53 protein-coding genes, 1 tRNA gene and 1 pseudogene (1 of these 55 cut by a window edge) are annotated in these 56,953 nt (G+C 52.7%); 28 read left to right on the top strand and 27 right to left on the bottom strand.

Annotated elements, in window-relative coordinates; all coding sequences use genetic code 11:
* Positions 1-236: 236 nt before the first annotated feature.
* Positions 237-521, bottom strand: coding sequence for a DUF1435 domain-containing protein (locus tag PSSD_RS09415; protein WP_039329534.1), 285 nt, complete (start codon positions 519-521; stop codon positions 237-239).
* Positions 522-750: 229 nt separating this feature from the next.
* Between PSSD_RS09415 and PSSD_RS09420 the strand changes: the two genes are divergently transcribed.
* The 3 genes from PSSD_RS09420 (at position 751) to PSSD_RS09435 (ending at position 3,368) form a co-directional block, all read left to right on the top strand.
* Positions 751-1,845, top strand: a complete 1,095-nt coding sequence (locus tag PSSD_RS09420) for a GGDEF domain-containing protein (RefSeq protein WP_039329536.1) — start codon at positions 751-753, stop codon at positions 1,843-1,845.
* 169 nt (positions 1,846-2,014) lie between these two features.
* Positions 2,015-2,809, top strand: coding sequence for a siderophore-iron reductase FhuF (fhuF, locus tag PSSD_RS09430; protein WP_039329539.1), 795 nt, complete (start codon positions 2,015-2,017; stop codon positions 2,807-2,809).
* A 94-nt stretch (positions 2,810-2,903) separates the two neighbouring features.
* Positions 2,904-3,368: a YbaK/EbsC family protein gene (locus PSSD_RS09435; protein ID WP_039329541.1), complete on the top strand. Its 465-nt coding sequence runs from the start codon at positions 2,904-2,906 to the stop codon at positions 3,366-3,368.
* Here the strand turns inward: PSSD_RS09435 and PSSD_RS09440 are convergent.
* From PSSD_RS09440 to PSSD_RS09455, 4 genes are all read right to left on the bottom strand, one after another.
* A complete protein-coding gene (locus PSSD_RS09440) occupies positions 3,365-4,585 on the bottom strand; it encodes an MFS transporter (protein WP_039329544.1) in 1,221 nt (406 codons plus the stop codon). The genes PSSD_RS09435 and PSSD_RS09440 overlap by 4 nt on opposite strands.
* A 226-nt stretch (positions 4,586-4,811) precedes the next feature.
* A complete protein-coding gene (locus PSSD_RS09445; protein WP_039329546.1) occupies positions 4,812-5,795 on the bottom strand; it encodes a nucleoside hydrolase in 984 nt (327 codons plus the stop codon).
* Positions 5,796-5,807: 12 nt separating this feature from the next.
* A complete protein-coding gene (locus tag PSSD_RS09450) occupies positions 5,808-6,830 on the bottom strand; it encodes a LacI family DNA-binding transcriptional regulator (protein WP_058970954.1) in 1,023 nt (340 codons plus the stop codon).
* Positions 6,831-6,906: 76 nt separating this feature from the next.
* A complete protein-coding gene (locus tag PSSD_RS09455; protein WP_039329549.1) occupies positions 6,907-8,301 on the bottom strand; it encodes an MFS transporter in 1,395 nt (464 codons plus the stop codon).
* Between the two features lie 581 nt (positions 8,302-8,882).
* Here PSSD_RS09455 and PSSD_RS09460 point away from each other — a divergent pair.
* The gene (locus PSSD_RS09460) at positions 8,883-9,437 is read left to right on the top strand and encodes a histidine phosphatase family protein (protein WP_058970958.1); all 555 of its coding nucleotides are present in this window, start codon (positions 8,883-8,885) and stop codon (positions 9,435-9,437) included.
* Here PSSD_RS09460 and PSSD_RS09465 read toward each other — a convergent pair.
* Positions 9,430-10,380, bottom strand: a complete 951-nt coding sequence (locus PSSD_RS09465; RefSeq protein WP_058970962.1) for a beta-propeller fold lactonase family protein — start codon at positions 10,378-10,380, stop codon at positions 9,430-9,432. The two genes, PSSD_RS09460 and PSSD_RS09465, sit on opposite strands and share 8 nt — an antisense overlap.
* 417 nt (positions 10,381-10,797) lie before the next feature.
* On the opposite strand from PSSD_RS09465, the gene PSSD_RS09470 reads away from it, so the two are divergent.
* The gene (locus PSSD_RS09470) at positions 10,798-11,811 is read left to right on the top strand and encodes a glycosyltransferase family 32 protein (protein ID WP_058970963.1); all 1,014 of its coding nucleotides are present in this window, start codon (positions 10,798-10,800) and stop codon (positions 11,809-11,811) included.
* Here the strand turns inward: PSSD_RS09470 and PSSD_RS09475 are convergent.
* The gene (locus tag PSSD_RS09475) at positions 11,785-12,708 is read right to left on the bottom strand and encodes a LysR family transcriptional regulator (RefSeq protein ID WP_039329555.1); all 924 of its coding nucleotides are present in this window, start codon (positions 12,706-12,708) and stop codon (positions 11,785-11,787) included. The genes PSSD_RS09470 and PSSD_RS09475 overlap by 27 nt on opposite strands.
* A gap of 120 nt (positions 12,709-12,828) precedes the next feature.
* Here PSSD_RS09475 and PSSD_RS09480 point away from each other — a divergent pair, with 120 nt between their 5' ends.
* The 4 genes from PSSD_RS09480 to PSSD_RS09495 all read left to right on the top strand — a co-directional run bounded on the left by PSSD_RS09480 (position 12,829) and on the right by PSSD_RS09495 (position 18,564).
* Positions 12,829-13,218, top strand: a complete 390-nt coding sequence (locus tag PSSD_RS09480) for a tautomerase family protein (RefSeq protein WP_039329557.1) — start codon at positions 12,829-12,831, stop codon at positions 13,216-13,218.
* A 214-nt stretch (positions 13,219-13,432) separates the two neighbouring features.
* Entirely contained in the window at positions 13,433-15,724 is a 2,292-nt protein-coding gene (gene opgB, locus PSSD_RS09485; protein WP_058970967.1) for a phosphatidylglycerol--membrane-oligosaccharide glycerophosphotransferase, read from the top strand.
* A gap of 312 nt (positions 15,725-16,036) precedes the next feature.
* Complete coding sequence (locus tag PSSD_RS09490; RefSeq protein WP_058970970.1) at positions 16,037-17,638, top strand: APC family permease; 1,602 nt, start codon at positions 16,037-16,039, stop codon at positions 17,636-17,638.
* Positions 17,639-17,808: 170 nt separating this feature from the next.
* A complete protein-coding gene (locus PSSD_RS09495; RefSeq protein ID WP_058970972.1) occupies positions 17,809-18,564 on the top strand; it encodes a hypothetical protein in 756 nt (251 codons plus the stop codon).
* A 25-nt stretch (positions 18,565-18,589) separates the two neighbouring features.
* On the opposite strand, the gene PSSD_RS09500 is transcribed toward PSSD_RS09495, so the two are convergent.
* A complete protein-coding gene (locus PSSD_RS09500; protein ID WP_058970975.1) occupies positions 18,590-19,300 on the bottom strand; it encodes a GNAT family N-acetyltransferase in 711 nt (236 codons plus the stop codon).
* Between the two features lie 104 nt (positions 19,301-19,404).
* Between PSSD_RS09500 and pdxR (PSSD_RS09505) the strand changes: the two genes are divergently transcribed.
* A complete protein-coding gene (gene pdxR, locus PSSD_RS09505) occupies positions 19,405-20,853 on the top strand; it encodes a MocR-like pyridoxine biosynthesis transcription factor PdxR (protein ID WP_058971054.1) in 1,449 nt (482 codons plus the stop codon).
* Positions 20,854-20,886: 33 nt separating this feature from the next.
* On the opposite strand, the gene PSSD_RS09510 is transcribed toward pdxR (PSSD_RS09505), so the two are convergent.
* From PSSD_RS09510 to PSSD_RS09525, 4 genes are all read right to left on the bottom strand, one after another.
* The gene (locus PSSD_RS09510) at positions 20,887-21,381 is read right to left on the bottom strand and encodes an RcnB family protein (protein ID WP_058970979.1); all 495 of its coding nucleotides are present in this window, start codon (positions 21,379-21,381) and stop codon (positions 20,887-20,889) included.
* A gap of 157 nt (positions 21,382-21,538) precedes the next feature.
* On the bottom strand, positions 21,539-22,720 hold the full coding sequence (locus tag PSSD_RS09515; protein WP_058970983.1) for a serine hydrolase domain-containing protein: 1,182 nt from the start codon (positions 22,718-22,720) through the stop codon (positions 21,539-21,541).
* 146 nt (positions 22,721-22,866) lie between these two features.
* Positions 22,867-23,649 carry a MetQ/NlpA family ABC transporter substrate-binding protein gene (locus PSSD_RS09520; protein WP_058970986.1) on the bottom strand — a complete coding sequence of 261 codons (783 nt, stop codon included), beginning with the start codon at positions 23,647-23,649 and terminating at the stop codon, positions 22,867-22,869.
* Positions 23,650-23,670: 21 nt separating this feature from the next.
* The gene (locus tag PSSD_RS09525) at positions 23,671-24,684 is read right to left on the bottom strand and encodes an isopenicillin N synthase family dioxygenase (RefSeq protein WP_058970989.1); all 1,014 of its coding nucleotides are present in this window, start codon (positions 24,682-24,684) and stop codon (positions 23,671-23,673) included.
* Positions 24,685-24,891: 207 nt separating this feature from the next.
* Here PSSD_RS09525 and PSSD_RS09530 point away from each other — a divergent pair, with 207 nt between their 5' ends.
* Positions 24,892-25,569, top strand: coding sequence for a YecA/YgfB family protein (locus PSSD_RS09530; protein ID WP_039329571.1), 678 nt, complete (start codon positions 24,892-24,894; stop codon positions 25,567-25,569).
* Positions 25,570-25,903: 334 nt separating this feature from the next.
* On the opposite strand, the gene PSSD_RS09535 is transcribed toward PSSD_RS09530, so the two are convergent.
* Both PSSD_RS09535 and PSSD_RS09540 read right to left on the bottom strand, forming a co-directional pair.
* Positions 25,904-26,953, bottom strand: a complete 1,050-nt coding sequence (locus PSSD_RS09535; RefSeq protein ID WP_039327660.1) for a DUF1176 domain-containing protein — start codon at positions 26,951-26,953, stop codon at positions 25,904-25,906.
* Between the two features lie 84 nt (positions 26,954-27,037).
* Positions 27,038-27,928 (bottom strand): LysR family transcriptional regulator, encoded by an 891-nt coding sequence (locus PSSD_RS09540; RefSeq protein WP_058970992.1) that lies wholly within the window; start codon positions 27,926-27,928, stop codon positions 27,038-27,040.
* A 90-nt stretch (positions 27,929-28,018) separates the two neighbouring features.
* Between PSSD_RS09540 and PSSD_RS09545 the strand changes: the two genes are divergently transcribed.
* The gene (locus PSSD_RS09545; protein WP_039327656.1) at positions 28,019-28,795 is read left to right on the top strand and encodes an NAD(P)H-dependent oxidoreductase; all 777 of its coding nucleotides are present in this window, start codon (positions 28,019-28,021) and stop codon (positions 28,793-28,795) included.
* Between the two features lie 15 nt (positions 28,796-28,810).
* Here PSSD_RS09545 and PSSD_RS09550 read toward each other — a convergent pair whose 3' ends face one another.
* The 5 genes and pseudogenes from PSSD_RS09550 to PSSD_RS26535 form a co-directional block, all read right to left on the bottom strand.
* Positions 28,811-29,140 carry a DUF1493 family protein gene (locus PSSD_RS09550; protein WP_039327654.1) on the bottom strand — a complete coding sequence of 110 codons (330 nt, stop codon included), beginning with the start codon at positions 29,138-29,140 and terminating at the stop codon, positions 28,811-28,813.
* 114 nt (positions 29,141-29,254) lie between these two features.
* Positions 29,255-29,827 carry a flagellar transcriptional regulator FlhC gene (gene flhC, locus PSSD_RS09555; RefSeq protein ID WP_039327652.1) on the bottom strand — a complete coding sequence of 191 codons (573 nt, stop codon included), beginning with the start codon at positions 29,825-29,827 and terminating at the stop codon, positions 29,255-29,257.
* A 10-nt stretch (positions 29,828-29,837) separates the two neighbouring features.
* Complete coding sequence (gene flhD, locus PSSD_RS09560) at positions 29,838-30,179, bottom strand: flagellar transcriptional regulator FlhD (protein ID WP_058970995.1); 342 nt, start codon at positions 30,177-30,179, stop codon at positions 29,838-29,840.
* Positions 30,180-30,455: 276 nt separating this feature from the next.
* Positions 30,456-31,184, bottom strand: a complete 729-nt coding sequence (gene fliA, locus PSSD_RS09565; RefSeq protein ID WP_058970998.1) for an RNA polymerase sigma factor FliA — start codon at positions 31,182-31,184, stop codon at positions 30,456-30,458.
* Between the two features lie 328 nt (positions 31,185-31,512).
* Positions 31,513-31,635 (bottom strand): annotated as a pseudogene (locus tag PSSD_RS26535) (methyl-accepting chemotaxis protein); the annotation flags it as partial.
* Between the two features lie 356 nt (positions 31,636-31,991).
* Here PSSD_RS26535 and PSSD_RS09570 point away from each other — a divergent pair.
* The 3 genes from PSSD_RS09570 (at position 31,992) to PSSD_RS09580 (ending at position 33,599) form a co-directional block, all read left to right on the top strand.
* Complete coding sequence (locus PSSD_RS09570; protein ID WP_158649444.1) at positions 31,992-32,669, top strand: winged helix-turn-helix domain-containing protein; 678 nt, start codon at positions 31,992-31,994, stop codon at positions 32,667-32,669.
* Positions 32,635-33,159 (top strand): hypothetical protein, encoded by a 525-nt coding sequence (locus PSSD_RS09575; protein WP_039327645.1) that lies wholly within the window; start codon positions 32,635-32,637, stop codon positions 33,157-33,159. The genes PSSD_RS09570 and PSSD_RS09575 overlap by 35 nt, the downstream gene beginning before the upstream one ends.
* A 146-nt stretch (positions 33,160-33,305) precedes the next feature.
* Positions 33,306-33,599 (top strand): flagellar protein FlhE, encoded by a 294-nt coding sequence (locus PSSD_RS09580; RefSeq protein ID WP_167347665.1) that lies wholly within the window; start codon positions 33,306-33,308, stop codon positions 33,597-33,599.
* Between the two features lie 47 nt (positions 33,600-33,646).
* On the opposite strand, the gene PSSD_RS09585 is transcribed toward PSSD_RS09580, so the two are convergent.
* Positions 33,647-34,033 carry a DUF1090 domain-containing protein gene (locus tag PSSD_RS09585; RefSeq protein ID WP_039327643.1) on the bottom strand — a complete coding sequence of 129 codons (387 nt, stop codon included), beginning with the start codon at positions 34,031-34,033 and terminating at the stop codon, positions 33,647-33,649.
* A 164-nt stretch (positions 34,034-34,197) separates the two neighbouring features.
* Positions 34,198-34,282 (bottom strand) — tRNA-Leu (locus tag PSSD_RS09590).
* Positions 34,283-34,629: 347 nt separating this feature from the next.
* Here PSSD_RS09590 and PSSD_RS09595 point away from each other — a divergent pair.
* Positions 34,630-35,145 (top strand): YjjA family protein, encoded by a 516-nt coding sequence (locus PSSD_RS09595; RefSeq protein WP_058971057.1) that lies wholly within the window; start codon positions 34,630-34,632, stop codon positions 35,143-35,145.
* A gap of 256 nt (positions 35,146-35,401) precedes the next feature.
* Here PSSD_RS09595 and pdxR (PSSD_RS09600) read toward each other — a convergent pair whose 3' ends face one another.
* Complete coding sequence (pdxR, locus tag PSSD_RS09600) at positions 35,402-36,778, bottom strand: MocR-like pyridoxine biosynthesis transcription factor PdxR (RefSeq protein ID WP_058971003.1); 1,377 nt, start codon at positions 36,776-36,778, stop codon at positions 35,402-35,404.
* A gap of 97 nt (positions 36,779-36,875) precedes the next feature.
* Here pdxR (PSSD_RS09600) and PSSD_RS09605 point away from each other — a divergent pair, with 97 nt between their 5' ends.
* The 5 genes from PSSD_RS09605 (at position 36,876) to PSSD_RS09625 (ending at position 39,911) form a co-directional block, all read left to right on the top strand.
* The gene (locus tag PSSD_RS09605) at positions 36,876-37,316 is read left to right on the top strand and encodes a GNAT family N-acetyltransferase (RefSeq protein ID WP_058971006.1); all 441 of its coding nucleotides are present in this window, start codon (positions 36,876-36,878) and stop codon (positions 37,314-37,316) included.
* Complete coding sequence (locus PSSD_RS09610) at positions 37,313-37,918, top strand: FMN-dependent NADH-azoreductase (protein ID WP_058971009.1); 606 nt, start codon at positions 37,313-37,315, stop codon at positions 37,916-37,918. Before PSSD_RS09605 ends, PSSD_RS09610 begins: the two co-directional genes overlap by 4 nt.
* Before the next feature lie 14 nt (positions 37,919-37,932).
* Positions 37,933-38,412: a carboxymuconolactone decarboxylase family protein gene (locus PSSD_RS09615; RefSeq protein ID WP_039327637.1), complete on the top strand. Its 480-nt coding sequence runs from the start codon at positions 37,933-37,935 to the stop codon at positions 38,410-38,412.
* A 95-nt stretch (positions 38,413-38,507) separates the two neighbouring features.
* Positions 38,508-39,143, top strand: coding sequence for a hypothetical protein (locus PSSD_RS09620; RefSeq protein ID WP_058971013.1), 636 nt, complete (start codon positions 38,508-38,510; stop codon positions 39,141-39,143).
* 93 nt (positions 39,144-39,236) lie between these two features.
* Positions 39,237-39,911 (top strand): MarC family NAAT transporter, encoded by a 675-nt coding sequence (locus tag PSSD_RS09625; RefSeq protein ID WP_058971016.1) that lies wholly within the window; start codon positions 39,237-39,239, stop codon positions 39,909-39,911.
* Between the two features lie 107 nt (positions 39,912-40,018).
* Here PSSD_RS09625 and PSSD_RS09630 read toward each other — a convergent pair whose 3' ends face one another.
* The 3 genes from PSSD_RS09630 to PSSD_RS09640 are packed head-to-tail and all read right to left on the bottom strand — an operon-like array spanning position 40,019 to position 43,812.
* A complete protein-coding gene (locus tag PSSD_RS09630) occupies positions 40,019-41,269 on the bottom strand; it encodes a c-type cytochrome (RefSeq protein WP_058971018.1) in 1,251 nt (416 codons plus the stop codon).
* Between the two features lie 4 nt (positions 41,270-41,273).
* The gene (locus tag PSSD_RS09635; protein WP_058971021.1) at positions 41,274-43,043 is read right to left on the bottom strand and encodes a GMC family oxidoreductase; all 1,770 of its coding nucleotides are present in this window, start codon (positions 43,041-43,043) and stop codon (positions 41,274-41,276) included.
* 37 nt (positions 43,044-43,080) lie between these two features.
* Complete coding sequence (locus PSSD_RS09640; RefSeq protein WP_058971024.1) at positions 43,081-43,812, bottom strand: gluconate 2-dehydrogenase subunit 3 family protein; 732 nt, start codon at positions 43,810-43,812, stop codon at positions 43,081-43,083.
* A 656-nt stretch (positions 43,813-44,468) separates the two neighbouring features.
* On the opposite strand from PSSD_RS09640, the gene PSSD_RS09645 reads away from it, so the two are divergent.
* From PSSD_RS09645 to PSSD_RS09655, 3 genes are all read left to right on the top strand, one after another.
* A complete protein-coding gene (locus tag PSSD_RS09645; RefSeq protein WP_058971027.1) occupies positions 44,469-46,040 on the top strand; it encodes an ABC transporter substrate-binding protein in 1,572 nt (523 codons plus the stop codon).
* Between the two features lie 142 nt (positions 46,041-46,182).
* Positions 46,183-47,685, top strand: a complete 1,503-nt coding sequence (locus tag PSSD_RS09650) for a helicase HerA-like C-terminal domain-containing protein (protein ID WP_058971030.1) — start codon at positions 46,183-46,185, stop codon at positions 47,683-47,685.
* A 145-nt stretch (positions 47,686-47,830) separates the two neighbouring features.
* Entirely contained in the window at positions 47,831-49,111 is a 1,281-nt protein-coding gene (locus PSSD_RS09655) for a DUF445 domain-containing protein (RefSeq protein ID WP_058971033.1), read from the top strand.
* 70 nt (positions 49,112-49,181) lie between these two features.
* Here the strand turns inward: PSSD_RS09655 and lptG are convergent, their stop codons facing one another.
* Entirely contained in the window at positions 49,182-50,258 is a 1,077-nt protein-coding gene (lptG, locus tag PSSD_RS09660) for an LPS export ABC transporter permease LptG (RefSeq protein WP_058971035.1), read from the bottom strand.
* Positions 50,258-51,358, bottom strand: coding sequence for an LPS export ABC transporter permease LptF (gene lptF, locus PSSD_RS09665; protein ID WP_058971038.1), 1,101 nt, complete (start codon positions 51,356-51,358; stop codon positions 50,258-50,260). The genes lptG and lptF overlap by 1 nt, the downstream gene beginning before the upstream one ends.
* 268 nt (positions 51,359-51,626) lie before the next feature.
* Between lptF and pepA the strand changes: the two genes are divergently transcribed.
* From pepA to PSSD_RS09685, 4 genes are all read left to right on the top strand, one after another.
* Entirely contained in the window at positions 51,627-53,138 is a 1,512-nt protein-coding gene (gene pepA / locus PSSD_RS09670; protein WP_039327616.1) for a leucyl aminopeptidase, read from the top strand.
* A gap of 145 nt (positions 53,139-53,283) precedes the next feature.
* Positions 53,284-53,745, top strand: a complete 462-nt coding sequence (locus PSSD_RS09675) for a DNA polymerase III subunit chi (RefSeq protein ID WP_058971041.1) — start codon at positions 53,284-53,286, stop codon at positions 53,743-53,745.
* A gap of 2 nt (positions 53,746-53,747) precedes the next feature.
* The gene (locus PSSD_RS09680; RefSeq protein WP_058971044.1) at positions 53,748-56,603 is read left to right on the top strand and encodes a valine--tRNA ligase; all 2,856 of its coding nucleotides are present in this window, start codon (positions 53,748-53,750) and stop codon (positions 56,601-56,603) included.
* A gap of 63 nt (positions 56,604-56,666) precedes the next feature.
* Positions 56,667-56,953 carry the 5' portion of a GNAT family N-acetyltransferase gene (locus PSSD_RS09685; RefSeq protein WP_439654592.1) on the top strand. Its footprint extends 220 nt past the window's final position, so 287 of the gene's 507 nt are visible here — the first part of the coding sequence; it begins with the start codon at positions 56,667-56,669; its stop codon lies beyond the right edge, outside the window.

Genomic DNA, 56,953 nt, shown 5'->3' on the forward strand with positions numbered 1-56,953 from the left:
TCCCTCCCTTCGCACCAATGCGATGGTATAAACAAAAAAAGACAACACAATACGATGGTGGCGGAATTGGTAGACGCGCTAGCTTCAGGTGTTAGTGTTCTTACGGACGTGAGGGTTCAAGTCCCTCCCTTCGCACCACGTTGTCTTACTTATCTGGCAGTAAAATCCCCTATTTAGAAAATGAAAATATCACGCCTTTGCGTGATGTTGTCGTTTCTGCCGTTCAGCAAACGGCATTAGATGATATGGAAGTTCACCGTGATGGCAGCCGCGCCGCCCGCCAGTGCCAGACAAGAAGGCAGCAGTAAATAGTGACGTAAACGATGGTGGAACAGCATCACCACCGTGAGCAGCAGCGCAACAATCATCACCACTCGCCACTGACTAAAGCTCGGTTCCCACAACGCAAAAATCGGCAGTGCCGCGCAGGGCAGTAACACGCCCCAACCACTGTCCAGGCGCTTACCCATCATCCAGCTCACACCCCATAAGCCGCAGGCGGCCATCATCGCCATGATCATCGCGCAACCCTCAAATGATAAATATTCGTATTATCATATGACAACATTTCTCATCTTGCAGCGATTTTTTTAAGCAAAGCTACGTTGGATGACAGATTTACTGAAAAATGCTAAATTGCCGCCGATAACATTTTTAATAACACAACAATAACGTGCTCACTATCCACTTTACGGGGTTAATTCCCTCGGGTAGCGCTTTGATATTTCAGGGCTGTCACGAGTAATAATAATGAAATTACAATCTTATGATGAGTTGAAACACAGCAAATATCGGCTTTCGCTGATGCTTTTTTTGTTTTTGAATGTCGCCGTTTCGCTTTTTTGCCTGTTACCGTTTTTAGGCACAGATAGCCCGGTAAGTTCGCTGCCAGTGGGGTTAGTCGCCGCTTTTAGCCTGACATTACTGACAATCTGTTTAGTGATGCCAAAACAAAAATTACCGCTATTAAATCCTGTCGCCCTGATATTAGGTGCGCTGTGGGCCTGGCATATTAACCATAGATACCATCAGGTTTTTTATTTTGATGGCAGCTTTTTAATAATCAGTTTGTTAAGCGTGTTCTTTGTCAGTGCCATTGCGCTGAGTGATTATTTGATTGCATTCTGTTTACACATCACGCCGCCAGTATTAACGGTGCTGTTATTGGATGATGGCCAGCATTTAGTGATGATCATATTCACGATTGCCCTGCCGTTAATCGGTTTCTCATTGCACCATTTAATGCGCCGCCGCTTTGATACGTTTACGCGACGCCTGGTGAGCCAACTGTATGAGGAAAAAGAGAGTTTCAGCGATTTGAGTATGCTGGACCCGCTGACGGGCCTCTACAACCGCCGCGGACTCAAGAATCGACTGGATACCATCATGGAAAACCATGCGGGTAGTCATTATGTGTTGTTGCTGGATATCGATCACTTCAAAGCCTATAACGACAACTACGGCCATGCGATGGGCGACCAGGCCCTGGCGCGCGTCTCCGTTGCCATTCGTGATGCGGTGCGTTCCCGTGATGTGGTGACACGTTACGGTGGGGAAGAGTTTCTGGTGTTGATGACCAACGTCAATGCCTCGATTGCGATGAAACTGGCAGAGCGGATACGTCAGTACGTGGTGGATTTAGAGATCCCCCACCGCTTTAACGAAAAGGTCTCTACCCATGTCACCATCAGTGCGGGCATCGCCCCGATTTTCGCTGAAGATTTTGATCAGGCGGTGTCGAATGCAGATCGTGCACTGTACGTGGCAAAAAATCAGGGCCGAAACACTATTCTGGCGTGGGAAGATTTGCCGAAACTGAGTTCGGTGAGCAGCGAGTTACAGTAAAATCAGACATATAACGAAGCAGCGCGATTTATCGCGCTGTTTTTTTATGCGTACGAAACCCGGCGGGTTAAATGCCAACGTTACGGTGGTTGTGCTGATGACACCTTGTCCATTAATCTGGTAACGATTATCATTTGTTTCTCGATTCCCGTTATCACTCAGGACCGGCATGCCGATTATCACGCATCAGGATCATCGCTACAGCGAGCATCCCCTGATCTTTATGCAGAGCGACCGCACTTTAGCGAGCGCGCTGGAAGATCTGATGCGCGATCAACGCAGCTACATGCTGGATAACGTGAAGCTTGGACAACCCGCCCCGGCCGGAACTTTGACGCTCGCCGAATGGTCGAAACCCGTGCATTATCGCCGCCTGACCCAGCGCTACAGCGATTACCTGTATCGCAATCACCCTGATGTGCAGCAGGAAGCCAAGCCGCTGCAATCACTGTGGGCGCAGTGGTATTTTGGATTGCTGCTCTCACCACTGATGCTGATGCTACTGCAGGAACCACGGGCACTGAGCTGCGCGCCACATCTGATTCATGTTGAGTTCCATGAGAATGGTCACCCTTGCGCCTTCTGGATTGATGTGCAGGAAGACAGCGAGGCTCGCTACCTCAGCGCACAGCAGCGTATCGATCGCCTGATCCAGCAATGTCTGATACCCGCCGTCAACGGCATGACGCAGCACGGTGATATCAATGCGAAACTCATCTGGAACAACATGGGTTTCTCATTTTACTGGTTCCTGGGTGAGCTGAAAAACCAACTGCCTGAGCACGTTATTGCGCAGTTGCAACAGGCGCTGTTCTTTACCCAGACACTCTTAGATGGCAGTGACAACCCACTGTACCGCACCATGATCCCGCGCAACGGTGAAATGGAACGTCGTAGTTGCTGCCAGCGCTATCGTATTCCTGATGTTGAACGTTGTGGTAACTGCACGTTAAAAGTGGTTTAACCTCCGCGCATTCTGTTACAGATTCTCTTTTTATCTCGTTTACACTTTTCCCCCCTTATGGCAGCTTTTAGTCTCTGTTTTTGCCGGAGAAAAAATGAGCCTGGAGTCGGTACGGCACTTCTTTGCCGAACATGCACCTGATATCGATATCATCGAGATGCCAGAGAGCACCGCCACGGTAGAACTGGCCGCACGCGTTCATGGCGTGATGCCTGGGCAAATCGCCAAAACCCTGTCGTTGAAAGTGAAAGATGCCATTGTGCTGATTGTCACGCGTGGGGATGCCCGCCTCGACAACCGCAAGCTGAAAGCCGCGCTCGGTGCCAAGGCACGCATGCTCAGCGTCGATGAAGTGGTGAACTGGACCGGTCATCCGGTGGGTGGCGTTTGCCCGTTCGGATTAGAGAATCCCCTGACCGTCTATTGTGATGTGACGCTGCGCAGCTTTGAAGAAGTGTTGCCCGCTGCTGGCTCAATCCACAGCGCCGTGCGCATTTCACCGCAGCGAATGGCTGACCTCACTGCGGCGAAATGGATTGACGTCTGCGAAACGCTCTAACGTTGCTCGCGCGCCACAGCACCAGAGATTTCGATGCCGCGCGTCTCCCGTCCAAAGGCGACAAACACGCAAATCAGTACCGCCACCGTCCCTGCAACAATGGCCATCCCGAGGCCATAGTTGCCGCCGTGGGCCTCTGCAATCCGTGACTGCAAGGTCGCATTGACGGAGGCAATCAGATTACCCAGTTGATAAACAAAGCCAGGCAGCACCGCACGGGCGTTTGCCGGCACCAGCTCGGTAAGATAGGTAGGAACAACACCCCACGCGCCCTGCACCATGAATTGCATCAGGAATGCGCCGATGCCAATCATCCACGAGCCGCTTGAAAACGCCCACAATGGCAGCACCGGCAGCGCGAGGAAAGACGCCAGAATAATCGCTTTCTTGCGGCCAATACGTTCTGACAATGCGCCAAACGTGATCCCGCCGAGCATCGCCGCAATGTTGTAGCTGATAGCGATAATACTGACGGTATGGGGATCAAACTGATGCTGCACCTTCAGGAAGGTGGGATAGAGATCCTGTGTACCGTGGCTGAAGAAGTTAAAGCAGGCCATCAGCAGCACCATATAGATACATATCTTCCAGTGCTGACGAATGATTGGTAGCAGTGCCGTGCTCTCTTTTCTCTCACGCGCTGCCAACCACACCGGCGATTCCGGCACTTTGAAATAGATGAACGGCAGCAGCAGAATCGGCAACGCACCAATCAGGAACATACCTCGCCAGCCCACCGCTTCGAAAAACAGCCCAAAAATAATCGATGCCAGCAGATAACCGCAGGGATAGCCTGCCTGGAAAATACCGGACATCAAACCACGTGAGCGGTCGGGAATGGTTTCCATCGCCAGAGACGATGCCACCCCCCAGATTCCGCCCATCGCCACGCCGTAAATCACGCGGAACGCCAGGAAGGCAGAGAAATTGGGTGACCAAGCCGACAGCAGTTCGAACAGTGAAAACATCACGATATTAAGCATCAGGATCGGGCGTCGGCCATATTTCTCAGCAAGACGACCAAAAATCAATGCGCCAATCGGTCGTACCGCAAGCGTGAGCATAATGGCAATGGAAACATCGGAGACACTGGTGTTGAAATACTGGGCAAGATCGCTGAGTACAAACACCAGGATAAAGAAATCGAACGCATCCAGCGTCCAGCTGGCGAAACTGGCAAAAGCCACGTTTCGCTGGGTCGCAGTCCAGTTGAACATAGGGGTATCCTGTCTGATTGCTTCCGGTTCGTTGACCGGAATTTATTGGAACGTTATCCAGCAAATGGTTTCACTGGTTATTATTGTGTTAACCATTTGTATATAGCATGTCAGAAAGACCGGCTGCGGCGGGGAATTGTCAGGGAGTGATTCGCGGTGTAAGGAAGCGTGTCGGAGGGTGAGGATAGTGCACCGCAAGGTCGCGGTGCCTTTTATTGCACATCGTTCAGCGTTTCAACCGATTAAATGCCTGCTCGATCATCTCCAGCAGTAACGGATTATTCACGCTGTGCATCACATGCACCAACGCGCCGGTTTGCTCAGGCACGCCGATATCCAATCGCAAGGGTAAACGATAGCGCCAGCTTTTGCCCCGCGTGGCACCGGCACGCAGTTCAATATCGACATGATAATCGACCCCATCCGCCACTCGTTGATTCAGCAACCAGGCAATCACCAGCGCATCATGGATCCAACAGCCTGGCAAATGACGTGTACGAATGGAGTAGTCAATCCACGGGCGCAGCGTCTCGCGCACAAACTGCGGTAGAGGATGGTCATTGGCGGTAAGGCGGTTAAGATCCTGATGCGTCATCAGCGTTTGCGTGGTCGCATCCATCGGCACCAGGGTGATGGTGGCACCGCTGTGTAACACCTGGTGGGCCGCTTCCGGATCAAGGCCAAAATTGGTGTCTTTGATGTAATCATCCAACGCAAAGACGCCGCCCATGATGACAATCTCTGCCACCGATTCCGCCATCTGTGGGTATCGCTGCAGCGCCAGCGCCACATTGGTCAATGGGCCGATGGCTACCAGCGTAAACTCACCGGGGTTATCGCAAATCAACTGCCCCATCACGCCAGCAGCATCATTGCCATCAGCCGCAAGCACCTGGGGCTGACGCACGCCACGCCATAGTTCGCCGAGTTTTTCGTCCTGCACGCCATCAAGGCGGGCGCGCCACGGCGCCGGGTCTTCACGCAGCGCCTGCAATGCCCCCTGCACCACCGGAATATTGAGGCCAAGGCGTTGCAACAGGTCTTTAGCCACCTGCGCGCCCACGGCGCTCGGTGTATTACCGGTGACCGTCGTAATCAGCTCTACTGATAGCGAAGGTGAAGCCAACGCTAATGCCAGCGCAAGGCCGTCATCAGTGTTCGCACCTGCAATTCCATTCCCCGGATCACAATCAATAATCAGTCTTTTCATAATGTTATAAGTTTATTTTTGTTGGATAAGCTGGCAGCCGCAGGACTCACCGAGTTCGAGATAGTGAGGAAACTCTGCCAGTTGTGCGTCGCCATCCCAATTTTTCAGCATGGCAATAGCGCTGCGAGCCATTTCACGCAGCGGTTGACGTACGGTGGTCAGCGTGGGGACATGAAACGCTGATTGATCGGTCCCGTTGAAGCACACCAGCGCGACATCTTGCGGCACACGCAAACCGTGCTCAGAGAGCGCACGGATGCAGCCTATCGCCTGGCCTTCATTACTGGTAAACAGGGCGCGCGGAACACGTCCGCTGGCGACCATACGCTTGGTTGCGTCGTAACCGCCCTGCCGCGTAAAGTTGGCTGGGAAAATCAGGGTTTCATCAATCGGTAAGCCCTGTTCGGCCATCGCCCCCCGCCAGCCCTGAATACGGTCCTGGGCATTGAGCATCTCCAGCGGGCCGCTGATGATGCCAACCTGCTGATAACCGTGGCTCAGTAAATGCGCCGTGACCTGACGTGAAGCCTCTTGTTCATTGACGCGTAACATGCTGACGCCGGGGCGCGGCTCAACGCGATCCAGCATCACCAACGGTGTTCCACTGGCCTGAATCACATCAATGTAGGGATGCCGATCAACGCTGTTATAAAACAGCCCATCAACCTGACGATTTAACAATCCCTGGATCAGTTCCAGTTCGCGTTTACGATCGTCCCCGGCATCACCCAGCAACATCACGTGGCCGTGATTAAGTGACTCCTGCAACAGCATATGCGCCATCGAAGCGACAAAGGGGTTGCTGATATTCGGCACCACCAACCCAAAAGTCTTGGTGCTGCCAGAAGCCAGCGCACGCGCCACGGCATTGGGCCGATAACCGGTTTGTTTGATCGCATCCAGTACACGCTGGCGCGTCGCTTCCGCCACCGGACGTGGACCGTTATTAATGACGTAGCTCACCACCGCCACTGAGGTTCCAGCGACTTTTGCCACATCACTGCGTGTCACATTTCCGCTTGGGGATTTCGCCAAGGATCTTGCCTCTGTATCAATGCCATTGGCCGGAGCATCCGGCCAATGGCGATGTTTAACTCACAACCTCTGAGCGCTAAATAGCATCTTCCGGGAGATTCAAATCGCGCCCGCGCGTTTCGGGTGCCACAAAAGTCGTGAGGAATCCGATGCTCGCCATCGCCGAGAAGTACACGGCAATCGCCCACCAGTGACCGGTGTAAGACAACAGCGCTGCAGCCACTAAAGGTGCCGTTCCACCTGAAAGGATAGACCCTAGCTCTTTCGCTACTGCCATCTTGGTGTAACGGTGTTTGACACCAAACATCTCAACGCCCCACGCAGCCTGAACGCCAAAAATGCCCAGCGAAGCCAGTGCCATACCGACCACAATCACCGGAATCACGATGGCCGGATCATGGCTATCCATCAGACTAAAGGCGGGCCAGGCGTAGATCATCAGCAACAGGCAGAAGCTACGATAGGTAATGCGGCGACCAAAGCGGTCTGATAACCAACCGGCAAAAGGAATGATCAGGAAACCCAGCAGCGAAGCGATAAACACCGCGGTGGTCGGCACCGATTTATCGAGCATCAGCACTTTGGCGACGTAGCCCACAATAAAGCCCTGCGCCAGATATGAAGGACCGTTTTCACCGATGCGCAAACCCACCATGGTCCAAAACGCACGGCTGCGTTGCCAGAAGCTGCGGGTATCAATCTCGGAAGCAGCCTGTTGCAAGGTGGCATTACGCTCGGCCTGCAATTCCGCCTGCTGGCGTTCAAAGACCGGGGTTTCACGCAGGTGACGACGAAGCCACAGCGCGACCACCGCGATCAGCACACTGCTGAGGAACGGGATGCGCCAGCCCCAGGCGAGCAGGCTTTCTTTATCCATCTGAATCACCGCCAGCCACACCAGTGAGGCGATCAGCGTGCCGCTGTTGGAGCCGAGGGCAATAACAGAGGAGACCAGGCCACGACGCTCAACCGGTGCATATTCACCTAACATCACGGTGCCGCCTGAAAGCTCAGCCCCTGCGCCAAGGCCTTGTGTAAAGCGCAGCAACACCAGACAAGCAGGCGCCCACACGCCAATGGTGGCGTAGGAAGGAATCAGACCAATTAAAGTGGTGGAAGCCCCCATCAGGATGATGGTGGCGATCATGACGGTTTTTCGGCCTTTGCGATCGCCTATCCAACCAAACAGCAGCGCACCTATTGGGCGGGCAATAAAGCCGACCGACCAGGTAGCAAAGCTGGACAGCAACGCCATTGTCGGGGTGGCATTGGGGAAGAACACATCGCCAAAAATGATACCGGCAGCCAGACCATAGAGCGCGAAATCCGCATATTCCATGGCAGTGCCCAGCCAACATGAGAAGGTAGCGCGCCAGAAATCTTTGCGGCCAGAGGGGGTTTCCAACCGCGCATCGGCAGCTGAAGTGGAGGTCAGTGAAGTTTGTTGCGAAACGGATTGATGTACCGTCATAACCCTTTCCCTGAAATAGGTGAAAACAGCAAACGCCCTTCCGTGGGTCGATTCCCTTGCAACAAGCGGAACACCCCGGTGACGACGTTCAGTAGGCAAACCTGGATGAAAGTCAAAGAATTCCCCTGGTGTTGGAATTCGCTTATTCGCCTGTTCTCGCCGATGTGATTTTCATCGATCGCATTAGTAAGGCAAATGTAACTGGGTCATCTCAAGGCCAACTTCGTCTCTGGCACCGTGAGCTATCACTGTGGATACAGTCTATCTACGCGCGTAGATAAATCAAGTGATAAAAGTAAAAACAATTAATTTATCTTTACTATAGCTTGGGATAAAAAGACAAAAATGGCGTCAATTCATGACATTACATCTCACGCGCCTGAATCATCATTCGTCAAACCGCATGTTATTAACGATGAATGCTTATCATTGGCAGAGTGGCATCTGATCTTTCATCGCGGTTTTTTTCGCACAATACAGTTAAGCTTTGATGACAATTGCGAATTAATCTTAAAACGAGCTTACTCTCGCGGTTGAGTTGATGCCTGCATTACACTGGATAAAAATCAATCAGGACGCTTATGACTATCATCCTTATGCGACACGGCAAACCTGACCATCCGGTGAGCGGACGCTTCTCTGCGCGAGCGTTGGCAGACTGGTGCGAGGGGTATGATCTGGCTGATATTTGTGACACGCCCCCGGCTCGCAGCAGGGCGATTGCGCATCTAGCCAGCGTGATTGCCTCCAGCCCGCTGCCGCGCGCGCGCTCATCCTTAGCACGTCTCGGTTTGCAACCGCATGCCGTGGATGACATTTTCAGCGAAGTGGCGATGCCCCTGCTGCCGTTTGAGCGCCTGCATCTGCCTCTGACGGTCTGGCTGGCACTGTTGCGCCTGTTATGGCTGTGTGGTTATGCCGGGCATGTGGAATCGGTTAAACACGCGCGAGAACGCGCGCGTCAGGCCGCAGACAAGTTGGTCACGCTGTCCAAACAGGGCACCGTTTTGTTAGTCGGCCATGGCATCATGAACAAATTGATTGCACGTGAGTTACGTAAGCGCGGCTGGCAAGCTGAGAAACATGCCAGCAGCCGCCACTGGAGCAGCGCGATTTACCACCGCCCATTCATTTAAGCTGGAAATAACTCAATATTTCACACCCTTTCCCCGCCGTCGGTGTAGCAATCACCTTCATCTGCTGCAAATCAATCACGCTCAACGAACCATCACCTTCATTGGCGATCAACAGCGTACGGTTGTCTGAGCTGAAACAGCCATCCATGGGTTTATTGCCGACCGGAATGTCACCGAGCGGATTGAGCAGATCGTCAAACAGCGTCACCAACGGCTCTTGATCGCCAATCGCCACTAAGCGTTCACCGTTGGCACTAAAACGCACCACCTGACAGGGTCGCTGATGGCCTGACAATCTAATGCGCTGACGAATACGATGACTTTGGCGATCGACCACATACAACAACGGCGCATCTGCGGCGCTCGCGACTAAATAGGGGTGCTTTGGTGAAGCGGCAATACCCGCGATGGGGCCGGGCATTAAAATATTATCAATGATGCGCCCTTCTGCCTCACACAGATCCACCACCGTGATGCTCGCGTCTTCCTCGTTCTCAGTAAACAACTTGCGCCCGCTGGGAGACAACGTCAGCCGATGGGCATTGTGTGAAGGCAGGGTGATCACTTTCTTGACTTTGTCGGTTAAAGGATCGATAACGGCCACGGCCGCACTATTTTCACAACAGAGATACACTTTGCCATCACGCCCCAGTTGACCACTGTGGGGGGACTGCAAAGGCGATAAATCGATAAAACCGCTGATCTGGCGCTGGCGTAAATTGATCACAGCCACTTTATGGCCCGGATGCGGGTTGTCACCGTGAATGCCATCGCCATAGATCGGCACATAGGCCTTCTCCTGTTCGGGTAGCATCAACAGCTCATGCGGACGCGGCGGAAACGCATTCAACTCCTGCTGCACAGCATAGGTATCGGGATCGAGAAACAGGACACGATTCCCCTGTTTATCCACCGCCAGTAACCCACGGGTGTATGACTGCATAATGCCTCCTTTGTTTTTACCCTCTGGTGTAAGCGTAGCTAATCGGCATCAACGAGGGGCAAATCCCTGCCAGGCCAGTAGAAAATGTAGCCGCCTTAACCGATCTGATCAGCGGCTACTTTTAATCCAGGCCGCAGCTATCGCCATGCGTACGTTATTTTATTAGGAATAGTCCTAATGATGATTAATTAAAGAATCAGCAATCAACGCACTTATTTATCGAAAATTTTATGCTTAACGGATCCTTCATTTTCCGGTTTATCTGAAAGCAAAAAAAAGTAATAGCCTCTAAGGCCAGAATGTTTTATTAAGCTGAGGTGAGTACTTTTTACACACAGCCGTGAGGAAACATAAGAGCGCTTAAGCCGCCAGCATCAGGGAATCCTTGCCACCATAACCACAATAATTAGGTGCATCATGAAAACAAAACGTCTCCAGCCAGCGCTTGCGCTCTGGCATAACTGGAAAAAAATCGCCTTTACCAGCCAGACCTTACTACAGAAAAAACAGCATACTGCGCTCTGCGCGCCGGAGTACGATCCCAGCGAAGAGGACAATATCGTGTTGTTTTCTGGCGAGAAAGCCTTGCCGGAAATCCCGAAAAAAGTCTGGATGTATTGGGATGATGAGTATTTACCGAAATCAATGATGTTAAATATTCAAAAATTACGAAAAGATAATCCCGATCACGATATTTATTTATTAAATCGTTTAACAGTAAAAGAAGTGTTACCTGATTTTATTTTCACCTCAACGCAATTAAGCAAACAGCAGAAAAGCGAAGTCATTCGTCTGGAGCTGTTATTACGCTACGGCGGCATTGCCATTGATTGCAGCACACTGTTATTTGAAGATCTCTCATGGGTGCATCGTGCACATCAAGAGCGCCGTATGGATGTGATTGGTTACTATCGCGAAATTTCCACCGTCAACTATCTGGCTCCGGTGATTGAAAACTGGTTCCTCGCTGCTGCACCTAACAATCCGTTTATTCGCGAATGGCAGAAGCAGTACGCACCAATCAAGAACCTTGGCGAGCAAAACTACTTCAACGAACTCGCAAAGCGCGATGACTATGCGTTGCTGACACAAAAAATTGAGCAGCCCCAACAGCAGCTGGGTTCACTGGCGCAACAAGCCGCCATGCGCGAATATCGTCGCGTGAACCTCTATCTGCGTAAATGTGAAGCCAACGCCTATTATTATCAACGCCTGAGCGGCTGGAAAAGTGAAGCCTTCGTCCATGCGGTGCTATTCAACCAACGCCCAATGACACCGCCTCCGGTGATCAAATTGAGCGGCAATGAGCAACTGCATCTCGACTTTAACCTGCGCTTAGGTAATTACAACCGCAGTAGTTTGTTAGGTGAGATGATGCAACCGCAGGCCACTGTTGCACTGGCTTCAGCCATCAACAAAGCGCGCGCGTAGCCAATGGACAAAGGTGGTGACCGCCCGTGGCACTTGTGCGGCATACGGGCGCACCACCCATAAGCGATCGGCGAAAGCATCCACCGTTTGCCACTGCGGCAGAACGTGTGAAAGCGTCCCTGCGGATAACGCGGCGGTCGCGCTGAAATCCGGCAGCATGGCGATACCGAGCCCTTGCAGCGCGGCATCGCGAATCGACTCGCTATTATTGGTGGCAAAATTCCCCTGAATCTTCACCTGTACGGTCTCGCTTCCCCCGTTAAAAGGACGGAAACGCCACTGCGGTGATTCCAGCCCGCGCGGATAGTACAAACAGTTATGCTGCTGGAGTGCCTCGGGTGTCTGAGGTACGCCATTTTGTGCCAGATAAGCGGGCGAGGCCACCAGCAAAGCTTTCGTCTCACACAGCGGCAAAGCCACATGGGTTTCCGGCAATGTCTGGCTGTGACGAATCGCCAGGTCAAACCCTTCACTGCCGAGCGAGACCAAACGATCGGTCACGTCCAGTTGCAGGCGTACCTGAGGATATTCTCTGAGGAAATCGCCGATAATCGGCACCAACTGCTGGCGGGCAAACGCCACGGGCGCACTCACTCGCACCATACCCCTTACCGGCCCGGCTTCATCACGCACGCTGAAAAAGCTTTGTGCAATGCGCGCAAAAGGGTCACGCAATTCATCCACCAGTTTTTCACCGGCTGAGGTCAACCGCACGCTACGCGTGGTGCGCTGCACCAGCGAAACGCCCGCCATCTCTTCCAGCTCTTTAATTTTTTGACTCATGGCTGCTTTGCTGACGTCTAATCGTTCAGCTGCACGAGTAAAACTGCCCAACTCGGCTAATACGGTGAGCCAATGTAAATGCACCCAGAGGGCATCAGTTTTGATTTCTTTCATCGGGATTGTTCAAAATAATAAATAATCATTTCAACCAGCACGCTTTTTCTTTCCTGCAGCAAGCGGCAGCATAGAGCCACATCCTACTCTTATCTTGTGAGCAAAAACGAGGGTTTATTTATGCCGTTATTGACATTTGACATCATTCAGGGCCGTTCAGAATCAGAGATCCGCACCTTACTCGACGCCGCGCATCGCGCCGTGCTGACAGCGTTTAAAGTGCCCGCGCGCGACCGCTATCAGATTGTTCATGAAAACAAAAGCTACCAAATGGTATTCCAGGACACCGGCCTGGGATTTGAACGCACCGATAACCTGGTGATGGTACGGGTTTATACCAGCCCGAGAAGTGAAGAACAGAAATCGTTGTTCATGGCAGAGTTAGCACGCGAGCTTTTAGAAAATTGTGGCGTAAAGGGCACCGATCTGATGATTAGTTTTATCACCAACAGCAAAGGCGACTGGAGCTTCGCTGACGGTGAAGCGCAGTATCTGACTGGCAAACTCTAATCTCCCCTCCCTTCCCTCGCTGGCAGCCTCGGTGACGTTGCTGCCAGGTAAAACCATAGTCAGCCTAAACCCGCATTAAACGAATCGGAATGCGCCGCACAAATCTGTTTGGTTATGTTGCAGCCCTGTGACAGCCTGGATAAATTGACGCATAACCCCCAAAGAGGGCCGTGGGCGCAAGGATTGCGTCACTCTTCAATGTGAGGATCTGATCTTGTCCGAGATAGTTTCGGTTGTTCTCTTTTTGGCTGCAATCGCCGTTTACTCCTACAAAGCCGGACGAAATAAATTCTGGTTTATCCTGATCTTGCTGTTGTTAACACTGTTTATCGTGCTCAACGCCACGCTGTATGCCAGCAATTATTTCACTGGCGACGGCATTACCGATGCAGTGCTTTACACCTTAACCAACAGTTTGACCGGAGCAGGTATCAGCAAATATGTGGTGCCCGCCATTGGATTAATCATTGGCCTGTTCCTGCTATTTTGCCTGCTTTCCTGGCTGCTGCGCCGCCGAAAACGGCCGCATCATTTGGGTTGGAGTCTACTGGCCATTGCCTGTGCCGCCGGTTCAGTGCAAACCACACCTGCTTTTCGTCAGGTGAAGGATCTTATTGCCTCGCATACGCAGCAGGCAGACACTGACTTCGATGATTATTATAAAACGCCCAAAAAAGTCATCGCCGAGCCCAAGCTCAACCTGGTGTATATCTACGGTGAAAGCCTCGAACGTACCTACTTTGATCAGCAGGCCTTCCCTGGCCTGGCACCTGAGCTCAGTCGTGAGAAAGATCAGAGCATCGACTTCAGTGAGACCGAGCAGCTTCCTGGTACGGATTACACCATTGCCGGTATGGTCGCTTCACAATGTGGCATTCCGTTGTTTGCGCCTTTTGATGGTAATGCGTCGGCTTCGCTCTCCAGCTTTTATCCACAGAATATCTGTCTGGGTGACATCCTGAAGAACTCCGGTTATGAAAACTGGTTTATTCAAGGAGCCGACCTGCGCTTCGCCGGAAAAGATACCTTCCTGAAATCTCACGGGTTCTCCCCCGCGAATATGTATGGTTCGCAGGAGCTGCAAAGCCGCGTGGCCGATCCCAGTTATCGCAACAACTGGGGCTACTACGATGACACAGTGATGGACGAAGTGTTCGAGAAGTATCAGGAGCTGTCACGTCAGCAGAAGCGCTTTGCTCTGTTTACACTCACGGTGGATACCCATCATCCCGATGGTTTTATCTCTCGTAGCTGTCAACGAAAAAGCTACAGCTATGACGGCAAACCAAACCAATCCTTTAGCGCAGTGGCGTGTTCGCAGGAGCATGTCGCGCGTTTGATCGAGCGTATCAAAGCCTCACCCTGGTTTAAAAATACCATCATCGTCGTGAGCTCCGATCATCTGGCGATGAACAACACCGCGCACCAATACCTGATTAAACAGCCACGCCGTGACCTGTTTATGGTTATCCGAGGCGATCAACCTCAGGCAGAAGTGTTAACGGGCAAACGCAGCACCCTGGATAATGGCGCCACGGTTCTGGATATCCTGGGCGGTGATAATGCCATTGGTCTGGGCCGCAGTGGGTTATCTTCAACCTCTCTGTCGACCCAATTCCAGGACATGACACAGAAGGTCACTGCGTGGAAAGCTGACATCATTCAGTTGTGGAATTTCCCGAAAAAACTGGATGCCTTTACCATCGATCAGCAAAAAAACACCTTCAGTTTCTCCGGTTCAACCTTCAAATTGCCGATTCTGTTTCGCGTGGGCAGCGATCGTGTTGAGCCGCTGCCCGAGGGGGAATATTCGGCACCTCTGCGTTTCCAGCTGGCCGATTTCACCTCTTCCGATAAATTCGTCTGGGTCGATCGCTGCTTTAAAATGGCCCGTTTGTGGCAACCAGATTTAGCGCTGTCTACCGACCTCTGCCTTGCGATGGGTCAGATGGGTGCGCATCCCACCGTCACGCGCATAGATAAACCGCTGTGGAAGGGCAAAGCCAGTTTCCCGAAAGCCGAAGTCAGTGCTGCGACCTATCAACTTAATGAACAGCAGATACGCATTGAGGACAATGCCATTCGCTACCAGGCAGACAGTTTCTTACTAACCGTACCGGGCGCACCTGAGGGCGTGAAGAGCTTTAAAGGGATATCACGTCCTGAGAGCTGGGGGCGCTGGTCTAACGCCAATCTGGCACCGGAGGTTAACATCGAATATGTCGATCCCCTGCCGGCACGATTTGATGTGGTGATCACCGCTCGTGCTTTCGGTCCGAACGCGCATCGTCCCATCCCGGTACGCGTCGGTGATGAGGAGCAGCAGCTTAATCTGGGTGATGATTTCTCCACCACCACGCTGCATTTCAACAATCCTAACGGAAGCCGCAATTTGGTTATTACGCCACCCGAACCACAACTCTCCAATGAGGGCAATATCACCGGGCAGGACCCGCGCAAATTGGGTATCGGCATGGTGGATATAAAAATCGTCCCAACGCTGTAGCACTATAAAATATTATGTCACTCTTACCACTGGGGTGACATAATATTTCCAACGGTCACATATTATATATTTTGGATCTTTTAAGTGCAGCCTGCACACTCCACGAAATCATCATTACCCTATATTCCTCTCGCATCGATGTAACGCATGCAATAACTATGCTTTTAACCCCGCATAGACTCTCAATTTGGTTTGTAATTAATTGCCCCAATGAACTATGACGTATTAAAACTTATTCTGGCACGCAACATGCTTATAAACCCTTGAGCGAATATATAAATCAATCAAATGACCAGATCGCAGAGGTAATTTATGGCATCGAGCGGATTAAAACAAAAATTGGGGCTAGTCGATTTATCCTTGTTAGGCATAGGATCGATGATTGGTTCCGGGTGGCTGTATGCGGCATTAAATAGCTCAGGCTACGCGGGAAGCAATACTGGCTGGGCCTGGGTATTAGGTGCAGTGATAGTGCTGTTAATCGGGCTGGTCTATGCTGAGCTCTCCTCCGCCATTCCCCGTGCCGGGGGCTTTGTGCGTTATCCCAATTACTCGCACGGTAATATAGTGGGCTTTGTGATTGGCGTTAGCTCATTACTGGCGTATACCAGCACGGCGGGGGTCGAAGTTGAAGCCGTGCGTCAGTACGCGCTTTATTGGTGGCCAGCGTTAGGCCACAGTGATGGCAGCCCGACCGGGCTCGGTTTTGCCGTGCAAATTGGTTTGTTAGTGGCCTTCTTTTTACTCAATTACTGGAGTGTCAGTTTCTTTGGCCGTGTGAATACCATTATCACCACGTTTAAATTTATCGTCCCTCTGTTAACCATTATCACCCTGCTGCTCTATTTCCACGCTCCTAACCTTTCCGTGCCTCCCGCACCTCCCGGCGGCGCACATGGTGTTTTCTCTTCTTTAACCGGGGCGGGAATTGTTTTTGCCTATCTCGGCTTTCGTCAGGCCGTTGATTTCGCCAGTGAGGCGAAAAATCCCCAACGCAATGTCCCCTTAGCGATTGGCATTGCGATTGTGGTGAGCTTTGTGATCTATCTGGCGTTGCAGTATGCCTTTATGGGTGCAGTGCCGACAGACGTGCTTAATCAACATGGATGGGCAGGCTTGAAGCAGGTATTCCAGTCTCCTTATGCAGATTTAGCGCGCAGTCTGGGGTTAACCTGGCTTATCAACTTAATACTGATCGATGCGGTCATCTCGCCTGCTGGCACCGGCAATATTTATCTGGCTGGCGCTGCGCGCGTGCTCTTTGCGTGGGCACGTAATGGCCATCTGTTTAAGGTGTTTGGCAAAGTGGATGCTAAGTCTGGCGTGCCGCGTGGTGCGTTATGGTTATCACTACTGTTGGCTATCGTCTGGACATTACCTTCGGAATTTCAGGTCTGGGGAGGTTTAATTGGCGCAGTGACCTCAGCCACCGTCTTCACCTATATGCCTGGCCCAATTACGCTTGGTGCTTTTAGAAATCACCTTCCAGGGCTTAAGCGTCCCTTCCACTTGCCAGTTGCCGCTGTTTTGAGCCCGCTGGCATTTGTCGCCAGTACTCTGCTGATTTACTGGAGTGGCTGGTCAGTGAATGAAATTCTGGTGCCAATTTTAATGGTGGCATGGATTGTCTATGCGATTTTTGGCAAGAAGAACAATGAATTTCAGCAAGACCTCCATTGCGCCTGGTGGCTGTTGGCCTACTACATTGCGATCCTGGTCATTTCGATGCTGGGCAGCTACGGCGGCAGCGGCATAATCAGTTCACCCTTGGATATGATCCTGACGATCGTAGCTGCTCTGGTGTGTTACTTCTGGGGGGTTAAGGCCAGTTTACCTAAACCTGATATCAGTGATGACGAGGAAGACACTCCCACTTCCGACCGTTCTTTGAGTAAAAAATACGCCGCCAATTAACCTCTCAAGCCTGCTTATTTAAGCAGGCTTTTTCTTATACGAAAAACCGTTACCCTTTGTACTAATTGATTTTTTTCGAGGCATCGCGCAAAATAACAACGATTGCATAGGTAAACTATCACCTGTCGGATAGTCTTCCTTTTATTGAGGAAGATGACAGGAGTACACGGATGACACTCGCTATGATGAATACGCACAAAGCCTACAAATCTCTGCAACAGGCCGGTATTGAAGACAGGCAAGCAGAAGCCTTGGTTGAAATATTTGCGGAGATGCAGCAAGAAAATGCCTTAACTAAGTCTGACCTGTCTCAGGCGATGGGGAGTTTGGTGCGCGCCCAGAGTGACACCAATCATCGTATCGATAAGCTGGATATTCGCATTGCGCAATTTGAAAAGGAGGTGCGTTTACAGTTTCAGGGCATAGACCAACGCTTTGATGCTAATGATAAAGTGATTTTAAGTTTCAGGGAAAGATTCGATAAAATCGATGCCGAATTCGTCAAAATCTACGATAAATTTGACAAGATTGATGTGGAATTCTTCAAGATCAATGAGAGATTCGTTAAGATTGACGAAAAATTCGCGAAGATTGATGAGAAATTCGAGAAAATCGACGAGAAATTCGCGAAAATTGACGAGAAATTCGCGAAGATTGATGAGAAATTCGCGAAGATCGACGAGAGATTTGACAGGATCGATGAGAAGTTCGATAAGATCGATGAAAAGTTCGCTAAGATTGACGAAAAATTCGAGCAAATAGACCTTAAATTTATAAAAATGGACGCCAGGATCAGCGACTTAGATCAGCGAATGCAAATAGGCTTTGCGGAATTGAAGCGAGACAACATTTGGATCCGCCGACTGCTACTCGGGATGACCACCGCAACAGTACTCGCCGCCGCCAAATACATTTTTGTCGGTTAGCCGGGCCTGATGCCCGGCACGATCATCATCTTACACGCAGTGTCTCAAGCCTGGTGCGCTGCGTTCCATCCTCACTGAAATTCTCCACCGCCAGCCAGCGCTCAAATGCCTGTTTCAATTCCGGCCATTCACCATCAATGATCGAGAACCAGCAGGTATCACGGCTGCGGCCTTTATACACAATTGCCTGACGGAAAATACCTTCAAACTGGAAGCCCAGGCGTAATGCTGCCTTGCGTGAAGGCTGATTACAGCTGTCACATTTCCATTCGTAGCGGCGATAACCCAATTGATCGAACACATAACGCATCAACAGATAGTGCGCCTCTGTCGCCATACAGGTTTGCTTGAGCAGCGGTGAAAAAGCCACATGCCCCACTTCAACCGACCCGTGCGCCGGGTCAATACGCATCAGTGCCAGAGTTCCCACCGCTCGCTGACTGCGCAAGTCAATCACCGCGAAATGCATCGGGTCACGGCCCTGTTCAATTTTTTGTGCATACGCGAGATAAGCCTCTTCATCCGGGAAAGGCTCTGCAAACATATAGGTCCAGTCGCGCCCATCAGCAGCTTGCGCGTAAGCATTGTAGAGATCGCGCCCATGACGTTCAGCATTTAACGGCTCAAGGCGGCAATAATGGCCGGTGAAAATTTCGTAAGAGGGCCAACTGCGCGGTTGCCATGCTGTCAGTGGCGCGCCAACGGGTTGCCCGTAAGCATTAGTGTATTGCGTCATTGCTCAATTCCCTTGTCAGTGAAAGCCTGTTGCACAGCGTGCCAGTTAGCTGGCATGTTAAAAAGCACCACATTCGATGAAATTTATGGGTCCACGTGATGACCATGAACGAGAGTGAACTGCATCAACTCTTATTGGCTCCGCTGGAAATTAACAGCGAGCTAACGCTCCAACAGCAGTTGTTTAAGCGCATCAAGCAGGCCATTCTGATCGGCGCGCTCCCTGCTGGCACGCGTTTACCTTCGACCCGCCAATTAGCGGGCGATCTCAAGGTGTCACGTAACACCGTGACCGGGGTGTGGGCGCAGTTACAGGCTGAAGGATTTTTGCTCAGCGATCGCCAGGGCAGCCGCATCAGCGCTATCGCTCAACTTCCCTCTTCTCCATACGATGAAGTTGATGCCAGCAATATCACGCTGTCCCCCAGAGTCGCTCAGTTGCGTTCGACCCATCGCATTTTGAGCCAGGAGATGGCTCTGCGGCCTGGCATCCCAGCGCTGGCGCACTTTCCGCTGGCACAGTGGCGGCGAGCACTCAATCATGTAATGCAGCATCAACCCCAGCCATTGCTGGGCTATGGCGATCCGCTCGGTGAACACACGCTGCGTGAAGCGTTGGCACAGCACCTGGCACTGGCGCGTGGGGTGCGCTGTACGCCCGAACAGATCGTCATTACCGATGGCGCACAGCAAGCGCTCACATTATGCGTGGCGTTGCTCAGCCAGCGCGGCGATATCGGTTGGGTGGAAGAGCCGGGCTACCGTGGGGCTAAAGCCGCCATGCACTTGGGTGACATGCGTATCAAACCCATCGCAGTGGATGAGCAAGGACTGGCACCGCAAGCCAGTGACTGGCAACAACGCCCACCGACGTTGATTTACACCACCCCCACCCATCAATACCCCACTGGCGTAGTGATGAGCGCCCCTCGTCGCCTGGCACTGCTGGCCGCCGCTCGACAACATCAGTCATGGATCATAGAAGATGACTACGACAGTGATTTTCGTTACAGCGGCGAACCGATTGCTGCGATGCAAGGCATGATGCAGCCCACGCCGGTGATTTACGTGGGATCGTTCAGCAAGACGCTGTTTCCATCACTGCGTATCGGTTTTATGGTGCTTCCTCCTCAATTACTGCCTCAGTTACGCCCGGCTTTGCATGAATTACTGCGCGGGGGAAACCGCCTCGAACAGCAAGCGCTGGCCCTGTTCCTCCGTAATGGGGATTTCAATCGCCATCTCAGCAAAATGCGCCGTCTTTATCGCCAGCGCCAGGCCAGCTTACGTAGCGCACTACAGCAGGTCTTTGGGGCACAGGTTCCGCTATTGGGTGGTGAATGCGGTATGCATCTGGTGTTGCGTCTGTCTGAAGATCAACAGGACCGCGAACTGGTGGATAGATTGATATCCCATGGTTACGCACCTGGCGCACTATCAGGATTTTATTGGGGAGAGGAAAAACAGCAGGGATTGGTGCTGGGTTATGGCAACACCAGCACGAGCCAGATTATGGCTGGCGTTGCACATATCGCACAGTGTATATCCGGATAATCGCGGCAGCATCATGGCCGCCGCGCAAAGGGATTACCCTTTAAAGAAGATATCGCCAGACTTGCCCATCACAATCTTGCCGCTATCGTCGGTGATCAGGATGTAGTTGGCATTGATATAAGCCCAGTGAGTCCCTGGCTGCGGTGCTGGCAGATGGCGTGGTTGCCACTCGACAATGGTGTACTGCTTTTTACGGTACTCATCCGGCACCATATCACCGACCTTGTACTCTTTGTAGTCGATCACAATAGTATGCAGGTCGTAGTTATTTTGGCCTGCTGGCGCATCTTGCATGCCATTTTGTGACGGGCGAATCGGTGCAACATCACCAGAGGACTCAGCCGGCTCATTGCTGGCAGGTGCATCTGCGGCCGGGGTCTGGGTTTGTGCATCAGGTGCCACCTGCTGAACTTGTGGTGGCGGTGGTACGTTATCCGTTTGCTCGCCTTCAGCCAGCGCGGCTGGGGTCAGGCTCAAAGCGCCCAGAAAAATTCCTGCAGAAAGAAAGGTGACGTGTGTCCTGCGCATTGGTGATTTCCACTCTGGTTAATTATTAACTGTCCAATTTAGTGACAAGTGCAGCACGCAGAAGGTTCCCTCCACGCGCTGTGCGCGTCAAATATTGCTGCACAGCATACCTCAGCGCGAGCATTTTTTGACGCAGCAAAATTGCAAGCAACCGTGTTCAGGGTTCGGCGTGTTTTTTCTGCGCCAGATCCATCAGCAAGGCGATACCCAAATAGTTGCTCCAGTTAAATGCATTCTGCAGCACGACGATGGCATTACCATTTTGCTTATCAAAGCCAATAAAGCTGGCGTATCCGCCGATATAGCCCACTTGATAGGTAATTTTCTCATGGCCGTAAGTATCGGTTACCCAGGCAATATTCTGTGACTGATTGCCGTGTTGCTCATAACCGCGATTCACCTGAGCAAAAGCCGCGTTAATCGGCGCATTCGCATCATCGTGCAGATGCGCATCCAGATAGCGGATCAGATCACGTGCGTTGCTGTAGAGACTCGCGGCGGCCACCATATTATTACTGAACGCCCAATCCGGCGTCAGATCGCCACGCGGAATGAACTTAGGCTGATCGCCTGCATGCCCCAAGGCGCGCCATGGATAGCCAGATAAGGTTTGTGGGTGGAAACTGCTGCTGGTCATGCCCAGTGGCTGGAACAGATTGCGTTGCGCCAGCGTCTCGATATCCTGGTGCAATCGATACTTGAGAATGTAACCGAGGAGCGCGTAACCCAGATTGGAGTATTGCGCGGCAGGTTTTGCGGGGGCATTAAAATCAGCCAGATAACTTAGCACCGCATCGCTATCGAGATTGCCGTAAAAATTCTCACCGCTGCGTAGATAAGCCATAAACTTCATGAACATCGGCAGATCCATATCCTGCCGCGGCAAGCCGGAGGTATGCGTCACCAGTTGCAGCAGGGTGATACGTTTGGCATCGGCACTGAGCGGCACACCTGGCGGTAACAGTGTGGCGAGGGTGTCATTCCAGTGCAGTTCACCGCGATCCACCAGTTCAATGATCACCTCAGCCGTCATGCCTTTGCTGAGTGAACCGAGCGCAAACAGCGTATCCGGCGTAATCGGATAACGGTGCACGGCATCGGTGACGCCAAAGCTATAAAATTTCGGCGCGTGGCGTTCATGGATTATCGCAATGCTGATGCCAGACACCTGCTTTTGCTGCATGTAATGCTGCACAATGTCATCGACGTTTTCATTGAAGGTGGCATGCGTGAGATAGACTTTATCGCCAACCGGCGCTGAAGTTTGCGATAGCGTGCCACAGGCGCTCAACAGCAAACTGCAGCACAACAGCAGCGAGCGCGACATAATGCGGCGCATCACCGATAATTCCTGGTGAAAGTTTTCATAGCAGTTGATTTATATATTGTTTTTATTTTTAGCAAAACGTGCGATGGGTGTTTGTGGCGAAATATAACACAGAAGAGGCTATCCGCCACCTGCCAGAATCAGGTGGCGGAAGGGGATTATTGATTAACCGGAATAACCGAACCGCGATAATGCTGGTTGATAAATTCAGCCGTTTGCTTTGACTCCAGATCTTTCGCTAATTCGAGAATGCGCGGGTCATGAGCCAGCTTTGGCGTGGTGACCAGCACATTCGCATACGGGTTGTCCTTCGCCTGTTCCAGCGCCAGCGCATCCTTTGAGGGGACTAACCCCGCCTGCAACGCATAGTTACCGTTAATGATCGCCAGCTGTGCATCATCCAGCGCACGTGGTAGCTGCGGTGCCTCGATTTCAATGATTTTCAGGTGATGCGGGTTATCACTGATATCCGCCGTCGTGACCAACGTCGTGGCACTGTTGCTCTTGAGTTTAATTAAGCCACTGGACTGTAAGAGATAAAGCGCTCGACTAAGGTTAGTGACGTTATTCGGCACCGCCACCTGCGCCCCATCAGGCAGATCTTTCAAGGATTTTACTTTGTGCGAGTAAATCCCCAGTGGCTCAATATGCACCGTTGCCACCACCGCAAATTTCTCTCCAAGGGCTTTTTCCTGATCGCGCAGATAAGGCACGTGCTGGAAGTAGTTGGCATCAACGTCTCCGCGCGCCAGCAATTCGTTCGCATTGAGGTTGCCATTCAGCTCAATCACTTTGAGATCGAGGTTTTTGTCACTCTGTTTGATGTGGTTGAGGATTTCGCTGTGTGGCACCGGATCGGCTGCTACGCGCAGAGCGGCAGCTGAAGCGTATGAACTCATGACTGAGATCATTACCAACGTTGCTATCACCTTTTTAGTCATGGGCTTTCCTTACTTTTATGATTATTTAACGGGAGTCAAAGCGTCGGCGTAATAGCGTGCCGCCACATCACGATGGGAGCGCAAACGCCCCTTGAGATAATTCCAGCCTACCTCCCGCAGCAGCGGATTGGTCGGGTCGCTGGTCGGGCCCAGTGCTTCTGCAGCCAGATGCGGGGGTAATTGATAGAGAGGGACTTCGGCATCTAATTGCGCACCGAGGAAAAAGGCGATGGAGACGCGCGCTTTATTCGCAGGGGGTGACACCACGCGATGCACTGTGGCGCGCAGATAACCATTGGTGGCGATTTCCAGCAGTTCACCGATGTTCACCACAAACGCACCGGGTTCAGGCAACGCATCTACCCAGTGATCAGGGGTCACTTCCACCTGTAAGCCGGGTTGATCGTCCTGCAACAGAAAGGTCAAAAAACCGGAGTCTTTATGCGCCCCCACCCCCTGCTGGCTGGCGCTGGCCGCCTGTCCGGGATAGCGAATGAGTTTTACATGCTCATTGGGATGCGTACCGTATAACGCATCAAAGGCATCGGCGGGCAGAGACAGAGATTTTGCAAAGGCGCGTAACAGGCGCAGAGCAATGGCCGTCATTGCCTGTTGCCACGCGTGAATCACTGGGCGCAACTGCGGCAGCGCTTCCGGCCACAAATTCGGCCCTTGTAGTCGGAGCCAGGCTGGATCACCCGCCTGTAACGTCAATGCAGCTCGCTCGGCCCCAATATCAAACTGTTCACGCTGATCGCGCTGTTCACGGGTGTATTCCACGCCCGCACGGTTGTAGCCGCGAAAATGTGGCGAGTGGATCATGGAAACGCGCTGCTTCTCCTCATCTGACAGCGCAAAAAACGCCTGAGTGATAGTCTGAACGTTCTGCAGCAGTTGCGGATTAATGCCATGATTGGTCAGGTAGAAAAAACCGACGTCGCGCGCGGTGGTTCGCAATTCAGCAAGGTATGGTGAGCGCTCGGCATCGGGTAATTCCAGCAGCGCGAGATCCAGCACAGGCAATGTTTCAGCCATTGTTTGGCGTCCTTTATGCAGAAAAATTCTGCTTTTACGCTGACATCTGGCGTCAATTCCAGCCAATACTGTTGGGAAATATGTTATGGCGAATGATTTTTAGCAAAGCTCCTGCAATCGTTATGCAGAAAGCGATAAATCGCGGTCACTTGTGGCTATAATCGCGCCCACTTAATGTCTGCCCAAGCCTCGAACAGGAGATGTCATATGAACCAGGGTCCATTAACCGAAAAAGAGCTGAACTGGCTGGAAGATATGCTGGAGAAATACGGCAACGAACAGTCAGTGGTGGATACGTCTGAACTGGACGGTATGCTGACCGCACTGCTCTCTGGCCCCAATGATATCGAACCCAGCGAGTGGCTGGTGGCAATGTGGGGCGGGCAAAAGCAGATTCCAAAATGGGCCAATGAGCGCGAGATGGATCGCTTTATGGCATTGATCTTCCAGCATTTCAACGATATTGCTGAGCGTCTGGCTGAATTCCCGGATCAGTTTGATCCGCTGTTTGGCTTCCAGGAGATGGAAGGTCAGGAGTTCACCGTGGTGGAGGACTGGTGCTACGGATATCTGCGCGGCGTGGCGTTGGATAAAGACTGGTCCGAATTGCCGGAAGCACTGCAACCCGCCATGGACGCCATCACCCTGCACGGCAGTGAAACACAGTTGGCTAAGCGCGAAGCCTTCTCGCCGGAAGAGTTTGAAGCCAGCATCGAGGCCATCCGCCCTGCCGCATTGGAGTTGCACGAGTATTGGCAAGAGCAGCGCCTGGCACAGCCCGATCCTGAGCCACAATTGCCCCATTTTGCCGGCGAGAAAACCGGTCGTAACGACCCTTGCCCGTGCGGAAGCGGTAAGAAATACAAGCAGTGCTGCGGTAAGTAACCCGGCTTTTGTAGCGGTCGCCATTTATAGCGTAATTCATCTCAGCTAAGCGACTGGCGATAGCGCAGTCTGGAACCGCTCCGGGGCTGGCGGTCCTCGCGCCGCTACGCGGTGCCTTCACTTCACTCGTCTGCCTTAACGGACCGGTGCCGATGGAACATCCATGTCCAGCGCCACCTTTCGCCCGCTTCCTGCGGGCTCTCCTGGCATACTCGCTCCGTTCAGCGCTGCGGAATGCCTGCCCCGGTGCGGCCCCAGCCTGCTCTGTAACTTCTGTGCGCGTTATTAAAAGGGCCCACAGTTAAGTGAAAGGCTTTTATAGAAAGCACGAGGATTACGGTGCCGGTCTGACCTCCGTCACCAGCGTTGGCAACTGCCAAGCGCCGCCTGCACGAATTGCGCGGCACATGCCGGTTGTCGCATCGCTACTCTGCACAAAATCTTTGCCATCCCATACCCAGGCAGCAGTGCTCCAGCAGTCGCCAATGCCACGACCTTTTTGCGCTTCGGACACCACTCCTTCGCTGTAGTCTGAACCGGAATCGGTGATCAACTGCGGTTTGCCCTGCAAGGATTTGTCGATTAACCAGTAGCCATAACCTTCGTTATACGCCCCGCGCCAGCAAAGTGCGGCGATCAACACATGTGCATCATCTACTGGCGTTAACGTTAGCGGTTCGGCCCCCTCTTCGGGCTGATCGTCGGTCGGCGCCAGGTTGTCACAACTGTCATCGTCAGTTAGCGAAGCAATCAACTTTGGTTTCAATAGCGCCAGCTCATCATCCGTCAAGGGGCGAGGTGTGGCTTTTTCTACTTTGACCTGTTGGATCACTGGCATCGATACCGCCGCCGGTACACTGCTCTCAGACTTATTGCCCTTGCGCACCAATGCCCCTGGCGTGCTGAGTCGCCCTTGCGCATCATCCATTTTCAGCAGCGTGGCGAACGCGCCGTTGCTGGAAAGCTCAAACGGCTCTTCGCCGCCGCGAAACTCCACTTTACCGTTGCCCTTAATGGCATTGATCAGCGCCAGCGTTTGCACATCGGTGAGTGTCCACTCATCATTCTCGGCTTTTGCTACCTCACCCTGCGCATGGTCATCGATCCACAGCGCCAACGTATCCACCTGCTTGGAGTCGTCATCACCGGTATCGGCCAACACCACACGACCGTGGGTAACGGCGTTTGGTCCCCCTTCACGCGTGAGCAACACCGAACCGCCAGCACCCTCTTCAGCGCTGTAACCGGCAGCGCGACAGGTTAAGGTATTATCACAAGCGAGCTCCCAGTCTTTGTGACTAAAGGAGACGCCGTCTTCGTCTGCTAACAGTGGCGCGCTTAAACTGGTGAGCAGCGCTAACGCCAGCAGCAATCGGGTTTTCATGCCATCTCTCCATAATGGTAAAGGTGGCTAGTGTGATGATTTTTAGCGCGCGGGAGAAGTGAATTTTTTGCGCTAAGCGTGAGCTTATAACGACGCCACAATCTGCTGTCGCAGCCACTGCTGCGCCGGATCGCGGTGCAGGCGTTGATGCCACAGCATCAAAATATCAAAACCCGGTATCTCCAGCGGAGGCGTGCAGACACGAAGATATGGCGTATTGCGCACCAGTCGCTCCGGCACCACGGCGACTAAATCGCTGCTCGCCAGCACCTCCAGCATAAACAGAAAATGGGGCACTGACAGCGCGACCCGCCGCTTACGGCCCAGCTTAGCCAGCGCGCTATCGGTAGCCGCGCTGAATCCGCCACCATCAGGTGAAATCAACACAAACTCCAGCTGACAAAATTGATCCAGCGTGGGCGGCTGCTGCAGTTGTGGATGATCTCGTTGCCCGGCCAGCACGTAGCGCTCACTGAACAACTTGCGCTGATGTAAGGTCGGGGGCGCGTTGTCACCGGTATGAAACACCAGATCCAACTCGCCTTTTTCCAACTGCTGCGCCACCTGCGGTGGATTCAAAGTGAAGACCGCCATACGGCTGCGCGGCGCAGCATCACGAATTAAATTGAGCGCCGGCAGTACAAGTGCCGAGGACATGTAATCCGTTGCGGCAATGCGCCAGGTCTGGTCGGCGTGGGCAGGATTGAAAACGTCAGGCGGCGCCACGGCGCGGGTTAATGCTTCCAGCGCCAACCGTAACGGATCGCGCAGTGCTTCCGCTCGTGCCGTTGGTAACATCCCACGTGGTCCCGGCAGTAACAGCGGATCGTCCAGAACCGTGCGTAACCTGGCAAGCTGCGTACTCACCGAGGGTTGTGACAGGTTAAGACGTTGTGCCGCACGCGTGACATTAAGCTCTTCCAGCAACACATCAAGTGTCTGCAACAGATTTAAATCCAGCGAGTTGATATTCACCGTGGCTATACCTGAGATATCCGTAATTGATTTCTACTATAGCCAGCCTCGGCTTAACCTGCAGGGGTTTTCATCTCACAGGATTCCGCCATGAATGTACTGATTGTGTATGCCCATCCAGAACCTCGTTCACTCAGCGGTTCATTGAAAGATTTCGCCATCGAGCACCTGCAAAACGCAGGGCATCAGGTGCAAGTATCGGATCTCTACGCCATGCAATGGAAAGCGCAGCTTGATGCAGCCGATACGTTAGCGCCCCTGGTCGGTACGCATTATGACGCGACGCTGGATTCACGCTATGCGTTTGACCATCAGCAACAGCCTGCCGATATCGCGGCAGAACAGGAAAAACTGCGCTGGGCCGACACGGTGATCTTTCAGTTCCCTCTGTGGTGGTTCACCATGCCCGCCATCATGAAAGGCTGGTTTGACCGCGTCTACGCTAACGGATTTGCCTACGGCGTGGGGGAGCACAACGAACAGCATTGGGGCGATCGTTACGGCGAGGGCAATATGGCAGGCAAGCGCGCAATGTTGGTGATCACCACTGGCGGTTGGGAATCACACTATAGTCCACGGGGCATCAACGGCTCGATTGATCAGCTACTGTTCCCGATCCAGCACGGTATGCTGTTTTATCCAGGCTTTAGTGTTTTGCCCCCGCTGGTGTTTTATCGCGTACAGAAATCCGCACAAGAGCGCTTTGCAAGCTGGTGCGATGCGTTAGCGACGCGACTGGATACACTGGCCGAGACGGCACCGATTGCGTTTCGTCAGCAAAATGGCGGCGATTATGAGATCCCGGCGCTGACGCTAAAAGCTTCACTGGCGTCCAATGAGAGCGGCTTTGGTGTGCATGTGAAGTGATGACGTGGCGCTAGCTTACTCGAACAGCCAACGCCCCGCTTTGGCCGACTCAATCAACATAGCGAGCGTGAAGTCCGGCACCACCGGGACTTCACGCTTGTTAAACGGGTTGAGGATCTGCACCAGAGAAGGCTCATTGGGATAGTAGGTTTCAATCGCAAAACCGCCACGTTCAACTGCAAATTCAGCAAAGAATTCATCCATTAACGCCTGCGCTTCTTCACGCTCAAAGTTGAGATCGCTGTCGATATCAACCTGTGGAGTTAAGGTCTTCTGCTTAAACAGATAAACGCCGTCGTAGCGACGCACTAATTCATAGATGCGCTGGTCGATGTCATCGGTCATGAGCTACCCTCCTGCTAAATGAGGGGGCTATTCTGCCATGCTATCTGACCAGCGGGGTGAAAAAACTGTGCACCTGGCGTGCGCTATTCTCTTCACCACCATGGTAACCCATCGCTATAAGAGTGCGTCCGTCACCGCGTCCAGCACATGCCGTGAAACAACGTGGCTGATATGAGTCCGTTTACTGGCGCGTGAGGGCGGGCAGCACAAACTGCAAGTAAACGGGTTCTTAATATTTTCGATAATCACTACAAATCCCCCTTGGCAAATGCGGCAGGCTTTGCGTGAAATAATGCCGCAGTCAATAAAACGTAATAATGTCCATGCCCGTGTCAGATCCAGTACGGGTTTTTTCTGACTTTGGCAATAACATTGTTCAAGATAAAGACGGTAGGCTTTCATGAGCGCTTTAATAGGCGGACATTTTTCCGTTTTAATTAAATAGAGGTAAATGTTGTAAAACATGGATGAATGAATATTTTTCTCCCACGACATAAACCAGTCTTCAGAAAAAGGTAGCATACCTTTGGGAGGAGGACATCCACGTAATTCTTTATATAAACGCAAAAGGCGTCGTCGACTTAATGAGGTTTCAGACTCCAGTACCTGCATCCGCGCACCTAATGCGATCAACTCCATAGCAATATGCATTTCATGCAACTCCTGCAACAAGTTTTTCTCACACATGCCACACCTCTTAGCTAACGGTTAGAGATTCTGTATTCAATGAATTAAGCAGGTCGGTTGATAAAATAATTCCAGTGTGAATTTTCTGCAGTGCTTCTATACGTGAATCTTTTGTGAGGTTTTCGATCATCACTTCGTCATTGATTCGCAAACGACAAATAAATTGATTAGTGGCAGACATTTTAATTAACTGCGGCAATGTCAATGCTTTGATATTATCTAGCGTGGCTTCTGACAAACCCAAACGAAAGCCTGCAGCAAACTTGTCTTGCCTGATCAACTGTTGTGCTAATAGCAGGTAAGATAAATTCATATCATGGATATGTTGCAAGTACTCATCAAAGTTAGACATTAATACACCTTAATCATTCAGAGCAGAAGTAAGGTAACAGGAAATATCAATTCCTCGTTTAAGGCTGATAAGCGATTTTGCACTGTAATGGAACAGAATTGAAAGCAACGCGCAACATAACCGCTTACAGCAATGGGGAAATAGTATCCTTCAGAATTTTTACGACAACCCATAAGAGAAATAACATATGCCAACCAATTGAAAATCAATAGAAATAATATTATTAAATGTTATTAACCATGATGAAAGTTTTTCCATGAATACAAAAAATAACAATCACATCGTGTAATCACGATCCATTATTCTTCGCAACCTTTTTATTGCCAAACTGTGAAGTTGACTCACACGAGTTTCTGTGACATTTAGAATCAGGGCTATATCATGCATATTAAGATCATAGTGATAATAGAACTGAAGTATTCGTTGTTCACGTTCAGGGATAGAGGCTATATGCTCAGCAATACGCAATGCGAGGTTGTTTTTTATCGATTGATGTACCGGGTCCAGCAATGCATTCTCGTCATCTGGCTGCTCCCAAAGATCATCATAACTTTCTTGTAATTCATCAATTGATAAAATTTGAATGCTGTTAGTATCAGCCAGCATCTGCTGAAATTCACACAGCGGCACCCCCATACGCTCAGCGATTTCCATTTCGCTGGCATTTCTCCCATTTTCTTGTTCGAGCTTTTGTATAAGGGCAGAAATTTCTCGCGAATGCTTTCTGATCCGCCGAGGGACCCAATCACGATCACGCAGTTCATCCATTAACGCCCATTTTATGCGTTGAGTAATCCAGGCACTCAGTGCCACCCCTTTACGCGCATCAAAACTGTCGACAGCAGAGATGAACCCGATAGCTCCCGCCTGAATCAGATCATCGAATTCGATACTGGCTGGAAGGCGTTTTTGTAAACGTAACACCTCCTTCCTCACCAGACTCTGATATTTATTCCACAACGTGATTTTATTATCTAAGCCAACATCGATATATACCCTACGCATCACATTTCTCACCCAACATTAATTCATTCAAAGTATCGGATGAAATTCAGCGTTCACATAGCGCAATAAGACTACGTCAACTTGACTAATTCATTTAATGAATTATCGTGAATTTTAATCATTAAAGTAGTGGCTAATATTTCTTATTTAAAAAAACCAATACGGAGCCTATTTTTCAGCCAACAATCCTTGGCGTTTATCATGCGGTTTGGCTTTCAGCCGAACGGACTAGGGTGCAGCCTCATTGCTAAGCATAAAATTGCGCCCCCCGTTTTTCCAACGCATCCAACTACGCTTCTAATCCACCCGCGACCATGGCCGCTCCTGTCACCACTGCAAACCCGCGCCTTTGTTCGCCAGCGCGCGCCACTTTCACGGCAGAATTAAGTGCCAGAATATTGGTTTGATTGGCAATACTGTCGATCACACCATTGATATCGGCAATATGGCGCTAATTCACGGTGACTTACCCCATGATTTGCTCCACACTCAGCGTTAAAACTCAGTGCTATATCAAGCTAATCAGGTACCACAGAAAATCTAAAGTCTGCTGTGTTAACTCCGCGTAATTAATATCTTCCATGTGCATGCTTTGCCCTCCTTTCAAGGGCTTTTTTAGTCCAAGAGGCTGCAGTTTATAGACGAAAAACAGACATCATTATTTGTGACCTCTGGCGCGAATTAGCCGCTCTGGCATTGTTAATAATCGGCAAAAATTATCTAATGAACGATATGATATCTCTCGGTTTTTCTGCCACGTTAGCCAGACATAAACGCCTCCTGATCCGTAATCATGATGGGAAGTCTGTGACGCTCCCTGCCAGTGCCGCGCTCTGTTTAGCGGCACTGGTAGAGGCGCAAGGTGAAGTGTTATCACCGGAACAGCTAATGGATATTGGCTGGCGTCAGGTCGGTTTTGCCGCCACTGAAAACAGCGTGCGCGTGATGATCAGCAAATTACGTCGTGCGCTGGTGTCGCTGGATCTTGATCAACAGATTCACCTGCTGGCCGTGACACGCAGCGGTTACCGTTTGATAGTACATACCTCAGATCCTGAGGATCTTCCTCCCTGCCCAGCGCCGCTCGATGCCCACCAACCCGAAGTTCAGCCTTTCCGCTGGCAACGCGCGCTGTCGATGACCCTTGGCGGCATTGTTGCCGGTATCGCGACAGGGTTGGTCGCACAACACTTATGGCTTCTCACACCCAAAAAAATCGATTTTGTCACCTGGCATGGTGGGGCGGTGTCGGTTGAGAGCCGGGTATGGGTGCCGAAGCATCAGCAAACGCACCATGAACTGATTGAAGCCACATTGCTGACCTACACACGCTATGTTTTGGGCCCCGATCGGCCCGCTGCTCGGGAGTTGTATATCACGCTGGGTATCGCCAGCTCCCATCATCATCAAGGCTTGATCGCCTGCCACCAACCTTTGCAGGAAGCCAACAATGGGTGTGAATCCTACTATTTCCGGGTTAATTAAATTTCCACTTAGCGCGCTGTTTCTGGGTGGTTTTCTCCTCGCGCTGACCATCATTATCGGGCGGTGGTGGCTGATCTCATCCCAGCAAGCGCAATGCAGTTTCCCCCTGGCGTTTTATGACATCAAAAACCAACAGGAGGTGGTGCTGACACAAGGCATTTATCGCAGCTATCGTGATGGTTTTTATCACGGTCACACCAGTTATATCGGCACACTGTCGCGCTTTATCGATGGTGTGCCGATCGCGCCGGTGACCCATATCAATCGCGCCATCTGGTTTGAGCACAAATTCCATTACAACCTTTTGAAAATTAAGGCCACACATCTCAGTCGGGGGTTGGGGGACAAGAGTCATGACGACGACGTCAGAGAGTATGTGTTCCCCCATATCCAGTTAGGCGATATCAGCGTCATTGGCCTCTATCTGTTGAACGGCAAGGTACTGGCCTCTGGCACCGAGAATACACCGCGCAACATCTGCATCAGGTAGCGCCGGGTTAACGCAGTGCGGCCACAAAGTGCGAAAGGCAGGTGAAAATATGCGCCATCAGTTGTGTAAAGAGAGGTGCCAGCGTGACGGTGTTTAGGAACATCGCTATTAAATTGAGAAAGCGCGCAGTAACCGGCATGTTATCGATGCTGAAAAGCCGCCCGGTGCAGCTTGCTACTGCGCCACCAGCAGGAATGATTGCCACGAAACTGGCCTGCCGCATTACCACTGACGGCAAGGTGCCAATGGGGTTTCAGGTACGGGTGTGCGGTGGCAACCGCTGTGTGCGTTTGTCCGGTTTAAGCGGTGAAATGGTGCTCCCCGCAGGATTCCCGGCTGGCGGGCCACTGTGGTTTGAGTATGTTTCAACGGTGCGCGGCGTGATTGCGCCTGCGGTGACGATTTTGAGTAATCAGGTGACTGTGGGGTATGTGTGGTAAGCGGGCGCTTTACTGCGCCCCACGGCTAATATCGAGAAGTCATCGCGCTACTTTGCCAGCATCGCTTTTGCTCGATTTAGCTCATCACGTGCGTCATCCAGTTTGCGCTGCTGCTTCTCAATTTTCTCGTGGCGACCATCGGCTTGTGCTTCACGCAACGACTGTTCACGCTCCTGCACCTTCTGCTGTTTTTCCGCCACTTTCTCCTGGCGCGCTTTAAGTAAACCACTGTCTGTGCAGTGTTCACTATTTTCACGCAGTGCTTTCTCCAATCCTGCAATACGCGCCTTATTGCCCTGCTCACGTGCCATTGAAAGCTCTTGCTGAATCTCCTGCTTTTTAGCTTCACAACCGGTTGTGTCATTGGCCGCTTGTGCAGACATCACCGTCAGCGAAGTCACTAAAACTGAAAGAGAAATTAATACCTTTTTCATCATGTACCCAGTGTTTAATAATAGAGGAGCGATTATAAGGATTGTTCTTAACAGGTTCTTAAGGGTGATCAATTTCAGGCAAATAAGGGAGACGGGATGTGTCAGGGAGATAATTCAGGCAAAAAAAAGCCGCTCATAAGCGACTTAATTTTTGCATCAATCGATGGTGCCGAAGGCCGGACTCGAACCGGCACGTATCTCTACGGTTGATTTTGAATCAACTGCGTCTACCGATTTCGCCACTTCGGCACTGAAGAGGATGCGGAAAACGTTGGGGATTATACCGTTACGAACGAAGTGCGCAACTGGAATCAACAGGGTTGTGCGCTAAGCGTTGAAAAAATCAGCACTCTGAGTGCGAATACAGCAGTCAGAGTCCTCAAGCAGGGTAATTTTCCGTTTTGTGCATCGGGAGAAGCATCTGTGTAGGCAGCGGGCGGCCTAAAGGTCGCCCCTACAAGACTGGAGCCCACACTGGAAAAACCAGAACACTCCCAAAGTGCCGCACTCCCCCTCTTTGATTTGGAACTTTCCTACTATTCATGGTTCATAACCCAAACTGACAGTGTCAGATGTATAAAGACAACGAGGTTGAGATGATTAAAGTAGCGAAAGGCACAATTTGGGGATTGGGGATCGCGGCAGCACTGGTTGCTGGAAGCGCATCAGCGGCGAGCTGGCAGGATCAACTGAGCAGCGCGGCGTCGCAGCTGTCTCAGCAAAACAATAGCACCTCTACCACCAGCAGCACACAGAACGGCGGTCTGTCACTTTCGTCGCTGACTGGATTGCTGAATGGCGGTGATAAAGCGGTTAGCTCTAACAGCATGACGAATGCCGCAGGCGTGATGTCTTACTGCGTGCAACACAACGTGGTGGATAACAACGTGGCATCGGTGAAGGATCAGGTCCTGAGCAAGCTCGGTCTGAGCAGCACCACCGCGCAAGAGCAGAAAACCGATTACCAGCAGGGTCTGCAAGGTTTGCTGAACACCGGCAACGGCCAGCAGCTGAACCTGCAGAGCCTGAGCAATTCACCGATGGGTGAGAAGGTGAAGACAAAAGCCTGTGATGTGGTTCTTAAGCAGGGCAAGAAGTACATCGGCATGTAATATCCGCCATCATTCAAGGCGCAGGTGCGTTGGCTGCTCTCGTTCCCCCGAGCTCATCGGGAGTCTCTCGGTTGCCGCCTGCCTGCATCATGAATGGTTTGGAATAGCAATATTCTGGCGCGAGCTGTCCCTCGCGCCTTTTTTTGTCTTCAGCGCAATAAATTGCGCCGCTACGGTTATATTGTAGGCGCGTCCGATAGCGACGACGGGTGGCCTGAAGTTCGCACCCTAAAAAATGTGGCGTCCAACACCGTGGCTACTGCATCAAATCATGCGTTTCCGCCGCCACGCGTTCCAATACTCCCACCGCTTGCTCATAGGATTGGATATTGGTGTAGCCAATCACCAGCCCGTAGCGCTTTTGTGTTTGTGTATACCAACCGGAAAGCGGTAATACGCGCAGTTGTTGGCGCTGCCAAATCTCCGCCAGTGCCACGTCCTGAATGCCCCGTTGCAGGAAGGCGACGATGTGCATGCCGCCATCGGTCAGTTCAAACTCAAACAGCTGGGGAAAACAGTGCTGGAGCGCATCCAGCATCATGCGGCGTCGTTGCTGATACAGTGTGCGCATCTTCTTGATGTGACGATAGAAATGCCCTTCACTAAGAAACTCCGACAGAATTTTTTGCGGCAGCAGCGGCATGCCGGTTTCCAGGATTTCACCCAGCTCACGGAAGCGCTCAATGGTCTCTTGCGGCATCACCAGGTAACCGACGCGCATAGCGGGCATCATGGTTTTGCTGAAGGTGCCGGTGTAAATCACGCGATCGTGAGCATCCAGGCTTTTTAGCGCGGGGATCACTTTGCGCGTGTAGTGAAACTCTCCGTCGTAATCATCCTCAATGATCCAACTCTGTTTCTGCTGCGCCCACTCCAGCAACTGATGCTTGCGCGGCAACGAGAGCGTGACAGCCAGCGGGCTGTGATGTGTCGGCGTCACCACCGCAAAGCGTGCGTCTGAGTGATAGCGTTGCAAATAATCAACATCAACGCCTTCACGATCGACTGGCACGTAGTGCAGATTAGGTGCGATGCGCTTCAACAGTTTCTGGCCAAAGAAGTAGCCAGGATCTTCAAACAACACCTTGTCATGAGGATGCGCTAACACCGCCAGAATCAGCCGCAGATTCGCGCGGTAGCCGGTGGTGATGAAGATCTGCTCCGGCTGGCAGTTCAGGCCGCGCGAAATATTCAGATAACTGGCAATGGCTGCACGCAGCGGCTGATAGCCCATGACCGAAGGCATGATCATCTCGTCCGGACGCAGTGTGCGCGCCGCTTTACCCGAAATCAGCAGCCACTTTTTGTGCGGAAACTCATCCAAGGCTGGAATACCCAGCCGCAGCTCGCCTTTGCTTTCAATCACCGGACGCTCAAGACGGGCGGGCTCTGGCGCAGGTGAGACCGGTGACGCATCGCCGAGATTGAGTGCGGGATTCACACGTGTACCTCTGGCGCCCTGGCTCACGAAATACCCTTCCCCGATCAGGATTTCATAGGCGGCTTCGACGGTTTTCCGCGCCACTTGCAGTTCACTGGCCAGCACCCGGATCGCAGGCACGCGATCGCCCGGCTTCAAGCGCCCTGCCACAATCTGATCGCGATAACGTGTATAGATCTCTTTGTAACCCATCTCATGTCCTACCTGTTTTCACCGATATTGACCCTTTTCCCTCAGACATAGAAGTTTAAGATGCACACATCCACCACGCAACCGCACGCAGGTCGCTATGAAGATTGCACATTACGACAGCCCCGCTCAGTTGGCTCGCTGCTTTGCCTTAATGCAGGAGCTGCGATTTAAGCTGACTGATCAGGCCGCATTCGTTGCTCAAGCACAACGCCAGCAGGCACAGGGGTATCGTTTAGCGGGTATCGAACAGCATGGCAAACCTGTCGCACTGGCGGGTTATCGCCTGCAGGAAAACTTCATTCATGGCCGTTTTTGCTACGTCGACGATCTGGTCACCAGTAGCGCCACGCGCAGCGAAGGCTTTGGTGCCACGCTGCTTAACGCCCTGGCTGAGCTGGCACGTGAACAGGGCTGCGGCCGCATGGTGCTAGACACCGCTATCAGTAACCAGCGGGCACAACATTTTTATCAGCGCGTCGGCTACACCGCGCTGGGACTGCACTTTTATCGCGATCTCGCAGAGGGAGAAAAATCATGAAACTGCTGCACATTCAGGTCAGCCCGGATCTGGCCGGATCGGCCTCACGCATCGCCTCGGCGCGGTTGGTTGAGAAACTGCGCGCGCAGCATGGCGATCTGGAAGAGACCATTGTCGATTTGGCACAGCATCCGCTGCCACACCTCGACGCCTTCACCATCGGCGCTTTCTTTACCCGCCCTGAGGAGCGTAACGATGAACAGCGTGCTGCGATTGCCACATCCGAAAATCTGGTGGACCAGCTGTTTGCCTGCGACACCCTGGTTATCTCATCGCCGATGTGGAACCTCGGCTTGCCGTCAGTGTTAAAAGCCTGGTTCGACCATATCACCCGAGCCGGAAGGACCTTCGCCTTTACCGCAGAAGGCACCAAAGTGGGCCTGGTAAACGGCAAAAAAGTCTACAGCGTAGTCGCCAGCGGCAGCGTTTTTGCCCACGGCCCCTTTGTACAGGATGACCAGTTCACGCCTTACATTCGCGTGGCGCTGGAGTACATCGGCATCACCGATGTGAATTTTATTCGTGTTGATGGCACCCATGATCCCATCAGCCGCGACACCGCCTTACCCCATGCTCTGCAAGCTATTGACCGTCTATTCTGAATGAGGAAAACATCATGACTTCACGTGTTAACCATTTTAAAACTGCGCCAGCGCTGGCTAAATCCATGTCCGATTTCTCCAATACCGTCGCCAATACCGCGCTGGAGAAATCACTGAAACATCTGATCGATATCCGTGCCTCACAGCTGAACCACTGCGCCTTCTGCCTCGATATGCATGTGAAACAGGCGAAAATTGATGGCGAGCGCGAACTGCGTCTGCATCATGTTTCGATCTGGCGTGAGTCTCCGCTGTTCAGCGCCCGCGAAAAAGTGGCTTTTGCGCTGACCGAAGCCCTGACCCGCATTGGCGAGCAGGGTGTTGATGAAGCGCTGTACGGTGAGTTGCGTGAGCACTTCTCCGAGGGTGAAATCAGTGAGCTGACTTTCAAGATTGCCGCCATCAACACCTGGAACCGTTTGATGATTTTGTCACAGATGGTGCCCGGCTCTCTGGACAGCGCTTATGGGTTAGATCGTGCTGATTTGCGTTAATTTTTCCCGCCAGTAGCCACTGCTGCTGGCGTTGTCATGTTCATCTGCGCTGCCTGACGCTATAGTGAGATTTTGCACCACACAGGACAGCGCGCATGAAAGGCATCAACATTGCGATTTACTTCGACCCCGACCTGATTCGCATCTGCGTTCACCAGCAGGATGAGAGCTATCTCAGCCAGACGTTCAATTACGACGACAGCGTCATTGAAGAGATATATCAATGGCTGGAGCAGTTCACCCCGAATCGCACTCACATTTGCCTGATTGAGCACGATACTGCCGATATCCTTGCCGACGAACTGGTGGATAACGGTTATCACGTCCATCAGGTCAGCCAACACGACCTCTTAAGCTGGTTCGCCAGCGAGCCACCGACGACGCCCGATGGTTCCCCCGTGCGTGCGCTGCTGCGCTATCTGGAAAACGAAAAGCCCGCTGAATATCAGTCACGCACGCCACAGATTGAAGCGCTGATGGACATGCTGGATGAGCTGGACGATCTGGAAGGCGTGGATGAAGTCGAGGATGAAGATAGCTTGCCCGATGACGTCCTGCGTCTGATGAAGCAGAAAAAAATCACTGCCGGTGAAGCAGCACAGCGTTTGCTGCCAGAGGTGAATGAGCGCATTCGCGAGCATCTTATCAGCTACCCAGAACTGATGACGCCAGAGCTGCTGGAGGATTTCTTCCCCGAGCTGCTGGAAGCGCTGGAAACGCCGAAGCATTGATGTGCTGTCACTTCGCGCGATAAATCGCGCCGCTACCCGGTTCTGTGAACGGTAACGGCGCAATTTATTGCGCATTTTCATTCGGGAAAAAACATGTTTGAACTGTTTAAAGCCATCGGTCTGGGATTGGTGGTGCTGTTGCCACTGGCTAACCCCCTGACCACAGTGGCGCTGTTTCTCGGCCTTGCGGGAGACATGAATTTCCAGGAACGTAATCGCCAGGCGTTGCAGGCGTCGATTTACGTGTTCCTGATCATGATGGTGGCGTGGTATGCCGGTAATGCAGTGCTGCACACCTTTGGCATCTCAATTCCTGGCCTGCGTATGGCGGGCGGGCTTATTGTCGCCTTTATCGGTTTTCGTATGCTGTTTCCCGCCAAACCCGTGGGTCATTCGGTAGAGGCCGAGCATAAGCAGGATGAAATTGACGCCAATATTAAGCGCGAAAGTGTGAATATCGCCTTCGTACCGCTGGCGATGCCGAGCACGGCTGGCCCTGGCACTATTGCGATGATCATTAGCTCTGCGTCAACGGTGAAATCTGGCGTCGATTTTCCCGCTTGGGTGGTGGCGTTGGCGCCGGTGCTGACGTTCCTGGCCGTGGCAGTGATTTTGTGGATTTCGCTGCGCAGTTCAGGGGCCATTATGAAGCTGGTCGGTAAAGGCGGAATTGAAGCGATTTCGCGTCTGATGGGCTTCTTGCTAGTGTGTATGGGCGTGCAGTTTGTGATTAACGGCGTGTTAGAAGTGGTGCGGAGTTTTCACTAAAATCCAGGGCGCCATCAATGGCGCCCCTACATTGCACTGTGCGTAACCACATGATTAGCGCATTCACATTGTAGGGTGCGCATTGATGCGCACCTGATTTTCAATCTTTATTTCAATGCCTTACGTACGTCCGCAACCTGATCTTTGGTCACCGCTGGCGCATTGTTGCTCCAACCCTGACGGATAAAGGTCGCCAACTGCGCCACTTCATCGTCCGTCAAACGCTGGCCAAAGCCCGGCATCGCCAGTGTTGACGGTGCTTTTTCAGTCGATGGCTGCTGCGCACCCGCAAGGATGGTGTGGATCAATCCGGTCGGATCTTTGGCATTTACAATTGTTGCCTGATCCAGCTCCGGGAAGATACCTGGCGCACCTTTGCCGGTCACGAAGTGACACGCACCGCAGTTATCGATATACAGACGCTCACCTTCCGACAGATTTTTCGCTGCGGTCAGTTTCGCTTCCGTTGCCTGCTGCTTCTGCACGTTGTACGCCTGCAGCGGCGGGTTGCCGCCGATAAACTTCAGGTAAGCGGCAATCGCTTTCAGATCGGCATCGGTCATGTGGGAGCTGGAGTGCTCAATCACTGACTTCATCTCTCCGCCCACTGCCGCTTTGTCGTTACGGCCGGTTTGCAGGTAATCAACGATCTCCTGCTCGCTCCAGCGCGGCAAACCACGCAATGACGGCACATCCCAGTTATTCAGGCTGCCACCGGCCAGGAACTGATCGTCACCACTATCCAGCGCTTTCTCGTTCATGCCCAGACCGCGTGGCGTATGACAGCTGCCGCAGTGGCCAAGACTTTCCACGATGTAAGCACCGCGGTTCACTTCTTCAGACGCGCCACCAATCGGCTGGAACGGCTTGTCAGAGGTGAACGCCCAGTTCCAGAAGCGCATGCCCCAGCGCTGGCTGAACGGGAAGCTCAGTTTGGTCTCTTCTGGCTGCTCGCTGCTCGGCTTCACGCCTTTCATGAAGTAGACATACAGCGCATGCATGTCTTCATCACTGATTTTGGCGTAATCCGGATAAGGCATCGCCGGATAGAGGCGTGAACCGTCTGGCAGTACGCCTTTACGCACCGCATCAGAGAACTGCTGCTCGCTGTAGTTGCCGATACCGTGTTCTTTGTCAGGCGTAATGTTGGTGGAGTAGATGGTGCCGAGATTCGACTCAATCGCCAGACCACCGGCATAATCCGCCTTGCCCGCCACGGTATGGCACGCCATACAGTCGCCAAGGCGTGACAGGTATTCGCCCTGCTTGATCAGTGCGGCTTCATCTTCCGCGTGTGCCTGTACCGCAAAGCTTCCCAGCAGCACGGCGTTAGCGATTAACAATGATTTTAATTTCATGTGCTTATGCCTGTACCAGTGGGCCGGGGTTTTTCAGATAGTGTTCTTTGATCGCCTGCGCCGCCATCAGGGTAATCGCGCCGATGGTATCGGTTGGGTTCGCCTGGAAGTTTTGCGGGAAGGCGTTACCGCCCGGTACAAACACGTTATGCACATCCCAGCTCTGCAGGTATTTGTTCAGCGCCGAGGTTCTTGGGTTATCGCCCATCACGGCACCGCCCACGTTGTGGGTGGAAACGTATTTGGTCAGGTCAAAGTCCGCGCCCATTGGCAGGAAGCTCATGCTCATGCTGTCGGGATTCAACTCTTTAGCGATATCACCGACGATGCCTTTCAGGTGCTGTTGCAGCTTGAGTTCGTTCTCTTTCCAGTTGAACGTCATGCGCAGCAGTGGCTGACCACGATGGTCGGTGTAGTGCGGATCCAGATCCAGATAGATATCGCGATACGACTGGCAAGTGGTCGTGATGCTAATCTTCATGGAATGGTTGTACCACTGCTCCAGCCCCTCTTTGTAACCCATACCCCAGCTTGGCGTGCCTTTCGGCAGTGCTGCAGCCATTGGCGTACCGGTGGCCTGTGAACTGTGGATCTTCGCGCCGCCGAGGAAGCCAAGGCCTGGACCGTCGAAGTTGCCTGGTGAGATGTCGTTGAACATCTGGCCCGTCGCGCCCGCAGTAGCGTAAGAGTTGAAGTTCTTGTCTTTGAAGAACAGAGTTGCACCGCCGTTCGACAGGAACGCGTAGTTACGACCTACCACACCCTCTTCAGTGATCGGGTTGTACGGCTTGCCAATGCCGGACAGCAGCATCAGACGCACGTTGTACAGCTGGAAGCTGGAGAGCACCACGATTTTGGCCGGCTGGAACACTTCATTGCCGTCCACATCGAAGTAGAGAACGCCCTTCGCGGTTTTGCCATCATCATGCAGAACCACTTTGTACACTTCAGCGTGCACTTCGTATGAGAAGTTCGGCAGACGCTTCAGCGCATCCATCACCGCAGTTTGTGGTGAGGCTTTCGAGTAGTTCAGGCACGGATATTTCGAGCAGTAACCGCAGTAGTTACAAGGCGCAATTTGGTTGCCGTACGGGTTTTTCCACGCGCGTGAAACGCACGCAGACGGGTTCGGGAACGGATGGTAACCGAGTTTAGTGGCGGCTTCTTTGAACATCACGTTGTTCAGCGTGTCTTCCAGCGCTGGCAGCGGATAAGGTTCAGAGCGTGGTCCTTCAAACGGATCGCCGCCTTCCAGAATCTGACCGCGCAGGTTGCCGGTGTTACCCGACTGGCCGCAAATCAGTTCAAATTTGTAGTAATACGGCTCGATCTCTTCCCAGGTGAACGGGAAGTCCATCACGCGCATATCTTCCTGCAATACGCCTGGCTTGTAAGCCTGATCGACATAGGTCTTCAGCTTGATGTCGGTCGGCGTTGGACGAATCAGTACTGCCGTCCAGTGCATACCTGCGCCACCCACTCCAGTACCCGGAGCAAATGCGCCCCATTTACGGGTTGGCAGTGCCGTCTGGCTCATGTTGTAACGCACGGTGACCGCCACTTCTTTCGGCGTCGCGAACACTTTGTTACGTACATTGTAGGCGTATTCATCCGCCGGTTTCGGGTAGGCGAAATCCGGGTAATCACGCTCACCGCCACGCTCTAACGCGCGTACTTCTAATCCTGCTAATGCCAGTTCGATACTCATCAACGAACCGGCCCAGCCGAGGCCGCAAACGACGACGTCGACTTCTTTCTTTGTAATCTGTGCCATGTTAATCCTGTCTCACATACCAAATACGGGGGGAGGCTTACGCGCGCTCACCCAAGAGGCTGACCGGTCCCAGCGGGTACGGCACGTTGTGCTGTTTCACCCATTCGGTGAAGCTGGCACGCGCACCAGGGAAGCCGATAGCAATCCAGGCTTTCATGCCTTTGTTGCCGCCGTACATTGGATCGGCGAGGTAGCCGTGTTTGGTATCTGCAAGCAGTTGGCCAAAGAACTGCGAGGCTTTCAGGTTCGGCTCGCCCAGTGCAGCGAAGTCAATACCGTCGTTTTTGTTGACCTTGGTCAGCACCGCATCTTTCTCTTCCAGCGTCAGTTCATGGAAGGATTTTTGATAGGTGCTTTGCGTCCACTGCTCCACCAGCTTGATGCCAGTGTGATAAAGCTCTTGCGGAGTGAACGGAATCTGATACCCCATGGTGGCAGGCGCATGCACATCAAATGGACCCTGCATGTAGATTTCGCCGCCAAACTCAGGCGTATGTAACTGCTGATCGATAAAGATTGGTACGTTGGTTTCCAGTGCACCAGGTGCTTTGCCATTACCACCGGCCGGAATCAGACGATCGGTCGCAGCCAGAATGAACTGCCACTCCTCCGCGCTGAAAAAGATCGGTTTATAGTCGGCGAGTTCAGGTGCTGCCATTTCCGCAGCTTGCGCCGCAGTTAATCCCTTAAATACCAGGTCGCTTAATGGCAAAGCCAACAGCGACCCGAGTAAAAACTTACGTCTGGTGGTCGGTTTATTAAGAAGCATGGCGCGACGACTCTCACTTGCTAAGAAAGATAATTATTTTTGTTAATGGCTTTATAAATCGGTAAATAACCTGGCAATCTTAGGGATACAGATATTTCTTAATGTAAAAATTAAATTAAAAATGTGTTTTGATGAGAAACCATCATCATGTTGAATTTAGGTTAAGGACTGGTAAAGGGCTTTCGAGGCGGGAATTTCGCTTTTAACCGTACAAATGCTGTGTTTTTAGCAATGCGTGATGGGCAACTGACCAAAATTGATCGCACAGAGAAATAATCGCGCAAATAAACCGATAAAAATAAATCATACTTCCATACAAGAGAATCATTCTCATTAATAACATTTTATTTACTTTATTGACCAGTACATGAACGATCTATTTCCTGAAAATGACAGGCGGCGCACAAAATAAGTGAAATAATCGCCAAATGTTATCATTTGTTAATTTCTGGCACAGCTCAGAACAAACCGGCATTTTGCCTGAGCAGCAGCAGCGATATACCTTAAATAATTCGAATTGCAGCAAGGCGGCAAGTGGGTGAATCCCCAGGAGCTTACATCAGTAAGTGACTGGGGTGAGCACGCGCAGCCAACGCAGCTGCGGTTCGAAGTATGAAGGGTATAGAGTCAATTGATTTATCACTCGGATAATATAAATGCGTGCATTGATTATGTTGGTCACTTTATGGATCAGCGCGTTTGCGCTGCAGGCTGCCACCCCGAAAGACACACTGGTGGTCGCCGTGCCGTTGGATGGCATCATCAGTTTCGACCCGGCGGAAAGCTTTGAAACCGTCAGCAACAGCGTGCAGCGCAACATCTACCAGACGCTGGTGGAAGCGGACCGCAACACGCCGCAGAAACTGTCTCCGTTGCTGGCAACCTCATGGCAGACCGGCAGCACGCCACACAGTCTGGTGTTTAACCTCAAGCCGGGTGCTCACTTCTCCAGTGGCAATCCTGTGACGCCGCAAGATGTGATCTTTTCACTGACGCGCGCTGTGCAGTTGAACAAAGCGCCTTCTTTTATCCTCGCTGAGTTTGGCTGGACCAGCGCGAATATCGCCAGCCAGTTTAAGGTGCTGAATGACCATCAACTGGAGATTCAGTGGCCAGCCGCGATTGGCCAGGATCTGGCACTGCGACTGCTGACCGCGCCGGTGGCATCGGTGGTGGACAGCCAAACTGTGCAGCAACACGCTGCAAATAACGATCTCGGTAACGGCTGGCTGCACACCAATACCGCTGGCAGTGGCGCCTTCACCATCCAGCAATATGTGCCACAGCAGGCGCTGGTGCTGAGCGCCAATAAGCAGGCTAATCCACAGCCGCACCTGAAGCGTATTTTGCTGAAAGGTGTGGCCGATGCCGGCGCACGTCGTCTGTTGATTCAGCAGGGTGATGTCGATGTGGCTTACCAGCTGGGACCGGATCAGATTGATGCGCTGAAAAGCGATAAAAACCTGCGCATCGATGCCTTCCCCTCAAGCCTGGTGTATTACCTCGGCTTTAATACGCAGAACAAAGCACAGCCCGCGCTGGGTAATCCGGCCTTGTGGGAAGCGGCGCGCTGGTTGGTAGACTATCAATCCATCTCAAAGGATCTGCTGAAAGGGCAATACAGTATTCACCAGAGCTTCCTGCCGCAGGGCTTCGACGGTGCGCTGGACGATCAGCCATTCCATTACGATGTCGCAAAAGCCAAAGCGATATTGGCCAAAGGCGGCATTAAACCGGGCAGCAAATTTGCGCTGACGGTGATCAATCAGCCGCCTTACATTGATGTGGCGCAGGCGCTGCAGGCCAGCTTCGCCAAAGCGGATGTGCAAATTGAATTGCAGCCAGTGGCGGAATCCGAGCTGTGGAGCAAAATGCGCGGCCGTGATTTCCAGTCGATCTTTATCTACTGGGGCGCGGATTACGTAGACCCCAACACCAATGCCAGCGCCTTTGCCTACAACGTGCCGGGCGGCTCGAAAACCCTGGCGTGGCGTGTAGGTTGGGAGATACCAGAACTGAGCGCGAAGACGCGGGCAGCCGCAGGAGAAAGTGATGCCGCTAAGCGCCGTGCGTTGTATACCGATTTGCAAAAGACGGTTCAGCAGAACTCGCCGTTTGTGGTGCTGCTGCAAGGGGCGCAGCAGGTCGCGGTGCGTAATAACGTCAGCCATGTCCAACAGGGGATCGGGGTCAGCCTGCTGTATTTTGATGCGGTGCAGAAGCAGTAACGTCAAATTACTCACACTGATGTAGGGTGCGGCCATCAAGCTGCGCCCTACAAGATACCCATCGTGGCGCAATAAATTGCGCCGCCACCAGCCTCACTTGCTATTCTTTCAGGCATAACCTGTTGCCTGCGAGTGAAAAAACATGACCACCCCGCTCTTGATTGCTCAAACGCCTGACATCCAGTTATCCCTACTTTCCAATATGGCCAACCGCCACGGCCTGATCACCGGCGCTACCGGCACCGGGAAAACCGTGACGCTGCAAAAAATCGCCGAATCCTTCTCTAATATTGGCGTACCGGTCTTTATGGCCGACGTGAAAGGCGATCTGACGGGCGTGGCCGCTGCCGGGGAAGGTTCGGAAAAACTGCTGGCGCGACTGGAGAAGATCGGTGTGACCGACTGGCAAGCGCAGAAAAATCCGGTGATGGTGTGGGATATTTTTGCCGAGAAGGGTCATCCGGTCCGCGCCACCGTTTCCGATCTCGGTCCACTGCTGTTGGGGCGTTTGCTCAACCTCAATGAGGTGCAATCCGGCGTATTACAAATCATCTTCCGCATTGCAGACGACCAGGGCTTATTGCTGCTGGATTTCAAAGATCTGCGCGCCATGACGCAGTACATCGGCGATAACGCCAAATCCTTCCAAACCCAGTACGGCAATATCAACAGCGCCTCGGTAGGCGCTATTCAGCGCGGTCTGCTGGCGCTGGAGCAGCAAGGTGCCGAACACTTCTTTGGTGAACCGATGCTGGATATCCGTGACTGGATGCGCTGTGACAGCGAAGGCAAAGGGTTTATCAATATCCTGTCCGCAGAGAAGCTGTACCAGATGCCGAAACTCTATGCCACCAGCTTGCTGTGGCTGTTGGCTGAGTTGTACGAGCAACTGCCGGAAGCGGGTGATGTGGATAAGCCAAAAATGGTGTTCTTCTTTGATGAAGCGCACTTGCTGTTTACCGATGCTCCGCCGGTTTTACTGGAAAAAGTCGAACAGGTGATTCGCCTGATTCGCTCCAAAGGCGTTGGCGTTTACTTCGTGACGCAGAACCCATCTGATATTCCTGACAACGTGCTCGGTCAGTTGGGTAACCGCGTGCAGCATGCCCTGCGCGCCTTCACGCCAAAAGATCAGAAAGCGGTGAAAAGCGCCGCCGAAACCATGCGCGCCAATCCCGCCTTTGACACGGTCGAGGCGATTCAGGCTCTCGGTACCGGCGAAGCACTGATTTCATTTCTTGATGAAAAGGGCAGTCCATCAATGGTGCAGCGCGCAATGGTGATCGCGCCTGGCTCACGTATGGGGCCGATCAATCAGGATGAGCGTAACGGGCTGATCAACAACTCTCCTTTGTACGGTAAATACGATACCGAAGTGGATCGCGAATCTGCATTTGAGATGCTGCAAAAAGGGGTACAGGCCGCGCCGCAGCAAGCCAATGCGCCGGAAGCCAAAGGCAATAACGTCGACGTTGATGATGGCATTCTGGGTGGGTTGAAGGACATTCTGTTTGGCACCACCGGACCGCGCGGCGGGAAGCGCGATGGTGTGGTGCAGAGCGTCGCTAAAAGCGCGGCGCGTCAGGTGACCAATCAGATCATTCGTGGGGTGCTGGGCAGCCTGATGGGCGGGCGTCGTCGGTAACCTGTTGATTTAATGTGCCATCCGTAGCGGCGCTCTGTCCGCGGGAATAAGTTTGCAGGCCAGCGCGATGAATCGCGCCGCTACGCTTGGGTGCCAGGGGGCGTACCTTGGCGAACAGAACTCTGTGGTCTGCTAAGATCGGTATATGGATAAACATCAACAACTCATACGGAGTAAGCGCTTAGCGCTGTCGTTGCTGCTGATTGCCGCCGCGACTTTTGTGGTCACGCTGTTTCTACCGCCCAATTTTTGGGTGCTGGGGCTAAAGGCGGTTGCGGAAGCCTCGATGGTCGGTGCGCTGGCGGACTGGTTTGCGGTGGTGGCGCTGTTTCGTCGTGTGCCAGTGCCATTTATCTCACGCCATACGGCGATTATCCCGCGTAATAAAGATCGTATCGGCGAGAATCTTGGCCGCTTCGTGCAAGAGAAATTTCTCGATACCGACTCACTGCTGGCGCTGATTCGTCGCCATGATCCCTCGCAGCTGCTGGCGCAATGGCTCAATACCCCCGGCAATGCCGAACGCATCGGCCGTCATCTGTTACAGGTGATGCGCGGTTTTCTCGACCTGACTGATGATGAACGTATTCAACGTTTTATCCGACGCGCGGTGTACCGGGCGCTGGATAAGGTCGATCTCACGCAGTCCAGCGCGCTACTGCTCGACAGCCTGACCAAAAACAATCGCCATCAGGAACTGCTGGATGCCGCCGTTCAGCAACTGTTACGCCTGCTGCATAAGCCCGGTACGCGAGAGTTTATTGCCACGCAGATTGTGCGCTGGCTTAAGCGCGAGCATCCGATCAAGGCCAAAATGCTGCCAACCGAATGGCTGGGCGAGCACAGCGCAGATCTAGTGGCGAATGCGGTCGATTCGATTCTGGACCAGGTGGCACTCGATCAGGGCCATGAATTGCGGCTCGGTTTTAACCGTGCGGTACAACGGTTGATTGAGAAGCTAAAAACCGATCCCGAAATGGCGGAGCGTGCCGAGGTGATCAAGAACTGGTTGAAAGAGGATGAGTCACTGAATCGCTACATCGGCGAACTGTGGCAAGACCTGCGCAATTGGCTTAAAGCGGATCTCGCCAGCGATGATTCCCGTGTTCAGGAGCGCGTCAGACTGGCGGCGCTGTGGTTCGGTGAAACTCTTGCCGCCGATGAAACGCTACGCACCTCAATGAATCAGCATCTGGAAGACGCCGCACGCAGCGTGGCACCTGAGTTTGCCGAGTTTCTGACGCGCCACATTAGCGATACGGTGAAAAGCTGGGATGCGCGAGAGATGTCACAACAGATCGAGTTGAACATCGGCCGCGATTTGCAGTTTATTCGCATCAATGGAACCTTGGTGGGCGGGACGATTGGCCTGGTTCTGTATCTGTTGTCGCAGTTGCCGGTTCTAGTAGAGACAATTCGGCAATAAAAAGGTCGCCATCAATGGCGACCCTACTTCGGTTTCGTAGGGGGCCGCATTCATGCGGCCCACTCTTCAATCAACGGCGTTTCAGCAGCATATACAAGCTTATCGCGAAGAACGCGGCGCTTGGCAGGATGGCACCCAGAATCGGCGGGATGCCGTAAACCAGGCTGAGCGGGCCGAAGATCTGGTCCAGTACGTAGAACAGGAAGCCAAAGCTAATACCCGTGACCACACGTACCCCCATCGAGACGCTACGCAGCGGACCAAAGATAAACGACAGCGCCATCAGCATCATCACCGCAACCGACAGCGGCTGGAAGATTTTGCCCCACATATTCAGCAGATAGCGTCCGGAAACCTGGCCGCTCTGCTTGAGATATTTGCTGTAGTTATACAGGCCGCTGATCGACAGCGCGTCCGGGTCCAACGCCACCACACCGAGTTTGTCGGGAGTCAGGTTAGTTTTCCATTCCCCGCCCAGACTCTGTGAGCCGGTGATTTGCTTGGCATCGCTGAGATTGGACTCATCCACCTGCGACAGCACCCACAATTTCTTATCCGCATTCCAGGTGGCACTTGCGGCATAACGCACGCTCTGCAAACGACGCTGATCGGTGAAGGTATAGATGCTGACACCATCAATCTCGCTATCGCTTTTGATGCGTTCGATGTAGATGAAATCATGTCCATCTTTTGCCCATAAGCCACTCTGGGTCGACATCAACGAACCGCCATACAGCTGCTGTGCACGGTAGTTACGCGCCATCTGCTCGCCCTGAGGGGCGACAAATTGTCCGATGGCCATGGTCAACAGCACCAGCGGGATCGCGGTTTTCATCACGGCCAGCGCGACCTGCAGACGGGTAAAGCCCGATGCCTGCATGACGACCAGTTCACTGCGCTGTGCCAATGTCCCCAACCCCAGCAGCGCACCCAGCAGCGCCGCCATTGGGAAGAAGATTTCGATATCTTTTGGCACGCTGAGCAGCGTGTAATAGCCAGCGTCCAGCGCGGTATAGGCGCCCTGCCCGGTTTTACGCAGCTGATCGACGAACTTGATGATGCCCGACAGCGACACCAGCATGAACAGCGTCATCATGATGGTATTGAAGATGGTTTTACCGATATAGCGATCAAGGACCTTAAACATCACACCGATCCTCCACGGCTAAAGCGGCCACGAATGCGTCGCATCGGTACCGTATCCCACAGGTTCAAGATCACCGCCAGCGCCAGGTAAGCGAGGTTCACCACCCACATCCAGATGGCGGGATCGAACTTGCCTTTCGCCGCGTTAGATCGCAACGAACTCTGTAACAGGAAGAAGATCAAGTACAGCAGCATAGCGGGCAGCATTGACAGCACACGGCCCTGGCGTGGGTTGACCACACTCAACGGCACCACCATCAGCGCCATCACCAACACGGCAAACACCAAGGTTAAACGCCAGTGGAACTCCGCCTGGAACTGCGGTGTTTTGTTCTTATATAGCGTGCTGATACTCGCCTGATCGGCGTCGTTCGGATCGAGCGTGGCTTCCTTGTAGCCCACCAGCGCCTGATAATTGGTGAAATCCGTGATACGGAAATCGCGCAACATGGCCGTGCCTTCAAAGCGCGTGCCTTTATCCAGGGTCACCACCTGCGAGCCGTCTTTACGCTGCTCCATATGACCGCTGTCGGCTAGCACCACTGAAGGACGTGCATTCCCTTTCGGACGCAGCTGCGCCAGGAACACGCTACCAAAATGGTTGCCTTTCACGTTTTCCACGAACAGCACGCTATTGCCGTCGCTGGAGGTCTGGAACTGACCCGCCGCGAGCGCTGCCGCACCTGGGTTGGCCTTGGCATTTTGCGTCACTTCATCTTGATAACGCGATGACCATGGCCCTAACCAGATGACGTTGACTGCCGCTACCGCCGAGGTGAGCAACATCAAAATCATCGCGGCCTTAACCAGCACGCTTTTGCCCAGTCCGCAGGCATGCATCACCGTGATTTCACTTTCGGTGTACAGCCGCCCAAGGGTCATTAAAATCGCCAGAAACAAGCTTAGGGGCAGGATAAGTTGTGCCATTTCAGGCACGCCAAGTCCTAACAATGTCAGAACCAGATTTGTTGGGATCTCGCCATCCACCGCAGCACCCAAAATCCTGACTAACTTCTGGCAAAAGAAGATCAGTAGCAGGATGAAGAGGATAGCCAGCTGGCTTTTGAGCGTTTCCCGAACCAGATATCTAATGATGATCACGCTTAGTACGCCTGTGATAACTTGTCTTTTTGCAGGAAAATCGCTAGTTTCAACGCTTATCAGCCATTTTTCTTCATCAATGGCCGTCATCGTAGCTAAAATAGTATGACGAACGCGTTAGAGTGGTGAAAAAACAACACATTTCCACCCCTACTCATTATGACCGCCAGCGTTAAATTGTCATGGCGTCGCAACAAAATAATGGGTTACGAACGCGCTACATTCTAACGACAGCTAAGGCCGTTGTCTTTAAGATTCAGGAGAGTGCATGGAGTTCAGTGTAAAAAGCGGTAGTCCGGAAAAACAGCGTAGCGCCTGCATCGTTGTTGGCGTTTTCGAACCGCGCCGTTTATCACCTATTGCCGAGCAGCTGGATAAAATCAGCGACGGCTACATCAGCGCTCTGCTGCGCCGCGGTGAACTGGAAGGCAAGGTTGGCCAGACGCTGTTGCTGCACCATGTGCCGAATATCCTGTCCGAGCGCATCTTGCTGATCGGCTGTGGTAAAGAGCGTGAGCTGGATGAACGCCAGTACAAACAGGTGATTCAGAAAACCATCAACACGCTGAACGACACCGGCTCAATGGAAGCCGTATGCTTCCTGACTGAACTGCACGTTAAAGGGCGCAATACCTACTGGAAAGTTCGCCAGGCGGTGGAAACCTCGAAAGAAGCGCTCTACAACTTCGATCAGTTAAAAAGCAATAAGGTCGAACCGCGTCGTCCGCTGCGTAAGCTGGTGTTCAATGTACCAACGCGCCGTGAACTCACCAGTGGCGAACGTGCTATTCAGCACGGTTTAGCGGTGGCAGCCGGTGTCAGAGCCGCCAAAGATCTCAGCAACATGCCGCCGAATATTTGTAACGCCGCGTATCTGGCGTCGCAGGCGCGTCAGTTAGCCGATGCCTACAGCAAAAATGTCACCACGCGTGTGATCGGCGAACAGCAGATGAAAGAGCTGGGCATGAACGCTTACCTGGCGGTCGGTGCCGGTTCGCACAATGAATCGCTGATGTCAGTGATTGAGTACAAAGGCAGTACCGATCCGGAAGCACGTCCGATTGTGCTGGTCGGTAAAGGCCTGACCTTCGATTCCGGTGGTATCTCGATCAAACCGGCTGACTCGATGGATGAGATGAAGTACGACATGTGCGGTGCGGCCTCAGTGTACGGCGTGATGCGCATGGTGGCGGAACTCAATCTGCCGCTGAACGTGGTCGGCGTGCTGGTCGGCTGTGAGAACATGCCGGATGGCCGCTCGATGCGTCCTGGCGATGTGCTGACCACCATGTCCGGTCAGACCGTGGAAGTGCTGAACACCGATGCCGAAGGCCGTCTGGTGCTGTGTGACGCGCTGACCTACGTTGAGCGTTTCGAGCCAGAAGTGGTGATTGATATTGCTACTCTGACCGGTGCTTGCGTGATTGCACTGGGTCACCATGTCAGTGGTTTGATGTCAAACCACAACCCACTGGCACACGAGCTGATCAGTGCTTCCGAGCAGTCCGGTGACCGTGCGTGGCGTCTGCCAATGGCCGATGAGTATCAGGAACAGCTAGAATCCAATTTTGCCGATATGGCGAACATTGGTGGCCGTCCCGGCGGTGCTATCACTGCCGCCTGTTTCCTGGCACGCTTCGCCCGTAAGTTTAACTGGGCACACCTGGATATCGCGGGCACCGCATGGCGCTCTGGCAAGGCCAAAGGTGCCACTGGTCGCCCGGTTCCTTTGCTGTCGCAGTTCCTGTTGAACCGCGCGGGTCTGAACGGCGACGATTAAAGTCTTCTGCGATCATTGAAACGGTGCGCATACATGCGCACCCTACTGGACTTGTAGGGTCGCCTTTAATGGCGACCTTATTATTGGACGCAGCGGACTTGCTGAAGCACAATGCCCCACAGTCATCAATGGAAATAACCCCGCCATGAAAAACGCCACTTTCTATGTGATGGAGTCAGAAAGCGCCAGCGACGGCCTCAGCGCCATCGAAGCCCTGGTGTGCGATCTGGCCGAAACACGCTGGCGTGACGGCAAGCGCATACTGATTGCCTGTGAAAACGAAGAGCAGGCCAACCGTCTGGATGAAGCGCTATGGCAGCGCCCCGCCAACGCTTTTGTGCCCCATAACCTGGCCGGTGAAGGCCCGCGTTACGGTGCGCCGGTGGAACTGGCCTGGCCGCAGCGCCGTGGCAGTTCACCGCGCGACCTGTTGATCAGTTTGCTGCCACAGTTCGCAGATTTTGCTACGGGTTTCCATGAAGTGATAGACTTTGTTCCTTACGAAGAATCCTTAAAACAACTAGCGCGCGACCGCTATAAAGCCTATCGCAGCGTTGGTTTCCAATTGAATACGGCGACGCCACCTCCGCCGCAAACGACAGTGTAGAAATGGAAAAGACATATAACCCGCAAGATATCGAGCAGCCGCTCTACGAGCACTGGGAACAGCAGGGCTACTTTAAACCGAATGGCGATACCAGCCAGGAAAGCTTTTGCATCATGATCCCGCCGCCGAACGTCACCGGCAGCTTGCATATGGGTCACGCTTTCCAGCAGACCATCATGGATACCATGATCCGTTACCAGCGTATGCAGGGGAAAAATACCCTGTGGCAGGCAGGTACTGACCATGCCGGTATCGCGACGCAGATGGTTGTTGAACGTAAGATCGCCGCTGAAGAGGGCAAAACCCGCCAGGATTATGGTCGTGACGCCTTCATCGACAAAATCTGGCAGTGGAAAGCGGAATCTGGCGGCACGATTACGCGTCAGATGCGTCGCCTCGGCAACTCCGTGGATTGGGAGCGTGAGCGCTTCACCATGGATGAAGGCCTGTCTAACGCGGTGCGTGAAGTCTTCGTCCGCCTGTATAAAGAGAACCTGATTTACCGTGGCAAGCGCTTGGTGAACTGGGATCCTAAACTGCGCACGGCTATCTCCGATCTGGAAGTGGAAAACCGCGAGAGCAAAGGCTCTATGTGGCATATCCGCTATCCACTGGCTGACGGCGTTAAAACTGCAGAAGGTAAAGATTATCTGGTGGTTGCCACCACCCGTCCGGAAACCCTGTTGGGCGATACCGGCGTGGCGGTGAATCCGGAAGATCCGCGCTACAAAGATCTGATCGGCAAAGAGCTGATCCTGCCGCTGGTGAATCGTCGCATCCCGATCGTTGGCGATGAGCACGCGGACATGGAAAAAGGCACCGGCTGCGTGAAGATCACCCCTGCGCATGACTTTAATGACTATGAAGTCGGTCGTCGTCACAAGCTGCCGATGATTAACATCCTGACCTTTGATGGCGATATCCGTGAACGTGCGGAAGTGTTCGACACCAATGGCGAAGTCAGCGACGAGTGTGCGGATGAGATCCCAGCCCAGCTCCAGAAAATGGAACGTTTCGCGGCGCGTAAAGCGATTGTGGCTGCGGTTGACGAAATCGGCCTGTTGGACGAAATCAAACCTCACGACTTGACCGTTCCTTACGGCGACCGTGGCGGCGTAGTCATCGAGCCAATGCTCACCGACCAATGGTATGTTCGCACCGCTCCGCTGGCGAAAGTCGCGGTTGAAGCGGTAGAGAATGGCGATATCCAGTTCGTACCAAAACAGTACGAAAACATGTACTTCTCGTGGATGCGTGACATTCAGGATTGGTGCATCTCACGTCAGCTGTGGTGGGGCCACCGTATCCCTGCATGGTACGACAACGACGGTAACGTCTATGTTGGCCGCACGGAGCAAGAAGTGCGTCAGGAAAATAACCTGGCTGACGTGGTCGTTCTGCGTCAGGACGACGACGTGCTGGATACCTGGTTCTCATCCGGTCTGTGGACGTTCTCCACCCTGGGTTGGCCAGAGAATACTGAAGCGTTGCGCACCTTCCACCCAACCAGCGTGCTGGTGAGCGGCTTCGATATTATCTTCTTCTGGATCGCGCGCATGATCATGCTGACCATGCACTTCATCAAAGATGAAAACGGTAAGCCGCAGGTACCGTTTAAAACCGTCTATATGACCGGTTTGATCCGTGATGAAGAAGGCCAGAAGATGTCGAAATCGAAAGGTAACGTCATCGATCCACTGGATATGATCGACGGGATTTCACTGGAAGATCTGCTGGAAAAACGCACCGGTAACATGATGCAGCCACAGCTGGCTGAGAAGATCCGCAAACGTACCGAGAAGCAGTTCCCGGACGGTATTGTGGCATCCGGTACCGACGCATTGCGCTTTACCCTGGCGGCGCTGGCCTCAACCGGCCGCGATATTAACTGGGATATGAAGCGTCTGGAAGGCTATCGCAACTTCTGTAACAAGCTGTGGAACGCCAGCCGTTTCGTGCTGATGAACACCGAAGAGCATGATTGCGGTCAAAATGGCGGCGAGATGAAGCTGTCGCTGGCAGACCGCTGGATTCTGACCGAATTCAACAGCACCGTGAAAGCCTATCGTGAAGCGCTGGATAGCTATCGCTTTGATATCGCTGCCAACATTCTGTATGACTTCACCTGGAACCAGTTCTGTGACTGGTATCTGGAGCTGACCAAGCCAGTGATGGACAACGGTAGCGAAGCGGAACTGCGCGGTACGCGTAATACGCTGGTGACCGTGCTGGAAGCCTTGCTGCGTCTGGCGCATCCGATCATTCCTTACATCACCGAAACCATCTGGCAGCGTGTGAAGGGTCTGAAGAACATCGATCACGATACCATCATGCTGCAGGCCTTCCCGCAGTTTGACGCGGCGAAAGAAGATGCCGAGGCGAAAGCCGATATCGAGTGGATGAAGCAGGCAATTGTCGCGGTGCGTAACATCCGTGCTGAGATGAACATTTCTCCGGGCAAACCGCTGGATGTGTTGTTGCGTGATTGCTCCCCTGCGGCACAGCGTCGCGTGGAAGAGAACCGCAACTTCCTGTCTCGTCTGGCGCGTCTGGCCAGCCTGGAGATTTTGCCTGCGGGTGAGAAAGGACCACTTTCAGTCACTAAGATTGTAGAAGGCGCTGAGTTGCTGATCCCCATGGCGGATCTGGTGAACAAAGAAGCGGAGCTGGAGCGTCTGGCGAAAGAGCTGACCAAGCTGGATGTAGAGATTGAGAAGATCCAAGTCAAGCTGGCGAACGAAGGCTTTGTTGCTCGTGCACCGGAAGCAGTGGTGGCGAAAGAGCGCGATCGCATCGTTGAGCTGGAACAATCAAAAGCAAAACTGATTGAACAGCAGGGCGTGATTGCGGCATTGTAAGCGCATCAGTCCAATTGCTAAATCATAGCCGGGCACTGCCCGGCTTTTTTACACCGGAAGAGAATGATGACCACCGCTACGCCACTGAATTTGCAGGTGCGCCCGATTACTGCGGCCGATAACCCTCTCATTGCGCAAGTGATCCGTGATGTGTCCGCGGAATTCGGCCTCACGGCAGATAAAGGCTACACCGTTTCGGACCCCAACCTCGATCGGCTGTTCGAACTCTATAGCGAAGCCCATAGCGCATACTGGATCGTTGAGCATGACGGTGTGGTGGTTGGCGGCGGCGGTGTGGCACCGCTGGCGTGTAGCGCGCCGGATATCTGCGAATTGCAGAAGATGTACTT

Source organism: Type-D symbiont of Plautia stali (assembly GCF_001485335.1).
In the GTDB taxonomy this organism is placed as follows: Bacteria; Pseudomonadota; Gammaproteobacteria; order Enterobacterales; family Enterobacteriaceae; genus Pantoea; species Pantoea vagans_C.

What these genes read in the sequence shown, in the direction of transcription:
- PSSD_RS09415 (WP_039329534.1), bottom strand. Translation starts at nt 521, where the DNA reads ATGATCATGGCGATGATGGCCGCCTGCGGCTTATGGGGTGTGAGCTGG.
- PSSD_RS09420 (WP_039329536.1), top strand. Translation starts at nt 751, where the DNA reads ATGAAATTACAATCTTATGATGAGTTGAAACACAGCAAATATCGGCTT.
- fhuF (WP_039329539.1), top strand. Translation starts at nt 2,015, where the DNA reads ATGCCGATTATCACGCATCAGGATCATCGCTACAGCGAGCATCCCCTG.
- PSSD_RS09435 (WP_039329541.1), top strand. Translation starts at nt 2,904, where the DNA reads ATGAGCCTGGAGTCGGTACGGCACTTCTTTGCCGAACATGCACCTGAT.
- PSSD_RS09440 (WP_039329544.1), bottom strand. Translation starts at nt 4,585, where the DNA reads ATGTTCAACTGGACTGCGACCCAGCGAAACGTGGCTTTTGCCAGTTTC.
- PSSD_RS09445 (WP_039329546.1), bottom strand. Translation starts at nt 5,795, where the DNA reads ATGAAAAGACTGATTATTGATTGTGATCCGGGGAATGGAATTGCAGGT.
- PSSD_RS09455 (WP_039329549.1), bottom strand. Translation starts at nt 8,301, where the DNA reads ATGACGGTACATCAATCCGTTTCGCAACAAACTTCACTGACCTCCACT.
- PSSD_RS09460 (WP_058970958.1), top strand. Translation starts at nt 8,883, where the DNA reads ATGACTATCATCCTTATGCGACACGGCAAACCTGACCATCCGGTGAGC.
- PSSD_RS09465 (WP_058970962.1), bottom strand. Translation starts at nt 10,380, where the DNA reads ATGCAGTCATACACCCGTGGGTTACTGGCGGTGGATAAACAGGGGAAT.
- PSSD_RS09470 (WP_058970963.1), top strand. Translation starts at nt 10,798, where the DNA reads ATGAAAACAAAACGTCTCCAGCCAGCGCTTGCGCTCTGGCATAACTGG.
- PSSD_RS09475 (WP_039329555.1), bottom strand. Translation starts at nt 12,708, where the DNA reads ATGAAAGAAATCAAAACTGATGCCCTCTGGGTGCATTTACATTGGCTC.
- PSSD_RS09480 (WP_039329557.1), top strand. Translation starts at nt 12,829, where the DNA reads ATGCCGTTATTGACATTTGACATCATTCAGGGCCGTTCAGAATCAGAG.
- PSSD_RS09490 (WP_058970970.1), top strand. Translation starts at nt 16,037, where the DNA reads ATGGCATCGAGCGGATTAAAACAAAAATTGGGGCTAGTCGATTTATCC.
- PSSD_RS09495 (WP_058970972.1), top strand. Translation starts at nt 17,809, where the DNA reads ATGACACTCGCTATGATGAATACGCACAAAGCCTACAAATCTCTGCAA.
- PSSD_RS09500 (WP_058970975.1), bottom strand. Translation starts at nt 19,300, where the DNA reads ATGACGCAATACACTAATGCTTACGGGCAACCCGTTGGCGCGCCACTG.
- pdxR (WP_058971054.1), top strand. Translation starts at nt 19,405, where the DNA reads ATGAACGAGAGTGAACTGCATCAACTCTTATTGGCTCCGCTGGAAATT.
- PSSD_RS09510 (WP_058970979.1), bottom strand. Translation starts at nt 21,381, where the DNA reads ATGCGCAGGACACACGTCACCTTTCTTTCTGCAGGAATTTTTCTGGGC.
- PSSD_RS09515 (WP_058970983.1), bottom strand. Translation starts at nt 22,720, where the DNA reads ATGCGCCGCATTATGTCGCGCTCGCTGCTGTTGTGCTGCAGTTTGCTG.
- PSSD_RS09520 (WP_058970986.1), bottom strand. Translation starts at nt 23,649, where the DNA reads ATGACTAAAAAGGTGATAGCAACGTTGGTAATGATCTCAGTCATGAGT.
- PSSD_RS09525 (WP_058970989.1), bottom strand. Translation starts at nt 24,684, where the DNA reads ATGGCTGAAACATTGCCTGTGCTGGATCTCGCGCTGCTGGAATTACCC.
- PSSD_RS09530 (WP_039329571.1), top strand. Translation starts at nt 24,892, where the DNA reads ATGAACCAGGGTCCATTAACCGAAAAAGAGCTGAACTGGCTGGAAGAT.
- PSSD_RS09535 (WP_039327660.1), bottom strand. Translation starts at nt 26,953, where the DNA reads ATGAAAACCCGATTGCTGCTGGCGTTAGCGCTGCTCACCAGTTTAAGC.
- PSSD_RS09545 (WP_039327656.1), top strand. Translation starts at nt 28,019, where the DNA reads ATGAATGTACTGATTGTGTATGCCCATCCAGAACCTCGTTCACTCAGC.
- PSSD_RS09550 (WP_039327654.1), bottom strand. Translation starts at nt 29,140, where the DNA reads ATGACCGATGACATCGACCAGCGCATCTATGAATTAGTGCGTCGCTAC.
- flhC (WP_039327652.1), bottom strand. Translation starts at nt 29,827, where the DNA reads ATGTGTGAGAAAAACTTGTTGCAGGAGTTGCATGAAATGCATATTGCT.
- flhD (WP_058970995.1), bottom strand. Translation starts at nt 30,179, where the DNA reads ATGTCTAACTTTGATGAGTACTTGCAACATATCCATGATATGAATTTA.
- fliA (WP_058970998.1), bottom strand. Translation starts at nt 31,184, where the DNA reads ATGCGTAGGGTATATATCGATGTTGGCTTAGATAATAAAATCACGTTG.
- PSSD_RS09575 (WP_039327645.1), top strand. Translation starts at nt 32,635, where the DNA reads ATGGGTGTGAATCCTACTATTTCCGGGTTAATTAAATTTCCACTTAGC.
- PSSD_RS09580 (WP_167347665.1), top strand. Translation starts at nt 33,306, where the DNA reads ATGCTGAAAAGCCGCCCGGTGCAGCTTGCTACTGCGCCACCAGCAGGA.
- PSSD_RS09585 (WP_039327643.1), bottom strand. Translation starts at nt 34,033, where the DNA reads ATGAAAAAGGTATTAATTTCTCTTTCAGTTTTAGTGACTTCGCTGACG.
- PSSD_RS09595 (WP_058971057.1), top strand. Translation starts at nt 34,630, where the DNA reads ATGATTAAAGTAGCGAAAGGCACAATTTGGGGATTGGGGATCGCGGCA.
- pdxR (WP_058971003.1), bottom strand. Translation starts at nt 36,778, where the DNA reads ATGGGTTACAAAGAGATCTATACACGTTATCGCGATCAGATTGTGGCA.
- PSSD_RS09605 (WP_058971006.1), top strand. Translation starts at nt 36,876, where the DNA reads ATGAAGATTGCACATTACGACAGCCCCGCTCAGTTGGCTCGCTGCTTT.
- PSSD_RS09610 (WP_058971009.1), top strand. Translation starts at nt 37,313, where the DNA reads ATGAAACTGCTGCACATTCAGGTCAGCCCGGATCTGGCCGGATCGGCC.
- PSSD_RS09615 (WP_039327637.1), top strand. Translation starts at nt 37,933, where the DNA reads ATGACTTCACGTGTTAACCATTTTAAAACTGCGCCAGCGCTGGCTAAA.
- PSSD_RS09620 (WP_058971013.1), top strand. Translation starts at nt 38,508, where the DNA reads ATGAAAGGCATCAACATTGCGATTTACTTCGACCCCGACCTGATTCGC.
- PSSD_RS09625 (WP_058971016.1), top strand. Translation starts at nt 39,237, where the DNA reads ATGTTTGAACTGTTTAAAGCCATCGGTCTGGGATTGGTGGTGCTGTTG.
- PSSD_RS09630 (WP_058971018.1), bottom strand. Translation starts at nt 41,269, where the DNA reads ATGAAATTAAAATCATTGTTAATCGCTAACGCCGTGCTGCTGGGAAGC.
- PSSD_RS09635 (WP_058971021.1), bottom strand. Translation starts at nt 43,043, where the DNA reads ATGGCACAGATTACAAAGAAAGAAGTCGACGTCGTCGTTTGCGGCCTC.
- PSSD_RS09640 (WP_058971024.1), bottom strand. Translation starts at nt 43,812, where the DNA reads ATGCTTCTTAATAAACCGACCACCAGACGTAAGTTTTTACTCGGGTCG.
- PSSD_RS09645 (WP_058971027.1), top strand. Translation starts at nt 44,469, where the DNA reads ATGCGTGCATTGATTATGTTGGTCACTTTATGGATCAGCGCGTTTGCG.
- PSSD_RS09650 (WP_058971030.1), top strand. Translation starts at nt 46,183, where the DNA reads ATGACCACCCCGCTCTTGATTGCTCAAACGCCTGACATCCAGTTATCC.
- PSSD_RS09655 (WP_058971033.1), top strand. Translation starts at nt 47,831, where the DNA reads ATGGATAAACATCAACAACTCATACGGAGTAAGCGCTTAGCGCTGTCG.
- lptG (WP_058971035.1), bottom strand. Translation starts at nt 50,258, where the DNA reads ATGTTTAAGGTCCTTGATCGCTATATCGGTAAAACCATCTTCAATACC.
- pepA (WP_039327616.1), top strand. Translation starts at nt 51,627, where the DNA reads ATGGAGTTCAGTGTAAAAAGCGGTAGTCCGGAAAAACAGCGTAGCGCC.
- PSSD_RS09675 (WP_058971041.1), top strand. Translation starts at nt 53,284, where the DNA reads ATGAAAAACGCCACTTTCTATGTGATGGAGTCAGAAAGCGCCAGCGAC.
- PSSD_RS09680 (WP_058971044.1), top strand. Translation starts at nt 53,748, where the DNA reads ATGGAAAAGACATATAACCCGCAAGATATCGAGCAGCCGCTCTACGAG.